Annotated in this window: 60 protein-coding genes (1 of these 60 running past the window's edge); 38 read left to right on the top strand and 22 right to left on the bottom strand. The window is 40.2% G+C overall.

Going from position 1 to position 57,671, the window contains the following annotated elements:
* Positions 1 to 443, bottom strand: partial view of a tryptophan--tRNA ligase gene (gene trpS / locus AC570I_RS17480; RefSeq protein ID WP_047797772.1) — the 5' portion only. Its footprint begins 556 nt before the window's first position; the window shows 443 of its 999 coding nt (coding positions 1-443); it begins with the start codon at positions 441 to 443; its stop codon lies off the left edge, out of view.
* A gap of 182 nt (positions 444 to 625) precedes the next feature.
* Between trpS and AC570I_RS17475 the strand changes: the two genes are divergently transcribed.
* From AC570I_RS17475 to AC570I_RS17450, 6 genes are all read left to right on the top strand, one after another.
* A complete protein-coding gene (locus AC570I_RS17475; RefSeq protein WP_497406493.1) occupies positions 626 to 1,354 on the top strand; it encodes a lysophospholipid acyltransferase family protein in 729 nt (242 codons plus the stop codon).
* The gene (gatC, locus tag AC570I_RS17470) at positions 1,351 to 1,641 is read left to right on the top strand and encodes an Asp-tRNA(Asn)/Glu-tRNA(Gln) amidotransferase subunit GatC (RefSeq protein WP_497406492.1); all 291 of its coding nucleotides are present in this window, start codon (positions 1,351 to 1,353) and stop codon (positions 1,639 to 1,641) included. Before AC570I_RS17475 ends, gatC begins: the two co-directional genes overlap by 4 nt.
* 90 nt (positions 1,642 to 1,731) lie before the next feature.
* Positions 1,732 to 2,490, top strand: coding sequence for an ABC transporter ATP-binding protein (locus AC570I_RS17465; protein WP_497406491.1), 759 nt, complete (start codon positions 1,732 to 1,734; stop codon positions 2,488 to 2,490).
* The gene (locus tag AC570I_RS17460) at positions 2,487 to 3,035 is read left to right on the top strand and encodes a cob(I)yrinic acid a,c-diamide adenosyltransferase (RefSeq protein ID WP_497406490.1); all 549 of its coding nucleotides are present in this window, start codon (positions 2,487 to 2,489) and stop codon (positions 3,033 to 3,035) included. Before AC570I_RS17465 ends, AC570I_RS17460 begins: the two co-directional genes overlap by 4 nt.
* Before the next feature lie 85 nt (positions 3,036 to 3,120).
* On the top strand, positions 3,121 to 3,342 hold the full coding sequence (locus AC570I_RS17455) for a DUF2795 domain-containing protein (RefSeq protein WP_010603503.1): 222 nt from the start codon (positions 3,121 to 3,123) through the stop codon (positions 3,340 to 3,342).
* A gap of 116 nt (positions 3,343 to 3,458) precedes the next feature.
* Complete coding sequence (locus tag AC570I_RS17450) at positions 3,459 to 3,617, top strand: lmo0937 family membrane protein (protein WP_156166633.1); 159 nt, start codon at positions 3,459 to 3,461, stop codon at positions 3,615 to 3,617.
* A 95-nt stretch (positions 3,618 to 3,712) separates the two neighbouring features.
* Here AC570I_RS17450 and AC570I_RS17445 read toward each other — a convergent pair whose 3' ends face one another.
* Both AC570I_RS17445 and queA read right to left on the bottom strand, forming a co-directional pair.
* The gene (locus AC570I_RS17445) at positions 3,713 to 4,381 is read right to left on the bottom strand and encodes a 2-C-methyl-D-erythritol 4-phosphate cytidylyltransferase (RefSeq protein WP_497406489.1); all 669 of its coding nucleotides are present in this window, start codon (positions 4,379 to 4,381) and stop codon (positions 3,713 to 3,715) included.
* An 82-nt stretch (positions 4,382 to 4,463) separates the two neighbouring features.
* Complete coding sequence (gene queA / locus AC570I_RS17440) at positions 4,464 to 5,513, bottom strand: tRNA preQ1(34) S-adenosylmethionine ribosyltransferase-isomerase QueA (RefSeq protein WP_047797769.1); 1,050 nt, start codon at positions 5,511 to 5,513, stop codon at positions 4,464 to 4,466.
* A gap of 198 nt (positions 5,514 to 5,711) precedes the next feature.
* On the opposite strand from queA, the gene AC570I_RS17435 reads away from it, so the two are divergent.
* Positions 5,712 to 6,956: an ABC transporter permease gene (locus tag AC570I_RS17435; protein WP_082120571.1), complete on the top strand. Its 1,245-nt coding sequence runs from the start codon at positions 5,712 to 5,714 to the stop codon at positions 6,954 to 6,956.
* A 113-nt stretch (positions 6,957 to 7,069) separates the two neighbouring features.
* On the opposite strand, the gene AC570I_RS17430 is transcribed toward AC570I_RS17435, so the two are convergent.
* A complete protein-coding gene (locus AC570I_RS17430; protein ID WP_497406488.1) occupies positions 7,070 to 8,266 on the bottom strand; it encodes a pyridoxal phosphate-dependent aminotransferase in 1,197 nt (398 codons plus the stop codon).
* Between the two features lie 112 nt (positions 8,267 to 8,378).
* Here AC570I_RS17430 and AC570I_RS17425 point away from each other — a divergent pair, with 112 nt between their 5' ends.
* Together AC570I_RS17425 and AC570I_RS17420 are read left to right on the top strand one after the other, a co-directional pair.
* A complete protein-coding gene (locus AC570I_RS17425) occupies positions 8,379 to 9,365 on the top strand; it encodes a cation diffusion facilitator family transporter (RefSeq protein WP_497406487.1) in 987 nt (328 codons plus the stop codon).
* On the top strand, positions 9,352 to 9,795 hold the full coding sequence (locus tag AC570I_RS17420) for an NUDIX domain-containing protein (protein ID WP_497406486.1): 444 nt from the start codon (positions 9,352 to 9,354) through the stop codon (positions 9,793 to 9,795). Before AC570I_RS17425 ends, AC570I_RS17420 begins: the two co-directional genes overlap by 14 nt.
* 61 nt (positions 9,796 to 9,856) lie before the next feature.
* Here AC570I_RS17420 and AC570I_RS17415 read toward each other — a convergent pair whose 3' ends face one another.
* The 8 genes from AC570I_RS17415 to AC570I_RS17380 all read right to left on the bottom strand — a co-directional run bounded on the left by AC570I_RS17415 (position 9,857) and on the right by AC570I_RS17380 (position 16,140).
* A complete protein-coding gene (locus tag AC570I_RS17415; protein ID WP_047797766.1) occupies positions 9,857 to 10,273 on the bottom strand; it encodes a VOC family protein in 417 nt (138 codons plus the stop codon).
* Between the two features lie 12 nt (positions 10,274 to 10,285).
* A complete protein-coding gene (locus AC570I_RS17410; RefSeq protein ID WP_497406485.1) occupies positions 10,286 to 10,618 on the bottom strand; it encodes an MmcQ/YjbR family DNA-binding protein in 333 nt (110 codons plus the stop codon).
* Between the two features lie 93 nt (positions 10,619 to 10,711).
* Positions 10,712 to 12,085: an exonuclease domain-containing protein gene (locus AC570I_RS17405; RefSeq protein WP_497406484.1), complete on the bottom strand. Its 1,374-nt coding sequence runs from the start codon at positions 12,083 to 12,085 to the stop codon at positions 10,712 to 10,714.
* Between the two features lie 139 nt (positions 12,086 to 12,224).
* Positions 12,225 to 12,854: an autotransporter outer membrane beta-barrel domain-containing protein gene (locus tag AC570I_RS17400; protein ID WP_156166632.1), complete on the bottom strand. Its 630-nt coding sequence runs from the start codon at positions 12,852 to 12,854 to the stop codon at positions 12,225 to 12,227.
* 6 nt (positions 12,855 to 12,860) lie between these two features.
* On the bottom strand, positions 12,861 to 13,217 hold the full coding sequence (locus AC570I_RS17395; RefSeq protein WP_047797762.1) for a response regulator: 357 nt from the start codon (positions 13,215 to 13,217) through the stop codon (positions 12,861 to 12,863).
* Positions 13,218 to 13,316: 99 nt separating this feature from the next.
* The gene (locus AC570I_RS17390; protein WP_497406483.1) at positions 13,317 to 14,066 is read right to left on the bottom strand and encodes a LytR/AlgR family response regulator transcription factor; all 750 of its coding nucleotides are present in this window, start codon (positions 14,064 to 14,066) and stop codon (positions 13,317 to 13,319) included.
* Positions 14,067 to 14,206: 140 nt separating this feature from the next.
* Positions 14,207 to 15,247 (bottom strand): sensor histidine kinase, encoded by a 1,041-nt coding sequence (locus AC570I_RS17385; protein WP_497406482.1) that lies wholly within the window; start codon positions 15,245 to 15,247, stop codon positions 14,207 to 14,209.
* A gap of 152 nt (positions 15,248 to 15,399) precedes the next feature.
* A complete protein-coding gene (locus tag AC570I_RS17380; protein WP_497406481.1) occupies positions 15,400 to 16,140 on the bottom strand; it encodes a LytR/AlgR family response regulator transcription factor in 741 nt (246 codons plus the stop codon).
* Positions 16,141 to 16,416: 276 nt separating this feature from the next.
* On the opposite strand from AC570I_RS17380, the gene AC570I_RS17375 reads away from it, so the two are divergent.
* From AC570I_RS17375 to AC570I_RS17345, 7 genes are all read left to right on the top strand, one after another.
* Positions 16,417 to 16,695: a hypothetical protein gene (locus tag AC570I_RS17375; protein WP_047797759.1), complete on the top strand. Its 279-nt coding sequence runs from the start codon at positions 16,417 to 16,419 to the stop codon at positions 16,693 to 16,695.
* A 200-nt stretch (positions 16,696 to 16,895) separates the two neighbouring features.
* A complete protein-coding gene (gene idi, locus AC570I_RS17370; RefSeq protein ID WP_497406480.1) occupies positions 16,896 to 17,417 on the top strand; it encodes an isopentenyl-diphosphate Delta-isomerase in 522 nt (173 codons plus the stop codon).
* Positions 17,418 to 17,774: 357 nt separating this feature from the next.
* Positions 17,775 to 17,963 (top strand): hypothetical protein, encoded by a 189-nt coding sequence (locus AC570I_RS17365; RefSeq protein WP_047797757.1) that lies wholly within the window; start codon positions 17,775 to 17,777, stop codon positions 17,961 to 17,963.
* A gap of 112 nt (positions 17,964 to 18,075) precedes the next feature.
* On the top strand, positions 18,076 to 18,867 hold the full coding sequence (locus AC570I_RS17360) for a HipA family kinase (RefSeq protein WP_047797756.1): 792 nt from the start codon (positions 18,076 to 18,078) through the stop codon (positions 18,865 to 18,867).
* Positions 18,845 to 19,228 (top strand): DUF3037 domain-containing protein, encoded by a 384-nt coding sequence (locus tag AC570I_RS17355; RefSeq protein ID WP_047797755.1) that lies wholly within the window; start codon positions 18,845 to 18,847, stop codon positions 19,226 to 19,228. Before AC570I_RS17360 ends, AC570I_RS17355 begins: the two co-directional genes overlap by 23 nt.
* A 49-nt stretch (positions 19,229 to 19,277) precedes the next feature.
* Positions 19,278 to 21,191 (top strand): AAA domain-containing protein, encoded by a 1,914-nt coding sequence (locus AC570I_RS17350; RefSeq protein ID WP_497406479.1) that lies wholly within the window; start codon positions 19,278 to 19,280, stop codon positions 21,189 to 21,191.
* A 144-nt stretch (positions 21,192 to 21,335) separates the two neighbouring features.
* Positions 21,336 to 21,713 carry a response regulator gene (locus AC570I_RS17345; protein WP_047797753.1) on the top strand — a complete coding sequence of 126 codons (378 nt, stop codon included), beginning with the start codon at positions 21,336 to 21,338 and terminating at the stop codon, positions 21,711 to 21,713.
* On the opposite strand, the gene topB is transcribed toward AC570I_RS17345, so the two are convergent.
* On the bottom strand, positions 21,706 to 23,559 hold the full coding sequence (topB, locus tag AC570I_RS17340) for a DNA topoisomerase III (protein ID WP_497406478.1): 1,854 nt from the start codon (positions 23,557 to 23,559) through the stop codon (positions 21,706 to 21,708). The two genes, AC570I_RS17345 and topB, sit on opposite strands and share 8 nt — an antisense overlap.
* 164 nt (positions 23,560 to 23,723) lie before the next feature.
* Here topB and AC570I_RS17335 point away from each other — a divergent pair, with 164 nt between their 5' ends.
* On the top strand, positions 23,724 to 24,167 hold the full coding sequence (locus tag AC570I_RS17335; RefSeq protein WP_497406477.1) for a hypothetical protein: 444 nt from the start codon (positions 23,724 to 23,726) through the stop codon (positions 24,165 to 24,167).
* On the opposite strand, the gene AC570I_RS17330 is transcribed toward AC570I_RS17335, so the two are convergent.
* On the bottom strand, positions 24,164 to 24,949 hold the full coding sequence (locus AC570I_RS17330) for a murein L,D-transpeptidase catalytic domain family protein (protein WP_497406476.1): 786 nt from the start codon (positions 24,947 to 24,949) through the stop codon (positions 24,164 to 24,166). The genes AC570I_RS17335 and AC570I_RS17330 overlap by 4 nt on opposite strands.
* Before the next feature lie 500 nt (positions 24,950 to 25,449).
* On the opposite strand from AC570I_RS17330, the gene AC570I_RS17325 reads away from it, so the two are divergent.
* The gene (locus AC570I_RS17325; RefSeq protein ID WP_255352135.1) at positions 25,450 to 25,572 is read left to right on the top strand and encodes a hypothetical protein; all 123 of its coding nucleotides are present in this window, start codon (positions 25,450 to 25,452) and stop codon (positions 25,570 to 25,572) included.
* Here the strand turns inward: AC570I_RS17325 and AC570I_RS17320 are convergent.
* Together AC570I_RS17320 and AC570I_RS17315 are read right to left on the bottom strand one after the other, a co-directional pair.
* Positions 25,559 to 27,463, bottom strand: coding sequence for a DUF3857 domain-containing transglutaminase family protein (locus AC570I_RS17320; RefSeq protein ID WP_497406475.1), 1,905 nt, complete (start codon positions 27,461 to 27,463; stop codon positions 25,559 to 25,561). The genes AC570I_RS17325 and AC570I_RS17320 overlap by 14 nt on opposite strands.
* Positions 27,460 to 29,436, bottom strand: a complete 1,977-nt coding sequence (locus AC570I_RS17315; RefSeq protein ID WP_497406474.1) for a transglutaminase family protein — start codon at positions 29,434 to 29,436, stop codon at positions 27,460 to 27,462. The genes AC570I_RS17320 and AC570I_RS17315 overlap by 4 nt, the downstream gene beginning before the upstream one ends.
* 185 nt (positions 29,437 to 29,621) lie before the next feature.
* Here AC570I_RS17315 and AC570I_RS17310 point away from each other — a divergent pair, with 185 nt between their 5' ends.
* Positions 29,622 to 30,575: an exonuclease domain-containing protein gene (locus AC570I_RS17310; RefSeq protein ID WP_497406760.1), complete on the top strand. Its 954-nt coding sequence runs from the start codon at positions 29,622 to 29,624 to the stop codon at positions 30,573 to 30,575.
* Between the two features lie 44 nt (positions 30,576 to 30,619).
* A complete protein-coding gene (locus tag AC570I_RS17305) occupies positions 30,620 to 32,479 on the top strand; it encodes a M1 family metallopeptidase (RefSeq protein ID WP_497406473.1) in 1,860 nt (619 codons plus the stop codon).
* Positions 32,480 to 32,554: 75 nt separating this feature from the next.
* On the opposite strand, the gene AC570I_RS17300 is transcribed toward AC570I_RS17305, so the two are convergent.
* Positions 32,555 to 35,782 (bottom strand): amidohydrolase family protein, encoded by a 3,228-nt coding sequence (locus tag AC570I_RS17300; protein WP_497406472.1) that lies wholly within the window; start codon positions 35,780 to 35,782, stop codon positions 32,555 to 32,557.
* A 74-nt stretch (positions 35,783 to 35,856) separates the two neighbouring features.
* Between AC570I_RS17300 and AC570I_RS17295 the strand changes: the two genes are divergently transcribed.
* The 8 genes from AC570I_RS17295 (at position 35,857) to rplT (ending at position 44,194) form a co-directional block, all read left to right on the top strand.
* Positions 35,857 to 37,749, top strand: coding sequence for a RecQ family ATP-dependent DNA helicase (locus tag AC570I_RS17295; protein WP_497406471.1), 1,893 nt, complete (start codon positions 35,857 to 35,859; stop codon positions 37,747 to 37,749).
* 23 nt (positions 37,750 to 37,772) lie between these two features.
* Complete coding sequence (locus AC570I_RS17290; protein WP_497406470.1) at positions 37,773 to 39,080, top strand: MFS transporter; 1,308 nt, start codon at positions 37,773 to 37,775, stop codon at positions 39,078 to 39,080.
* Positions 39,081 to 39,109: 29 nt separating this feature from the next.
* Positions 39,110 to 39,847 carry a (Fe-S)-binding protein gene (locus AC570I_RS17285; protein WP_497406469.1) on the top strand — a complete coding sequence of 246 codons (738 nt, stop codon included), beginning with the start codon at positions 39,110 to 39,112 and terminating at the stop codon, positions 39,845 to 39,847.
* Between the two features lie 86 nt (positions 39,848 to 39,933).
* Positions 39,934 to 40,848 (top strand): hypothetical protein, encoded by a 915-nt coding sequence (locus AC570I_RS17280; RefSeq protein WP_047797743.1) that lies wholly within the window; start codon positions 39,934 to 39,936, stop codon positions 40,846 to 40,848.
* A 186-nt stretch (positions 40,849 to 41,034) separates the two neighbouring features.
* Positions 41,035 to 42,960, top strand: coding sequence for a threonine--tRNA ligase (thrS, locus tag AC570I_RS17275; RefSeq protein ID WP_497406468.1), 1,926 nt, complete (start codon positions 41,035 to 41,037; stop codon positions 42,958 to 42,960).
* Positions 42,961 to 42,977: 17 nt separating this feature from the next.
* Positions 42,978 to 43,547 (top strand): translation initiation factor IF-3, encoded by a 570-nt coding sequence (gene infC, locus AC570I_RS17270; RefSeq protein ID WP_047797741.1) that lies wholly within the window; start codon positions 42,978 to 42,980, stop codon positions 43,545 to 43,547.
* A gap of 29 nt (positions 43,548 to 43,576) precedes the next feature.
* Entirely contained in the window at positions 43,577 to 43,777 is a 201-nt protein-coding gene (gene rpmI / locus AC570I_RS17265) for a 50S ribosomal protein L35 (RefSeq protein WP_010600880.1), read from the top strand.
* A gap of 72 nt (positions 43,778 to 43,849) precedes the next feature.
* Positions 43,850 to 44,194 carry a 50S ribosomal protein L20 gene (gene rplT, locus AC570I_RS17260; protein ID WP_010600881.1) on the top strand — a complete coding sequence of 115 codons (345 nt, stop codon included), beginning with the start codon at positions 43,850 to 43,852 and terminating at the stop codon, positions 44,192 to 44,194.
* Between the two features lie 80 nt (positions 44,195 to 44,274).
* Here the strand turns inward: rplT and AC570I_RS17255 are convergent, their stop codons facing one another.
* Positions 44,275 to 45,393: an alpha/beta hydrolase gene (locus tag AC570I_RS17255; protein WP_497406467.1), complete on the bottom strand. Its 1,119-nt coding sequence runs from the start codon at positions 45,391 to 45,393 to the stop codon at positions 44,275 to 44,277.
* A 165-nt stretch (positions 45,394 to 45,558) separates the two neighbouring features.
* Here AC570I_RS17255 and AC570I_RS17250 point away from each other — a divergent pair, with 165 nt between their 5' ends.
* Complete coding sequence (locus tag AC570I_RS17250) at positions 45,559 to 45,711, top strand: hypothetical protein (protein ID WP_497406466.1); 153 nt, start codon at positions 45,559 to 45,561, stop codon at positions 45,709 to 45,711.
* A gap of 43 nt (positions 45,712 to 45,754) precedes the next feature.
* Here AC570I_RS17250 and AC570I_RS17245 read toward each other — a convergent pair whose 3' ends face one another.
* Positions 45,755 to 46,138, bottom strand: coding sequence for a response regulator transcription factor (locus AC570I_RS17245; RefSeq protein ID WP_047797739.1), 384 nt, complete (start codon positions 46,136 to 46,138; stop codon positions 45,755 to 45,757).
* Between the two features lie 131 nt (positions 46,139 to 46,269).
* On the opposite strand from AC570I_RS17245, the gene AC570I_RS17240 reads away from it, so the two are divergent.
* From AC570I_RS17240 to AC570I_RS17225, 4 genes are all read left to right on the top strand, one after another.
* A complete protein-coding gene (locus AC570I_RS17240) occupies positions 46,270 to 48,477 on the top strand; it encodes an ATP-binding protein (RefSeq protein WP_497406465.1) in 2,208 nt (735 codons plus the stop codon).
* Between the two features lie 5 nt (positions 48,478 to 48,482).
* Positions 48,483 to 48,902 carry a response regulator gene (locus tag AC570I_RS17235; protein ID WP_047797737.1) on the top strand — a complete coding sequence of 140 codons (420 nt, stop codon included), beginning with the start codon at positions 48,483 to 48,485 and terminating at the stop codon, positions 48,900 to 48,902.
* An 85-nt stretch (positions 48,903 to 48,987) separates the two neighbouring features.
* Positions 48,988 to 49,572 carry a biliverdin-producing heme oxygenase gene (locus tag AC570I_RS17230; protein ID WP_047797736.1) on the top strand — a complete coding sequence of 195 codons (585 nt, stop codon included), beginning with the start codon at positions 48,988 to 48,990 and terminating at the stop codon, positions 49,570 to 49,572.
* Positions 49,573 to 49,756: 184 nt separating this feature from the next.
* Complete coding sequence (locus AC570I_RS17225; protein ID WP_010602585.1) at positions 49,757 to 49,936, top strand: BF3379 family histone-like protein; 180 nt, start codon at positions 49,757 to 49,759, stop codon at positions 49,934 to 49,936.
* A gap of 64 nt (positions 49,937 to 50,000) precedes the next feature.
* On the opposite strand, the gene xerD is transcribed toward AC570I_RS17225, so the two are convergent.
* The gene (gene xerD / locus AC570I_RS17220; protein WP_497406464.1) at positions 50,001 to 50,900 is read right to left on the bottom strand and encodes a site-specific tyrosine recombinase XerD; all 900 of its coding nucleotides are present in this window, start codon (positions 50,898 to 50,900) and stop codon (positions 50,001 to 50,003) included.
* A gap of 61 nt (positions 50,901 to 50,961) precedes the next feature.
* Between xerD and aroQ the strand changes: the two genes are divergently transcribed.
* Positions 50,962 to 51,384: a type II 3-dehydroquinate dehydratase gene (gene aroQ / locus AC570I_RS17215; protein WP_497406463.1), complete on the top strand. Its 423-nt coding sequence runs from the start codon at positions 50,962 to 50,964 to the stop codon at positions 51,382 to 51,384.
* A 4-nt stretch (positions 51,385 to 51,388) separates the two neighbouring features.
* Complete coding sequence (locus tag AC570I_RS17210; RefSeq protein WP_497406462.1) at positions 51,389 to 52,108, top strand: TlpA family protein disulfide reductase; 720 nt, start codon at positions 51,389 to 51,391, stop codon at positions 52,106 to 52,108.
* Here the strand turns inward: AC570I_RS17210 and AC570I_RS17205 are convergent.
* On the bottom strand, positions 52,101 to 53,114 hold the full coding sequence (locus AC570I_RS17205; protein WP_497406759.1) for a glycosyltransferase family 2 protein: 1,014 nt from the start codon (positions 53,112 to 53,114) through the stop codon (positions 52,101 to 52,103). The two genes, AC570I_RS17210 and AC570I_RS17205, sit on opposite strands and share 8 nt — an antisense overlap.
* 5 nt (positions 53,115 to 53,119) lie before the next feature.
* Entirely contained in the window at positions 53,120 to 53,992 is an 873-nt protein-coding gene (locus AC570I_RS17200; protein WP_497406461.1) for a lysophospholipid acyltransferase family protein, read from the bottom strand.
* A gap of 38 nt (positions 53,993 to 54,030) precedes the next feature.
* Between AC570I_RS17200 and AC570I_RS17195 the strand changes: the two genes are divergently transcribed.
* From AC570I_RS17195 to mgtE, 3 genes are all read left to right on the top strand, one after another.
* Positions 54,031 to 54,642, top strand: a complete 612-nt coding sequence (locus AC570I_RS17195; protein ID WP_497406460.1) for a WbqC family protein — start codon at positions 54,031 to 54,033, stop codon at positions 54,640 to 54,642.
* 3 nt (positions 54,643 to 54,645) lie between these two features.
* Positions 54,646 to 55,767 carry a magnesium/cobalt transporter CorA gene (corA, locus tag AC570I_RS17190; RefSeq protein WP_047797730.1) on the top strand — a complete coding sequence of 374 codons (1,122 nt, stop codon included), beginning with the start codon at positions 54,646 to 54,648 and terminating at the stop codon, positions 55,765 to 55,767.
* Positions 55,768 to 55,887: 120 nt separating this feature from the next.
* Positions 55,888 to 57,237, top strand: a complete 1,350-nt coding sequence (gene mgtE / locus AC570I_RS17185) for a magnesium transporter (protein WP_047797729.1) — start codon at positions 55,888 to 55,890, stop codon at positions 57,235 to 57,237.
* Positions 57,238 to 57,671 lie beyond the last annotated feature (434 nt).

Below are 57,671 nucleotides of genomic sequence, written 5' to 3'. Positions count from 1 at the left end.
TCTTTTCCGACTGGGACTTTAGTTGCCCGGTGAATCAGTATATCTGCAGCCATGAGTGTTGGGTAGGTTAATAAACCAGCATTAACATTATCGGGGTTCGACCTTATTTTTTCTTTAAACGAGGCACTTCTTTCCAGCTCACCGAGATAAGCATTCATATTAAGATATAGATACAATTCTGAAACTTCCGGCACATCAGATTGAACATAAATGGTTGTTTCCTCCGGATTTATTCCGCATGCTAAATATTCTACCAAAACGTGGCGCACGTAACCGTGCAAATCGCCAGGGGTTGGGTGAGTGGTTAACGAATGAAGATCTGCAATAAAAAAATAGCAGTTATAATCATACTGCATTTTTACAAAGTTGGTTACTGCACCAAAATAATTTCCTAAATGTAGCTTTCCTGTCGGCCTGATGCCACTCACCACTGTTTCTTTCATAATGGCACGAAATTAAAAATAAATTGCATGCAATGCACATTTTGTGCGCAATTTAATATGAATGTGCACCTTAAGCGAAGCAAATCAAAATGTTCATTTTTCTGTCCCGGGAAGCCATGCCCTTAAAAATATACGCCGTTAAAATTGATATTGTCACCCTATTTTATAATTTTGATACATCTATGATTAATTTTTTACGCCAGGCACACAGGGTATGGTTCCTTTTTTGGATTATATTCTTCTTTGCACTGCTTTATCCGCTCTACTATCTTACCTCCCGTAACGAAAAGTACTACAGCGCACTAAATTTTTGCAGAAAATTAAACAGTTTTTTATGCAGCCTCTTCTCGGGAGTAATATTTATCTACACGTTTGAAGAAAGGTTGAACAACAAGCAAACATATATTTATTGCGCCAATCACACTTCCAATCTGGATATCATGGTTTTTTGTATCATGTGCTCAGGAAGATATCATTTTATGGGCAAGGATGAGTTGCTGAAAAATCCGGTATTGAGTATTTTTTTTAAAACCATCGATATATCAGTAAACAGGGAAAGTAAAATCTCAGCATTCAGGGCTTTTAAAAAGGCAGGAGAAAACCTGGAAAAGGGGATGAGCCTGATTATTTTTCCGGAGGGCAAAATTGATGATCAGTATCCTCCCAAACTTGGTGAGTTCAAGAACGGACCTTTCCGGCTCGCAATTGATAAAAATATTCCACTGGTTCCGGTTAGCATTACCAACGTATGGAAAATTAACTGGGACGACGGTTCTAAATATGGAAGTAAGCCCGGAATTTGCGATATTTACATTCACAAACCCATCAACACAGCTGCCCTGGCAATTGATGACGCTGATATATTAAAAGAACAGGTATTCCATTTAATCGAAAGTAAACTGATATTATGAATTTAGACGCAAAAACCATTCACAAAATAGCCGATTTAGCCAGAATTCATGTTGATGATAACCAGGTCGATACGCTCATTCCAGAAATGAATAAAATTTTATCCTTTATGGAAAAGCTAAATGAATTGGATACTGCGAACGTGAAGCCATTGGTTTACATGAATGAGGCAACTAACGTTTGGCGTGAAGACATTGTCAAGCAGGAAATTTCTACGGCAGACGGACTTAAGAATGCTGCGAAACATAGTGATTCATTTTTCATGGTGCCAAAAATTATTGAGAAATAAACCAGTATGCACATTCCAAGCCAGTTTTTGCCTATTTTTTCCCAATACTGTAACATCTCAAACGCAATCCTTGTCTAAAAAAGAAAAAACATGGAGAAACCACTCATCACGATAAAAGAAATTGGTCGTAAATATGTTATTGGATCTGAAATTATCCATGCTTTAAAATCAGTTTCCCTCGACATTAACAAGGGGGAATTCGTTGCCTTAATGGGGCCTTCAGGTTCAGGAAAATCAACCTTAATGAATATACTTGGATGCCTTGATACACCAACAAGCGGATCTTATATCCTCAACGGTACAGATGTTAGTCGCATGAGCGATGATGCTTTAGCAGAAGTAAGAAACAAGGAAATTGGTTTTGTATTCCAAACATTCAATCTATTGCCACGTTCTACATCGCTAGATAATGTAGCACTGCCCTTGATCTATGCTGGTAATAGTAAGAAAGATCGCGAAGCGCGTGCTGCTACCGCATTACAGAATGTTGGACTAGGCAACCGGATGGATCACAAACCCAATGAACTGTCCGGAGGTCAGCGCCAGCGTGTAGCAGTTGCGCGTGCACTAATTAACGATCCATCTATAATTCTTGCCGATGAGCCTACCGGAAATCTTGATACGAAGACTTCAATCGAGATCATGGGCTTACTGGAGGAAATTCACAGCAAGGGAAATACCATTATCCTGGTTACGCATGAGGAGGATATCGCTCAACATGCACATCGGATTGTTCGGATGCGGGATGGCCTGATCGAAAACGACTACATCAATACAGATATTAAAAACGTTTCACCACGATTACAAGCCTTAAAAGAGAGCGGTAGTGATTGGGAAAAGATATCATGAAAATCTATACCAAAACCGGAGACAAAGGTCAAACTTCATTAATCGGTGGCACGCGTGTACCGAAATATCATTTACGCATTGAAACGTATGGCACCGTTGATGAATTAAATTCCTATATAGGGTTAATCATGAGCCAGGAAATTGATTCACACTCCAGACAGCTCCTAAAAGAAATACAAGACCGCTTATTTACAGTAGGTGCATCTTTAGCAGCAGATCCGGAAAAATCAAAAATGAAAATTCCCGATTTACATGATTCGGATGTCGAACTGCTGGAAAAAGAGATGGACGCGATGAATGAAATACTGCCAGTATTGAAACATTTCGTTCTGCCAGGTGGCAATACTGTCGTTTCATATTGTCATATTGCCAGATGTGTCTGCAGGCGGGCAGAAAGACTAACAACTCAACTGGCAGAAAATACCTTTGTAGATGAGCATATAACAGTTTATCTGAATCGCCTGAGCGATTATTTATTTGTTCTGGCACGAAAACTGACAAAGGATTTCAACATGGAAGAAAACATTTGGATTCCCCGTGTTTAATAGTGGAAAAATAATTTTGCTTTGCTCAAATATTTTAATATACTTTGCGCATAGTTAAGAATAAAAATTTAACTGAATTAAAGATATGTATTGGACATTAGAATTAGCATCGCACCTGGAAGACGCACCATGGCCTGCAACTAAAGACGAATTAATTGATTATGGTATCCGTTCTGGTGCACCGGTAGAGGTTATTGAAAACTTACAGGCATTAGAAGATGATGGCGAGCCTTATGAAACTATTGAGGAAATCTGGCCTGATTATCCAACTAAAGAAGATTTCTTTTTTAACGAGGATGAATATTAAAAATCTAAAAAGATAAAAACCGCTCAGCAAACGTTGAGCGGTTTTTTTTTACATTTTTTAAACAAAATACTGCACCATACTGTTACTACTTCAACATTTACTTAAAAATTAACACTATGGGAAATTTATTGTATTTAGTAGCGGTAGTATTGGTAATACTATGGGTTATAGGATTTTTGTTCCACGGATTCGGAGATGTAGGTAACATCATCCACGTGCTATTAGTAATCGCAGTTATAGCTATTTTGCTGAAAGTCATCGGCAGGGCTGCTTAAGATATATTTAAGCAAACATTCATCATTTTCGAAAGCATCGCTTTACAAATGATGAATTAGAAATGGTGTTCTGATGATCAGGACACCTTTTCTTTTTATTTTTTGAGAAGAAGTTCTGCAAGTTCCAGATCAATCGGAAAAGTAATCTTGATGTTGCTCCTCTCGCCTTCAATAATATTAATCTCTTCTCCTATTGCTTCCACAACACTCGCATCGTCAGTAAAATGGCTCGCAAAATCCTGTGTATAGGCGCGCTTTAAAATCTCTGAACTAAAAGTCTGAGGCGTTTGAACCAGATAAATCTCATCACGCTTTAACGATGAAGTTTTTCCATTACGCAACAGCCTGACACTATCACTCGATTGAACTGCGGCAATGACATTACCCTTATGTTCAGCATGCAAAAAACAGCTGTCAATCAGTTCCTTCGACACCAGGGGTCTTACTGCATCGTGAATGGCAACATAGGCATCTTCCGGGATCACCTCAATCGCGTTTTTTACAGAATAGAAACGCTCAGATCCGCCGTCAATTACCTGGTGTGGGATGTGGAAATTAAACTCATCACAAAGCCTCCTCCAGTATCCCTGCTGTTCAGCACTCAGAACCAACAATATCCTGGGTTGTGTATCGCTTTGCGCAAAAGCTCTAATGGTATGCATCAAAACAGGAAGGTTTTTTAGTAAGAGAAATTGTTTTGGGGTTTCGGTTTGCATCCGGTTACCAGAACCGCCGGCCACAATTATAGCGTAGTATTTCATCATCAAAACCATCAAGTATTTAGTATCAAGTAGCAAGTACAAAAACTGATTTTTTGATACCTGATACTCAATACTTGAATCTATTTTAGATAATCAGCATGGCATCGCCATAGCTGTAAAATTTATATTTTTCTTTTACAGCAACTTCATATGCATTCATTACGTTTTCGTAACCACCAAAAGCGCTCACCATCATCAATAGTGTTGATTCAGGGGTATGAAAATTGGTTATCATCGAATTTGCAATACTGAAATCGTAAGGAGGGAAAATGAACTTACTCGTCCAGTCATTTGCAGCCTTCAAAGTTCTGTTAGCAGAAACAGCCGACTCGATTGAACGCATTGATGTAGTACCTACTGCACAAACTCTTCTTTTAGCTTCAAGCGCTTTATTTACAATCGCCGCATCTTTTGGCTCGATAATAAATTGTTCAGAATCCATTTTATGCTTGGTTAAATCCTCAACCTCAACGGTTCTGAAAGTTCCTAAACCTACATGTAAAGTAACCTCAGCAAACTCAACACCTTTAAGTTCCAGGCGTTTCATTAATTCACGGCTAAAGTGCAAACCAGCAGTTGGAGCAGCAACGGCACCCTCATGCTTGGCAAAGATAGTCTGGTAACGCTCTTTATCTTCAGCAGTAGCTTTACGTTTAATATATTTTGGAAGTGGAGTTTCTCCTAAAATCTCAACATTTTTTCTAAACTCTTCATCAGTACCTTCAAATAAGAAACGAATGGTACGACCGCGCGAAGTCGTGTTGTCCACAACCTCAGCAACCAATAAATCATCCTCTCCGAAGTAAAGTTTATTTCCAACACGGATTTTACGCGCCGGATCTACCAAAACATCCCACAAACGTAATTCTTTATTCAACTCACGTAAAAGGAAAACTTCAATAGTAGCACCTGTTTTCTCCTTATTACCATACAAACGGGCAGGAAAAACCTTAGTGTTATTCAATATCATAACATCCTTGTCATCGAAATAACCCAGAACATCTTTAAATATTTTATGCTCAATTTTACCACTGTCTTTGTGCAAAACCATTAAACGTGCTTCATCGCGTTCTTCTGATGGATTATGGGCAACTAACGACTCTGGTAAGTTGAATTTAAATTGTGATAATTTCATTCTTGATGAATTTTTTGAGGTGCAAAAATACGAATTTAATTTTTCTTTTTTGTATTTAAAGAACGCAATTAATGATATTATGTTTTGAATGAGTTTATATGACTTAATTCTGTATGGAACTGCGCATTAAATATAAAATTAATTAGTTTTGATGATATGCTGTAACCTTTTTAACAGTAAAGCATCTAAACACTGATTATGATTATTTTTAGGCTAATAGGCGAAAGTTTCCGTTTTGCGTTTGATGCACTACGTCAGAATAAATTACGTACCATGTTATCGCTTTTGGCCATAACCATCGGGATATTCACCATCATCACGGTATTTTCTGCAGTCGACACCTTTCGGGGTAAACTACAGGCTAGCGTAGATAAACTCGGCTCAAATACCATATTTGTCCAGAAATGGCCCTGGAGCTTTAGCGACAATTACCCATGGTGGAAATACATGAACCGTCCGCAACCCTCATTACGCGATTTCCAGTCACTAAAAGAACGTATGGAAAATGCCAAGGGCATCACTTTCGAAATTTCAACCAGCAACAGAACAATCAAATACAGAAGCAACTCTGTTGAGGGCGTAACCATTTCAGCCGCGTCACAAGACTTTGATAAGACCTGGAATTTCGAACTGCAGGACGGGCGTTACTTTACAGAAACCGAAAGTAATAACGGAGCGCCGGTCCTCATCATGGGGGCAGATATTGCAGAAGGTTTATTTGGATCCGAAGATCCCAAAGGCAAACAGGTACAAATACTGGGACGACGACTAACCGTGATTGGCGTATTTAAAAAGGAAGGTGAGGATATTTTCGGAACGACACTGGACAAAAATGTAAATATACCCGTAAACTTCGCTAAAGGTGTGCTCGATATTCAAAGTGAACGTTACGATCCACAGATAACTGTACGCGGAAATGACAATGTATCACTGGACGAAATTGAAAGTGAACTGCAGGGCCTGATGCGATCGATCCGCAGGATACGCCCCGGTCAGGAAGATGATTTTGCCCTTAATAAAACATCTATTATTTCCAATAAGCTCGACTCTATGTTTACTATGGTAAACTGGGCAGGCTGGATTATTGGTGGTTTCTCGATATTAGTAGGGGGCTTTAGTATCGCTAACATCATGTTCGTATCTGTTAAAGAACGAACAAACATTATCGGAATCCAGAAATCACTCGGAGCAAAAAACTATTTTATTTTGTTACAGTTTATCTTCGAGTCTATATCACTTTGCATACTTGGTGGCTTACTGGGATTGGTTCTTGTTTACCTAATGGCTCTGGCAATAGGCGCAGCAACCGATTTTCATATCATACTGGGCTTAAATAACATTGCACTTGGTATAGGTATTTCAATTATCATAGGTACCATTTCTGGATTCTGGCCCGCATATTCTGCGTCGAAATTAGATCCGGTGGAAGCGATAAGAAGTTAGCGTCTATCCACCATATTCAGATCTCAGCATCACCATATGAATAGCATTCTACAATAAAAAAATCCCCCGTTAGATTTCCTGCTAACGGGGGATTGGTATTTAACTGGCAGCTGTTAGTTCAACTTACCCAATGCTTCTTTAATTCGTTTCAAAGCTTCAACCAAACTTTCATCTGATGCAGCGTATGATAAACGGATGTAATTATTATTCCCGAATGAATCGCCGCCTACGGTAGCCACATGCCCCACGTTCAACAGGTATAAGGCCAGATCAGATGAATCTTTGATCACGTTACCTTCAGCATCTTTTTTACCGAAAAAAGAACTGATTTCAGGGAAGAAATAGAAAGCACCGTCAGGTAAGTTGGTTTTAACACCAGGAATGTCATTCAATAAGTTGTAAACCAGTTCTCTGCGACGCAGGAATGACTCTTTCATTTTCAGGACGCTTTCAAGACCCTGCTCGTAAGCAACAATACCAGCCCTTTGGGCAATTGAACAGGTACCGGAGGTAGTTTGCCCCTGTAACTTATCATTGGCGGCTGCAATCTCTTTATTTGCGGCAATATACCCTAATCTCCAACCAGTCATAGCAAAAGCTTTGGAGAAACCATTTACAATGATTACGCGATCTTTAATGCTTTCAAACTGAGCAATTGATTCGTGTTGATCAACAAAATTAATATGCTCATAAATTTCATCAGACAGGATGTAGATATTCGGATATTTTTCAAAAACTTTAACCAATGCAGCCAGTTCATCCTTGCTATAAACTGAACCTGTTGGGTTACAAGGAGACGAGAACATGAAAAGCTTGGATTTTGGAGTAATAGCCACTTCTAACTGTTCTGGTGTAATTTTGAAATTGCTTTCCAGATCAGTATCGATAAATACCGATTTACCTTCTGCCAGGGTTACCATTTCTGAATAAGAAACCCAGTATGGAGTAGGAATAATTACTTCATCATCCGGATCAATTAATGTTAAAATCACATTCGACAGTGACTGTTTGGCACCGGTTGAAACAACGATCTGAGAAATGTCGTAATCCAGATGGTTCTCAGTTTTTAATTTATTCACGATTGCCTGGCGTAAATCAGGATAACCTGGTACAGGCGAGTAACGGGTGTAATTCTCGTCTAATGCTTTTTTTGCAGCATCTTTAACGTGTTCTGGAGTGTTAAAATCGGGTTCACCAACGCTTAAACTAATAATGTTAATTCCCTTGGAAGCGAGTTCGCGGCCAAGTTTAGTCATTTTAAGGGTTGCAGATTCTGACAGGCTGTTGATTCTTTTAGATAAGGTGCTCATGGTTAATTACTTTGAGCGCAAATATATAAACCAAATATTATTCTGCACTAAAAAAGCCTGAGTTTTTCTCATTTTATTTCTGGCATAAGCGTATTTTTGTAAAAAAAAGTTCGTGACGGTAAAGAAGAAAGCAATTGTAATTTCACTGGCAGTGAGTGTGATATTGATGTTAGCCAAGTTTGTTGCATACTTCATCACAGGTTCCAATGCCATTCTCACTGATGCAGCCGAAAGCATTGTAAATGTAATAGCAGGGAGCTTTGCATTCTACAGTATTTACCTGAGTACGCAACCACGCGATGAAAATCATCCTTATGGACATGGTAAGGTTGAATTCTTTTCAGCTTTTGTAGAAGGAATACTTATACTCATAGCCGGTGTTATTATTATTTTTAAATCTTCATATAACCTCATCTATCCCCATGCCGTAGGGAAGCTTTTGGAAGGAACTTTGATCATTGGCATCACCGGTGTCATCAACTTAATTGTTGGATTATACCTGATCAAAACTGGTGAACGCGAACATTCCATCACACTAAAGGCAGATGGACAACACCTGCTTACTGATACCTATACTAGCATCGCCATTGTTATTGGACTAATACTGATCCAGATTACTGATGTCATCTGGCTGGATAGTCTGCTTTCTGTTCTCGTTGGATTTTATATTGTATATTCTGGTTATAAGCTTACCCGGGGATCAATCGGCGGGTTAATGGATGAAAGCGATTTTCAGTTGGTTGAAGAAGTGGTTGAAGTGCTGCAGAAGAACCGCCACAATCCCTGGATTGATGTCCATAACCTTCGTACCCAACAATACGGACCAGAGTTCCATATTGATTGCCATGTTACTTTACCTTACTATTTCGATTTGAACATGGTTCACAGGGAAATCTCACAAATCGACGAGTTAATTAATAAAAGTGGCGTAAGAAAGGCAGAACTTTTTATTCATGCTGATCCATGCTTACCTGAATGCTGCAATTATTGCCACATGAGTGAATGTCCGGTCAGACAGGAACCATTCAGAAAAGAAATTACCTGGACCCCGGAAATTGTCATCAGAAACAAAAAACATTTCGAAAATGAGCTACTTTAATGTCAGGGTATACGGGCTGTTAATCAACGATCAGCATGAAGTTTTGGTAAGTGATGAAGAAGAACATGGTTTTCGTTTCAGCAAATTCCCGGGTGGCGGACTGGAGTTTGGAGAAGGATTAATCGACGGATTAAAACGAGAGTTTATAGAAGAATGCAATGCAGAAATTGAAGTCTTATCTCATTTCTACACAACAGATTTCTATGAAAAATCTTCTTTTAACGATAGCCAGATCATCAGCATATATTATATGGTAAAAGAGAAAGATCCGCTTAAACTCAATTTCAAAACTAAAATTTATGATTTCGATGGGGAGGGAGACTTACTTCAGGCTTTTCGGTGGGTTCCGATAGTAAATTTAAACATTGACGAAATTACCTTTCGTACTGATAAAACAGTTGCTCAGCTTTTAAAGCAAAACTTGTCTTGATGCAATAGCAAATGCCACTATGGAAATGACATTTGCTGTTAATTTCTATCTTCTGAATGAATTATCCTAAAGGCATTTTGCTCACGTCCATATAAAGAATGCTCCACCGCTGCCCGTCAAGATCAATGAATCCGCACCCATACATCCAGCCATCTCTGTAACCTGGCTCACCATAAATTGTACCCCCGGCTGCAACTATCTTTTCCGCCAGCTCATTTACCTCTTCAGGGCTTTCTGCATCAATAGAAAACAGTACTTCATTCCCTGCTATTGTATCCGAAACCTCAACGCCGGCAAACCCTTCGTAAAGTGACTTTTCAAAAAGCATCAATACGAAACTAGAATCACCAATTAAAAAGCTCGCGGAATCATCTCTAACACCGTACTGCGTATTAAGTGTAAAGCCAATTGCCGTAAAGAATTGCTTTGATGCGCTAACATCTCTCACAGGAAGATTGATCCAGATTGATTTTGTCATAACTTAATATATTTATTTATATTTTGCTGCCAGTTCATCCGGCGCAGCCGAACAGTATGATAATTTCAATACCTCCTCAATTGTTTCAGCCTCGATAAAATTAAGTTCGAAAATAGTCCAGCCTTGCTTACCCCATCCAGCTTGCGCAGGGTAAATTGCAGATGGATCCAAATCAGAAAATTTCTGCTGTTCTTTTGGGGTTAATCTGAAAACTGCTTTCATATTAACATTGTCGATGGTGATGAAAATCTTATCATCTACTTTAAACGAATTTTTATTAGCATTAGGTGTCTCAACAACATTCTCGAATGATAAAGCAAGTTCTCTGAAAGAATCTGGGGTCATATGATTTAATTTTTATAATGATTGTCTGAGAGGCCGCCTATCAGAATTTTGAGGTACAAACTTACATCATTTTTGAATCAGGACCGATATTATTTACAATTTATATAACTTTTGCGGATACTGTTCGGCATGATTTAAAATCAGGTTTATAATGTAACTGTTAGATTGGTAAACCGCCAGGTCGTTTTTAATAGGGGATAAGCCCTCATTTAAAAAATTTTTATCTGTAAAATATCCCATTCCATAGAACTTACCCTGCTCTACCACCAAACAGCTAAATTCATCAGGGTTGCGGCCTTCATCAACCAGGGCAAAGCTGGGCTGCTCACTTTCAATCTCTAAAAGTGCCTTATTTAATCGTTTATTGTACACTGCAACTGTTTCAATGCCGCTGCAAGCACCAAAACATTGTCCATTCTCGTGAGCCAAACATTTGGTAACCGTTTTTTGCAAATAACAAAGTCTGGCGCAAAGCTGATATTTTTCAACAAGACGATTGAGGTAGTTGTAACCTTCCAGCAAATTATTAAAGCTATGCAAAGCTTTGATGTTTTTTTTATGCCTGTCTATTGCTAGCCTCAAATATCCGTTCTGATCCTCAAAAGCATACAAATCATATTTATGTTCGTACCGCTTCATCGCCCTGTTATTTTCAGGCCACAACCTTCTGATTTCATTTGCCTCTAAAATCAAAGCCATTAATTCAGTTCCACAGGTAACATAGTCCACACTGTAAATGGTACGCAAAAAATCCTGACGCTGCCTGTTCGGCTTATTACCCGAAAAGTGACTCAATACACGTTTCCTCAGATCCTTTGCCTTTCCCACATAAACAATCTTTCCCTTATTATCTTTGAAGTAATACACTCCCGGATGATTGGGTAATCTGGTTACCGAAGCCTTGTCCAGGTGTGGCGGCAAAACCTGCTCCTTTGAAGTTTTTTTGAGCATTTCTGAAATGATGCCGTCCTGATCATGATTCAGTAATAGTTTGAACAATATGCTCGTGGCATCCGCATCTCCAGCCGCACGGTGACGGTTCTGAATCGGAATTTGCAACGCCGCACAAAGCTTGCCTAAACTATACGATGGTTGACCAGGGATTAGCTTCCGGCTTAGCCGAACCGTACATAATTTACGGCAATTGAGTTCATATCCTGCGGCCGCTAAATGATGTTTCAAAAATGAATAATCAAAATTGACATTATGAGCAACAAACACTTTGTCCCGAAGCAACTGGTAAATCTGCAGGGCAACATCTTCAAACGAAGGTGCATCGACCAACATCTCATCATCAATACCTGTCAATGCAGTAATGTGCATCGGCACAGGCCGTTTGGGATTAATTAACGTGGTATATGACTCAACAATTTCACTACCATCGTGAATGTTAATGGCAACTTCGGTTATTCCATTTGCCGACGCATGGCCTCCCGTGGTTTCTATATCTACAACTGCGTATAACATGATCTGAGATGAAGCACAAATTTATACTAAAATAATTAGTATATAAAATTTATTATCCGCTAATTTTTAGTTTTCTCAACTCACAAAAAAAGCGACCTACGTAATAACGTGGTCGCTTCCAAAAATGATATAGATTAAATTAACGTTTCCTTAAAAGTTTACTCAAATTTGGTTTAATACCAATAGTAACCGGAACCGTATTGAATGTTCTGTCTTGAATTTTGCTAAATCCGTACATGTAGCTTACTTCAGCAAACAGGTTTGCGCCTCCGATATTGTATTCAATACCTCCGCCACCTTCGGCAATACCCAGGCTGTTTGACTGGTTGCTCATCGTAACCTGCAACGTTGAAGCATTAACAGCGGCCTGAGGAGTAAGAATAAAACCGCCACCGGCCCCGGCAAATCCATAAAATGCCCATTTATCAACAATTTTTCGGTATCCTAGCGCCACATTAAGCAAATAAGTAGTAGCACGGCTATCTTGCAGGGTATAGGTATATCCCGCGTCAGGTTTAATCTGATTGTAGCTAAAAGCATGTAAACTTACTTTAGGATATAAGAACAATCCGCCATCACCCAGGCCAAGATTCACACCTAATGTGGTAGAAAATTTGGGTTTAAAATAGTCTGAGGTTTGACCCATTGGAAAAGCAAAGCCTATTCCGCTCATCGAATACAGTTTGTCGGGCCTGCTACTTTGTCCGAACGTTCGCAGCGAAGCTACCGACAACAGCAGTAGACATGGCAAAAGAATTTTTAGTTTCATATTTTTTTAGGTTAATGTTTTAACTTCCTGAAGTAACCTTGCAACCTCAAACGGCTTTTCTAAATAGGCATCAGGGTGATACTGCTGCGAATGAATGTAAGTTTCATCGTATCGGGCCGAAGCCAGAATAACAGGAATATTTTCTGTATCGGGATTAGACTTTAATTCTTTAAACACAATACGACCATCCATTCCATTTAACATAATGTCAAGAATAATCAAATCAGGTTCAAAATCTTTTATGTTTTTAAAAATATATCTGGGCGAAAGAAGCGGTAAAACTTCGTATCGCTCACTTTCCAACGCCATCTGAAAAACCTCAAGTATATCGGGGTCATCATCCACAACTAAAACTCTTTTCAAAACGAATAATAAACTAGTAAAATTAGACTAAGCTAATACAATACTCAAGCTATAAAGTTTTGTGATATCAAAAAAAGGGCATGTGCCGGAAAAGAAAAGCTATTCTCCGGACTCAGGATTATTGTTTACGTTATTCTTAATAAAATTATTAAACAACAATTCATGGGAAGGTGCAATGGAATAGGAGAGCTCTCCGGCAAGCAAAACGCGGTTGCCCAGCACACTCTTGATATATTGCTTGGAAACAATTACAAATGCATTGATCTGAATGAAAGCAGTATGTTCCTTGAGCATTTTGATGGTTCTGACAAAATTGGATCTGGCACTTGAAAAGCTATCAACAGTGGTTTTAAACCGAACTTCATCACCAAACTCTTCAACAGAAATTAATTCATTTAGATCAATTCTGATTAATTCACCTTCCTTACCCTGTACAGGCAGATAGAAGAAATGATCTTCGAAATCAGAAAACCCGGTATTGTCTTTTTTTCCCGTTGGATACAGATTATTGATGGTTTTGGCGAAATGCATCATCGAATAAGGTTTTAACAGATAAGCATCTGCATCTACCTTAAAAGCATCAATAGCGTATCTTGCATGCGCTGTGGTAAAAATTAAGTGCTTCGTTTTTCTTCTGAGCAAACCGGCAAGCTCAATGCCTGAAAGGGATGGCATCTCCACATCCATAAAAATAATATCTACAGGATTTGCATCAGAAATTTCTGCCAATGCCTCAAGCGGTTCAGTAAAGCTCTGAACCAGTTCAAGATCAGGCAATTTATTCATATATGCCATTAAACTTTCCAGAGAATGCGGATCGTCATCTATAGCAATGCAACTTATTGACATTTTTTAGTTTTAGATAATGCAAATTACAATTCTATGGAATAAAAAAGAAAAAAAACTGCCCTGTACTCCTAATATGTTTAGAATACACTACAAAATACTTAGTTTTCAGTACATTTCAACATACATTATGACAGTTATACCTAATCAATGTTGCCTGGATCGGAAATTGATAACCAGATGCTAAAAGTAGGATCATTTTCGGCGCTGACAATGAAGTTATGCCGGTCTCTATAGGCAAAATTCAACCTTTTTCTGATGTTTTCAAGTCCGGATTTCAATCCTGATTGATTATTTCCGCTCTTTTTTAAATTGACGGTCTCAATGAGCAGTACACCTGCCTGATAAGTGATTCTGATTTGGGCGGGGTTGTCCAATTGGGATAAATCACCATGCTTGAAAATATTTTCAACAAGAGTGATCAAAACAAGTGGAATAATGGATATATCTTCAATTTCATTTTCGTAAAACAGATGAATCTGGAGAAGATGATCCTTACGAAGCTGATGAAGGTTAATCAGATTTTCTACCTGAACAATTTCTGACTTTATAGGAATAAGGTCTTTATCGTGATTGCTGTCCACCGAATACCGCATCATTTCCGAAAGCGATAGAATAGTCTCCGCAGCAACGGGCGAATTTTCCCTCGCACTGTGGTAAATAAAATCTAGCGTATTAAATAGTAAATGTGGCTGAATCTGTGCTTTCAAGAATGCATTCTCAGATCTTGCTATCTGAATTTCATTGTTCAAACGCTGCGATTCCAGGTCGGCAGTTTTTCGCCTTTCACTTAGATAATTCATTAGAAAATAATAACCTGAAGAAAAAATAATAAAATAGATGCACCGGTACAGCGGGCCGATTAAATGATGTACACTCAAAATTTCAAATTTCGGCCCATTGTATCCAACATAGTTAATGATAATGTAATCCAGGCACATGCTGATAAGGAAGTATCCTGTCAGTTCTGACAACAACAAAAGTGGGAGCACCCACAACGTCTTTTTATTTTTCAGGCCAAATGCGAGTACAACGTGCGCATGAAAGTAAAATAGGGAAATGTTAAGCGCGTAATAAAGTATGTAGGTGGGTATTTTAGCAAATCTTCCTGAAATTAATCCCGCAATCACCACTTCATAAAAGATGAAGATGACCCAGACAATAAAATGAAATCTCTTTTTCACTATCCACTTAAGGATAGCATTTTGGGTAGATTGATTTAAATGGTTAGTACTCATCATGTGGCAACGGCTCGTAACGTGGTATCTGCAAAGTATAAAGACAAAGGTAGTTAAACTGCCATATTTTATGTAAATAATGGCACAGCGTTTCCTTTTTAAGTCCTGTTGGTTTTAATCGTTTTTTGTTTAATATACTCCAAAATATCATCTTTATAATGGTTACCAAGGCTAATCGACAAGTCATTGATGAGTTTCAAAGTGTTCCCTTCAACCTTTTCAATAAAGTTCTTTGCAATAATAAAGGAACGGTGAGCCTGAGTAAAGTTTGAATGATCTTCTAAAACAGTCTTTATTTCTGATAACGAAATATAGGAAACGATAACTTCATTCAGCGTGTAAATCCTGACATAATTTTGCAGACTCTCTACAGCAACAATTTCAGCATACCGCACTTTAATCAGATTATTATTGTCATTCTTATTCCGGACAAAAAAGTAATTATCTGTCTGTTCTATTACCGAATATTGCAACTGAGATGTCTGTGGAAAAAGCCTGTTAATAGTTTCAGCAAAACGGGCAAAAGTGTAGGGTTTCAATAAATAGGCATCTGCATTAAGCTCAAAAGCGTCATACGCATATTTCGAATGAGAAGTAGTAAAGATGAGTTTATTTGCTTTGTGCCTGATCATTTTAGAAAGCTCAATTCCAGATATCATCGGCATATCCACATCCATAAATAAAATGTCTGCACCTGATCCGTTGCTGATTTCGTTTAAGGCTAATAGCGGGTCAGAATAGGTTTGGATGAGCAGCAGATTAGACAGCGCCTTAATATATGCGGTTATACCATTTATGGCATAAATGTCATCGTCGATTACGATGCAGCTTAATTTCATAGAGATAGATTAGATGTTGCCAAATTACCTGATCGTTACTGATTAAAAAAATAAATTTCTTAAAAGTGGATTCCGGTGACGAATTGATGATGCTACCTTTTCCATTGTTCCATAACGTGTGAACCTTTTATTAAAAAATGAACAGTATTTAAACGCCTCCTGCCAAATAATGAACAAAACAATCTAAATTAATCCATTGTATTACAATATATTGCAAACAAAATCGTAAGTTAGATATACGCTTTGATATGTATCTTTAACCTAAACCAAGTCCCGATGAAAAACAAAACCAGAACCACAAACAGGCTCAACGTCTCGCTGACCAATCAACTTATTGAACTGCAAGAGCAAGGTTACGACTGCGACTTCCTTTTACTCGCCAACGGAAATCTTCATTGCATGCAAACCAACTACAACTATCCCTTGAATACCGTTTCTATCAAACGGATCGACAATGGATATGATTTTTTCAGCCAATCCTATAAAAATGTTCACACTATTGAAACAGGAAACGGCGAAAGAGGGGTTTTATTATCTGAAACAGCCTTTCTGTAGGCAATCTTCCAGCAACTGATTCCAATAACATCCGGAAACAATCTGGTTACCGGATGTTTAAAAAATTAAAAGAATTTGCATTTCAAAGTCTGATATTTATTTTTAACCAAAATAAACTGAAAAGTTTTGTTGAACCTGTCTGTCACCGGCCTGAGGTTTGACATGATAATCAGATAACAGTTGAAAGCAATCATATAAAAATGGAAGAACAGGTAATACTGGTTGATTTAAATGACTCGCCTACGGGCCAGATGGGGAAACTCGAGGCGCATCTAAAGGGCATACTACACCGGGCATTTTCCATTTTTATTTTCAATTCAAAAAACGAACTTCTTTTACAGCAACGCGCAAAATCCAAATATCACTCTGCGGGGTTGTGGACAAATACCTGCTGTAGCCATCCCCGCCCCGGTGAAGCCAACCTCGAAGCTGCAAACCGCCGCCTGAACGAAGAAATGGGCATGCATTGTAATTTAGAGTATGCCTTCAATTTCACCTACAAGGCTGCTTTTGGAGATGGTTTAACTGAGCATGAACTGGATCATGTATTTATCGGGCAGTCAGATGAACTACCCATTATCAACACCGATGAAGTTGAAAGCTTTCGATATCTAAGCCTGGAGGAATTGAACCTCGACATTAGAAAAAATCCGACCCTGTATACGGAGTGGTTAAAAATATGCCTGGATGAAATGATTGACCATCTGGCACTCCGCAAATAAAAAACGGGCATACAGCCTAAGCCATATACCCGTATCTAAATTAACGCTCTCGGGTACAAATATAGAGCTCCTGTCGGAAATTCAAAATTGTTTAACACTTCTTTTACCATGAGATAACCATTATTGCTTCAATTTGAAGCAAAGTATTAGATAATCGTCTTATAATCAATTAATTGGAATTTATATAGAATTATTCTGAATTGCATTTTTTTCAGACCGCGCACATGGATAGGGGTAAAACTGTCATGAAACAGGGTATCGGGTTATTCGGTTATCGGGCGCAAATATCGAAAACATCCCGGTTAAATAAACATTTTTCAAACCTGCCTGTTACTTGTTTAACCAATAATTCGAAATATGGAAAGATCAGAAATTTTAGATTTACTGGAAGTAATTAACCAGCAGGTCAACTCGCCGATTCTGGGCGGTAGGGAAGATGATTATGAAGAACTGGAAAGCATGGGTCTGGTAAAAATCAACCGTGAATCTGTTCAATGGGCCGCCGTAATGACACCTGCGGGAAATGCATATTTGGGGCACGATTAGCAATTTAGCCTTTTGCCTAAATCTGTAAAAATTTATCGGTATAATCTTTTAAATTTGCAGCAGATCCAGGGTACATCACAATTTTTCTAAGATGTGCTTCTGACCCTTTTTTATGAACGATTTCCAACTTAGAAGCGTAAACGTTACCCGTTACGTTACACCTTTGCGCGAAGGCGGGTCAATGCCGGCCATCGCAGAGGCAGACGACGGTTTCCTTTATGTATTAAAATTCCGTGGTGCCGGTCAGGGGCCCAGAGCGCTTATTGCCGAACTGATAGGAGGAGAGATTGCCAGGTTATTAGGCTTTCGTGTTCCGGAACTTGTTTTCGCAAATCTTGACGAGGCATTCGGCCGTACGGAACCTGATGAAGAAATCCAGGACCTCCTCAAAGCAAGTGTAGGTTTAAATCTTGCCCTACACTATCTTTCCGGAGCAATAACCTTCGATCCGACGGTAACTACTGTTGATGCAAAACTCGCTTCACAAATTGTTTGGCTGGATTGTTTCCTGACCAATATGGATCGTACCTGCCGCAATACCAATATGCTGTTGTGGCATAAAGAGCTATGGTTAATTGATCATGGTGCAGCACTATATTTCCATCATTCATGGCAGAATTGGGAAGAGCAGGCAACAAGGCCATTCTTTTTGGTTAAGGACCATGTACTCTTACCCTGGGCTTCTGAACTGTCTAGCGTAGATGAAGAGTTCCGTGCCATTCTAAACGCCCAAAAAATTCAGCAGATTATTGATCTTATTCCCGACAACTGGCTGGAAGGCGATACCAGTTTCGAAACCAAAGAAGCCCATCGTAATGCTTACACGTATTTTCTAAAAACACGTTTGGCAAATTCTGATATCTTTTTAAAAGAAGCACAGCATGCAAGAGAAATTCTTATTTGAGTATGCCGTAATCCGCGTGATGCCCAGGGTAGAGCGCGAAGAGTTTCTAAATGTCGGAATCATATTGTATTGCGCAAAAAAGAAGTTTCTGCAAAGTGTATTCTCTTTAAATGAAATTAAACTATCCGCCTTTTCCCCCGAAACCGACCTCAGTGAGCTAAATGCCAATCTGATGGCCTTTCAACGAATCAGTTGTGGAACAAAAGGTTCCGGTCCTATTGGCGAATACGATCAACCTTCCAGGTTCAGGTGGCTAACAGCCACAAGAAGCACCGTAGTACAGTGCTCAAAAGTACACCCTGGCTTTTGTATCAACCCTGAAGAAACCTTATTGAGGCTACATCAGGAACTCGTACTATAATTGTCAAATATTCAGCAAAACCATTTTTTGCACAACTAATACATTCCCATTGCCCAAAGAATACTTCAAGAAACTCCAGGATCTTCTGAATACAGAGCGCGAAGAAGATCTGCGATCTTATGCAAAGCTTACCGAAAATACGTCGGCTTCAGACAGGAGAGCATTAGGTTTGTCCTGGTATCCAATCGCCATACGCAATACGGAGATTGGTCGCGGAGACTACCTTACAATTGAATTAGAACGCCCCAGCCATCAGGAGACTTCTCATCAGTTCAGGTTTGGTTCGGCTGTTGTGCTTTTTTCAAACCACAATGCCCGTGAAGATAGGATAGAAGGAACCATCTCAAATCTGGCTGGTAATAAAATGAAGATTAGCCTCCGCATTGATGAGCTGCCAGAATGGACCAGAGATGGTAAACTCGGAGTCGACCTCCTCTTTGACAATAACAGCTACGATGAAATGCAGAATGCACTTAAACAGGCTTTAATCGGTGTTGAAGATGGGAAAAACAGCAAGCTCATAAGAATCCTGACTACAGGCGAAAAGCCGTCGTTTCAGAGTGAAGAAAAATTTATTATCCCCAACAAATTGAATGCATCCCAGCAGCTGGCTGTGAACAAAATTGTTTCAGCAGATCATCTGGCCATTATTCACGGTCCTCCGGGAACCGGAAAAACCACCACTCTCGTGCATGCAATAAAATCGCTGGTTAAACACAGTGATCAGAAAATTCTTGTCGTAGCCCCCAGCAATACCGCTGTGGATTTACTGACAGAAAAATTATCTGCCGAGGGGCTTAACGTAATCCGTGTTGGCAATCCCGCCCGGGTGTCAGAAAGACTCTTAGCGGCAACCTTGGAGCATAAAATGGCCGATCATACCGAAATGAAAGCCATTAAAGCGCTTAAAAAACAAGCCAGCGAATACAAAAACATGGCCCATAAATACAAGCGCAGTTTTGGCAGGGCAGAGCGTGAACAACGTAAAGCACTTTTCGACGAAGCCCATAAGATTGGCCGGGAAATAGAGAAAACGGAACAGTATATCATGGATAGCTTATTCAATAAAGCCCAGATCATCACCGCTACCTTAGTGGGCGCAAATCATTATACGGTACGTAACCTGAAATACAGTACGGTAATCATCGACGAAGCTGGACAGGCCCTGGAGCCCGCATGCTGGATCCCGATATTAAAAGCACACAAAGTAGTGCTGGCTGGCGACCACTTTCAGCTGCCACCTACTATAAAATCAACCGATGCAGGTAAAAACGGATTATACCAAACCCTACTGGAAAAATCAGTTAAACTACATCCCGAATCAGTGGTGTTGCTTAACGAGCAGTACCGTATGCATGAAAACATTATGGGATACTCATCCCAGGTATTTTATGAAAACCAACTCAGGGCACATAGCAGTGTAGCCCGTCATTTGATTTTTGATAGCGATGAGGCACTCACATTTATCGACTCGGCGGGCTGCAGCTTCGATGAACAACTGGATGGAACAAGCACCACAAATCCTGATGAAGCCGCATTCTTAGTAAAGCATTTATCGGCCTTTTTAAACGATTTAGACTTGAATTACGGAGATAGCGGCATCCCTTCCGTCGCCATTGTATCGCCTTACAAACAACAGGTACAGGTTCTAAATTCGCTCGTAAATGACAGCGATATACCAATCACGCATAAAGATAAAATTTCAGTAAATACGATAGATAGCTTTCAGGGACAGGAGAGAGACATCGTTTACATCAGTCTCACCAGGAGCAATAAAGATGGACATATCGGATTCCTTTCAGACACCAGAAGGATGAATGTAGCAATGACGAGGGCCAGAAAGAAGCTGGTTGTAATCGGCGACAGTGCGACTTTATCAACAGCTAAGTTTTATGCCGACTTTATCCGCTACGCAGAGCAGCTGAATGCGTATCACAGCGCCTGGGAGTTTATGGATATTTGACATAACTCTTTTTAAAGTTCATAAAATTGTTAAATTTGAGGAAATCATCCAAATTCTGAATTTTCCGCTTTAAACTATTGGCTTATACCAGTATTTTGCCTTTCGGTCTTCTCAATTTAAATGATTCAAAGCCAGGTCATTTAAATGAACGCACAGGTAAAAGTTTTAATAGCGGATGATAATGAATTGATGCAAACGGTCATGAAAGCCCTTTTCAGCCGGTTGCTCCACAATCCGGAAATTGTTGTTTGTGCAAATCTTAAAGATACTTTTTCCAGATTGCAACAGCAGTCATTTGACTTTCTGCTACTTGACATCAATATGCCAGGGGGCGATAGTGATCCGCAGTCGGTACAGGAAATATTAGCCATCCAGCCTCAGCTAAAGATCTGCATGTTCACAGGAAATGATAAAAACCTCCTTTCCCATTCATATCTGGAAGCAGGGGCGATAGCCTTTATTCAAAAGGATCATAAAATTCCTGCAGCATTAGAAGATGTTTTAAAATCAGCCTTTAAATAACCTTTTCTTCCTTTTTATCTTCAAGCTTACCCGAAATGGTGGCACCGGCAATTAATAATTCATGAGTAATGGTTTTCGTATATTCGGTGATTTCAGATTTAAAGTCTTTCACCGAAGAACCGGAACGAATTTCTTCGAGTCGTTTCTCCCATTGACCGGTGAGTTCGGCCTGTGCAATTTGTTTGTCTTTAACTACCTCGTAAACTGCTAATCCCTTAACAGTGGGCACTAAATTCCGCTTCTCACGGGTGATATATTCACGGGTAATCAAAGTTTCAATTATGGATGCCCGTGTGGCGGGAGTGCCTAAACCACTGTCTTTCATGGCATACCGCAGCTCTTCATCCTCAATTTCTTTACCGCACGTTTCCAGAGCCTTTAACAGCGATGCCTCATTGTACATGGCCTTAGGCTTAGTCTGCTTTTCCAGAAACGATTTCTCAGTGATGGGTAATTGCTCGCCAACCGCCACTTTTGGTAGGGCTGCATTATCCTCATCCTTTTTATCCTCTTCGGTTTCATTAAATACAGATCGCCACCCTGCTGAGCGAATTACTGTTCCATTGGCAATAAATGTAAGTCCCGACTGAACGGTTATCTTGGTGATTTCTTTTAAACATTCCTGATGAAATGCTTCCACCATTCTGCCCACAACCATATCGTAAATGGCTTGCTTATCGCTGCTTAGGCCATATGCTTCTTCCCCCGTAGGCAAAATCGCGTGGTGATCGGTCACTTTTTTTGCATTAACGCTTCTTTTATTCAGCGCTATAGTTTGTAAAAACTGTGCCTGTTTACCAAAGTCAGGGTGACCGGTGAACTTTGAAATCAAATCAGGAATGCCTGCAAAAATATCGTCGCCTATATATCGAGAACCGGTACGGGGATAGGAGACCAGTTTGCTCTCGTATAAATTCTGCAGAAGACCTAAAGTCTGGTCGGCAGTAAAGCCTTTCTTTTTATTTGCCTCTTGCTGCAGGCTACTCAAATCATGTAAAAGTGGTGGTGGTTCTTTCCTCGGCTTGGCTTCAACTGCTGATATATTTCCACCGTTTGGAAAACCCGATGGAACATCCTCCACCAGCGCAAATAATTTCTCAGCCTCTTCCTTGTTTTTGTAATTGGATGTGGAAACTGCTTTAAAAACCTGTTCATCCTTCACCAGCAAAATGCTGATCTGATAGTACATCTGCGGAACGAAATGCTTTATCTCAAGAGAACGGGCACAAATCATCGCAAGGGTAGGCGTTTGAACCCTTCCCAGTGACAGTACTGTTCTGTTGCCGGCAGAGATGCTTAGCGCCTGGGTGGCATTCATACCAACCAGCCAATCGGATTCAGAACGACAATGCGCTGAATTAAAGAGCGTATCGTAATCTGTCCCGGGTTTCAGGTTTCTGAATCCATCCTTTATGGCCTCATCTGTTTGCGATGAAATCCACAAACGCTTAAATGGCTTTTTACATTTCAGGTAATAGTAAATATACCGGAAAATCAATTCACCCTCGCGCCCCGCATCCGTTGCTACAATGATTTCACTGGCTTCATCAAAAAGCTTCTTAATCGTATCCAGCTGTTTCCGCACAGCAGGATCTTCAACAAAGCCATCTTTTGTTTTAATCTTTCGTACAGCGAGTTTGAATTTTGCAGGAAGCATTGGTAAATGCTGTTTGCGCCAACCGATAAAGCCATAATCCTGAGGGGGTGCAAGCTGCAACAAATGCCCAAAAGCCCAGGTAAAGGAATACCCCTTACCTTCAATGTATCCATCTTTTCTGGTGGTCGCACCGAAAACTTTTGCAAGCTCACGTCCAACAGAGGGCTTTTCTGCAATAACAATCTTCATCAAACGGGTTTAATTTTCCAACCTCAAAGATGTAAAAATATTCGTTTTTAAAACCATAATTTTACTCACATCGTAACGCGTTGGATCATAAACATTTCATAAATTCTTTTATTAAACAGCAACATTGAGGTAACAAAAAACAAGACACAGCATCTTAGTATGGAATGGAAAAGGAACTCAGATTGTATGATTGTATTATTAAAATCAAATTTGATGAAGGGATCATCAGGGTTTACAGTAATGCACAACTCTGGCAGTATCTGAATGGAAAAGCGAAAGAACGCCTGACACTGCTGGCTGAAGCAATAAAGAATGAGTATGCCGCCTTGTTCAGTAAGCCACTCCAGATCAGCACAAAATCCTTAATCCTGGAAATTCTCGTACATGTCTATTGTGATTACCTGGGGCTCGCCTTTAACAGATATGTCCGGATCACCGGAATACAAAAACTTGTAAAAAAACTACTGATGCGTGCAGAAGTTGTAGATTGTGGTGAGACAGCGAAAGATGGCAACCGGTGGGTATGGGACTTGCTGACTCCCTTTATCGGAGCATTCTTTGCCATATTACCTCACAACTTAAATGCCACCAACCTAAAAAAGTATTAATCCATTTTTGCCGCCAGTAATTCATCCTGACGCAGGGCTACACTCGCAGCCAGCGTTTCATTTAGAAATGGCGAATGATAGGGCTGGTCAGAATTATTGATGAATAAAACAGTGCGATCAGAAATGGCATTGATCACCTGATTTGCAAGCTTAGTTGCTACTGCCGGGCAACCTTGGCTACGGCCTAATCGCCCGAGCTGATCAATCGTTTCCTGACATACGTAATCAGCACCGTGTACAACGATTGCCCTTTCCCTAGCATTATTATTAAACCCCTGATCCATTCCATCAAGTTTCAGCGAACGGCCATGTTTACCGTAATAAATCTCCCCCGTTAGAAAAAAGCCAATACTGCTTTGATTAGAATTTGGAACATTTGAAAAATAAGAAGGCTTATCTCCACCGCTATTCTGCCCATGGGCAACCCAGGTGTTTAGGATAAGTTTTTTATGATCCAGATCAATAATGTATAATCTTTTTTTACAGCTTTCCTGATCAAAATCGGCAATGGTTAATACTGATTTAGCATGTAACAGGCCTGAATACTTCATGTTGTAAAAGCCGGTGAGGGCTTTCTCGAAAACTTCCTCTTTAAGTCCGGCAGAATCCAGGCGAACGGCATGGTACAAAGTGTCAATGTATCGGCTGTATAGACTATCAGCTGCAATTTTTTTTACGATTTCCTGTTGTGTGTGTGGCCCGTCAACCTTTTTCCAACTTACTCCGACAATGCCTATACTCACTAACAAAAACATAGCAATGCCCAGGGTTTCTCTCTTCATCCAGATTTGTTTGTTTGATACTGAACTAATTATACGAACATTTTTTGCATTTGTTGTGCTTCTCTTTCTGTAGTTCTGGAAATACAATAAGTTTCGCGCAAAAACACCTTGAATTCACCTTGATATAGCTTCTAAGAATGCGATTTTTTAGCACTGCACATCATCCGGGTTGCAAAACCATGCTTTTAATGAGGCCACAAAAATTAATATTTTCGTGAGAACGCCCTAGCTTGACCGTGTAGCTTCGTCACGGCTAATTCGGGGTTTGGTCGGGGATTGGTCGGGCTTGTGACAATTGTACCCGACCAATCCCCGACCAATAAACGAATAAAAGCCGACCTAAGGATTAACTACTCTTATACCATGATTACATTAAATAATCAATTGTCCTTCTCCACCGGGAAAGAAAAGATGGTTTAATAGTGAAATGAAACGATTATTTGGGTTATAAGGCCTCGGGCCATTTGAATTTTACTTATTTTTGTCGAAAAAGAAATCAAATGGCCAATCATAAGCACGAATACTCATTCTGGACCAAATACAAAAGATTTGCCACCACAGAGATTTTGATGTACCTGATTATGATTATCGGAATCGGTTTAGGAATACTTATTTTAAGCTAAGTGCCAGTTTTAAAAAATCTGTGGCATTTACATCACTCATAAACTTAGAGAATTCAGCATACTTTTCAGCCGGGAAGGTGCCGTCGTTAAGTACAATTTTCCTGTAATAGGTAAGTTGATTACCCGCAACACTGGCTTTCGAAATATAGCTCCCAAATACACTACTCAATACCCGCTCATTTGTTGTAATCAGATTTGCGTCTACATTATCGGGAAGCGTGTAAACAATCGTGTCTTCATCGGTATAACCGCGGTTAACATAGACAGGGAGCGTTCTGTTTCTAAGCTCAGGTATCGATCTCATTGTATTGAAAACATTCGGCTGCAGGAACATTTTTTTACCATTTACAGGAACGTAATTAGGAATGCCTATATCAATATTCTCGGTAAATTCAGGCGCTATGTCCTTCTTCTGGGCAAATGAGACCGACTTGATGTCAATATTATCTACATTATAGGATGCCTTTAGCATTTTATGCTGCTCAGATACAGACTTGCCAATCATGGCTTCATGGTTATCATATTGCGCACCCGAAAAAACTGTATTCACACTTCCGGTAACATTACCATCAGCAGAAATGATTAACCTGGCATTTCTGATCTGCCTGTTCTCCTGTGTAGTTAGCTTAGGTGTATGCAACAGTTTACCACCTTCCGCTGTGCATGCCAATACAAGTCTGTCGTCAGTAAAATCACTTAAAAAACCAAAAGGAATTTTCTGACTGGTACATTCCAGCCAGGTAGTATCACATTTTAAAGGCAAACATAAAATGATGTGATTGCCTTGCACCATACTGGCAAACCCGGGGTCTACACTTTTCTTCTCAGTGCCAGCTTCAACAACACAATAGTAAGATTCAATATCTGCAGCTTTCAGTAGGCTCTGCATATAGTTAACCAAAGCTTTACAATCCCCATATCCTAAACGGTCAACTTCGCTTGCCGAAACTGGCTGAAAGCCCCCGATACCTATCTGTACGCTAATGTAACGGGTTCTGTTTTGCAAATACTGGTATATTTTTTTAGCTTTTTCCTTATCCGTTTTTTCATTTTTTACCAGCTCTTTTATTGTCTGTATAGTTGCAGGAGAAAGTGCGGTTCTGTCTTTCAGCAAATCGTCATACACCCATTTACCAAGGTCCTGCCAATTGGTATAACTTCCCATATGGCTATAATATGTAAACTGTTCAGGTGCAATTTTTATACTTGTAAAATAAGTTTCAGGATCAGGGCTATAGGGTTCGGTTTTAACCGCCGGTAAACTGCTCACGTTCCAAACTATTTTCTTTTGTTTATCGTCAACAGTTACCTCAGGAATGCCCGGATAGTTTGAGGTTTTGATCCTAACCTGATCTGAAGGCTTTGAAATGAAAGTATAAATGCTCTTTTCAACCGACACGTCGCTTGCTGGTTTAGGTTGCCAGTCGGGTATAATTAAATTTTGTTTATTTCTGATTTCGTAACTGTACACCACCGTGTAAGGAAATTGGTTTACGCTAGGCAGATAGTGTTTCACCCTGCTATCAACGAATAATGAAAATCCATCTGCAGCACTTACATCCGAAAAATCATTTTGGTTAAATTTGCTTACTGGCATGCCACCGGCATTGTATACTTCCCCCTTAATACCCTTTATCGCCGTATTTTTATCGTAATACAACGCCAATTCCGCTTCCCGCTCCCCATTTTCGTTAAACACGGTAACCGCCTTTTTAACATATAACATCACGTTATCCGGTGAGCGCATATCGATCGTCGTTTCCTCTTTTCTAATACACGAGTTAGCTCTGTTGCGAAGCAGCGACGGAATCAAATCGACATCATAATTATCCTGCCCGAAACAGGTCACAACAAATGAAACTGATAAAACAAGCGTAAATAAGTATTTCATTTTTGAACCTTTTTCAATAAAATTTCTGACTTCTGATTTTGTATAATCTTGCTGTAAAACTCTTTTAAAGCAAAATAATCATCTGGCTGATAGATGGCATTGTTGAACTGTAAAATCTGACTCATTGACAACGTATTTCCATCGAAATCACATTGAACCAGATATTTCCCGCCAGCATTAGGTAAGGCCATGGCCATATTTTTTGGCTTCTCCAGCATCTCATACTGATCAGCAAGAGAAACATTAATAATTACCCTTTCATCTGAAGCAGCGCCCAAATCAACAGGGTAGGTGCGCTCATTTAAATTGAACGGATTTTTGGATATGGAATTAATAAAAAAAGGACTGAAATAAAACTGATCTTTTAGACCATCGTTAATGGTGAATTCTACCTGATAGGTTTCTGTTAATGCATTTTCAACACTGTCCAGTCCGGTTATCTGATGGTCTGATATTCTGATTCTTGTCAACCGGTCATCAAGCTTCTCTACATATTCATCAGGAGAACTGTATTTTAGTATGTCTCTGCGTTTGTTGTACGCAGCATAACCCAGGGAGTGGGTAACCAATGTACCTACAATTTTTCCATCCTGTGTTAATTTACCTGTTAAGATATAGTTGGTAGATGATTTCTGGCTAGCCTTCAAATCTAACCAATAAGATGGCTTCTTAATATTAATCACCCGGCCCTGATCATTTATGCAGCGCAAAGGTAGCAAACCGAAAGGCATCAATGGTTCAGTAGCATCCAGCAGATAACTGGCTTCACCGATGTTCACCTTAGCCACAATATAATTGAAATCTGAAAGTACTGGATAAAGCTTATTTACGGTGCCGTTGTCACGCGTCGACAAAATAACAGCCTCGGCATCCAGGTTCGCTGCCGAAAGTGCAGCGATCAGGCTCAGGTTAACATCAGCAACATTCCCCGATCGGGAATCAAGTGCCTTTTTAATATTATCTTCTGTGTATTTACCGTAGTAATTGTTCCACTTAATCTGCTTTTTGATGTAATTGTAAATGGCTTTGGCTTTCGCCAGATCATCCGAGGCATCTTTAATAATGGCTGGCACAAGATCTTTGAAAACGTCTTTCCGCTTCATCTGGCCTCCCAGGCTTTTATCAGACACCAGTTCGTAGTCAACATCTTTCCAGGTTTTAGTATAATAAGTTTTTCCGCCCGACAAGCTCTGAGCTTCAGCAAGCTCAAAGTAGATGGCAGACTTGAAATTACTGGGGGCAGTCATGTTATCTTCTTCTATAAATGCAGGAATATCTTTCATCACATAGCTGATTTTCGAACAATCAATGGCTACACCTGACAACCTCAAACATTCTTTGTTGAGCTCAACTTTTTGATCGGTTAATTTTTGATAACCCCTTAGCGAAACATTATAGGTATAAATGCCGGGTATGTAAACGAGGTATTCACTGATAACCTTTGGAATATCAGCCTGAAACTGCCAGGTTTTAAAATTAAAAAGGTTTGGAGATCGCAGGCGATAACTGTATTCGATTACTGAACCTTCTTTCAGGTTAGGAAGGGTAAACTTCGTCAACCGCGTGTATTTGGATCTGTTCTCTGTAAACACAGCTTTTTTATCCATTAACGTTTCCACAAATCTGCCGCCATCTAAGTTAAAGGTTGAGGCTTTCAGTTCACTGATCGTTTCTTCCCGGGTATCATCCTTATACATCGGAATGATGATATTTGCTTCTTTAAAGCCTTCCTTATTGTAAATTTTAATTTTAACGTGATGAACGAAAACGAGCTCAAGATGGCCGGTACTTTCATCGAGCTGAATTGATGCGGTTCCGAATTCTTTTAATACAACAGCATTGGCATTGCTATCCAGCATTTTTTTGTCAAACTCATAATCTGCATAGGTGATGGCGCCAAAAGTGAAATCCTGTGCACGTATGGCCATACTAGTTGCGAGCAATACAATCAGGATCAGAAATATTTTATTCATTAGAGCGAAATTAAATTGAGCCAATTTAAGGCTAGTCGGCAACAATCAGAAATAATTTCACAATTAATTTAAATAAATTATTCCTTTCATCTTACAGAACTAATGAAACCTTTTTAGCACTTTTGATAAAAATGAAAACCGGCATTTCTATGCTTGATTATGCCGAAAATAAAGATCTTTACAGAATGAAATTAAATTTAAAACGTCCTCTAGCCTTTTTTGATTTAGAAGCTACGGGTATAAATGTTGGTGCTGATAGAATCGTCGAAATAGCGATCCTGAAAGCGTTGCCAGATGGGTCGGAAGAAGTAAAAACCTGGAGGGTGAACCCTGAAATGCCCATTCCGTTGCAAACTTCACTCATTCATGGCATTTATGATGAGGATATTGCAAATGAGCCTACATTTAAAACGCTGGCTGCAGAAATCGGTGCGTTTATTGGCGAAAGTGATTTGGCAGGTTACAATTCAAATAAATTCGATATTCCGATGCTGTTGGAAGAATTCTTAAGGGCCGATATCGATTTTGATATGAGCGAAAGGAAGTTTGTAGATGTGCAAAATATCTTTCATCAAATGGAACAACGCACATTAAAGGCTGCTTATAAGTTTTATTGCCAGGAAGATCTGGTCAATGCACATGCCGCTGAAGCCGATGTAATTGCAACCTACAAAGTGTTGTTAGGCCAGCTGGAAATGTATAAAGAAAAAGAGTTTGAGAACAAGCAAGGCGAAAAAAGTATTCCCGTAGTAAATGATGTAGATGCGCTCCATGCGTTTACCAATTTGCACCGTCCGGTGGATTTTGCAGGACGTATGGTGTATAACGATAATGGTGAAGTTTGTTTCAACTTCGGTAAGCATAAAGGCAAAACAACCGAACAGGTATTTTCTGTTGAACCGAGCTATTATGCCTGGATGAAACAGGGAGATTTTCCTTTGTATACCAAAAAGAAACTGGATGAAGAATGGGCAAAGTTCAATGCAAAAAAGAACGAAAATAAACCGGCGCGCCCTCAAAATCAAAGTGCCACTCCGAAAGCACCTTATCAGCAAAAACCGAAACCTGTTGCCGAGAAACCTGCGCAGCCAGTTAACAATGATATGCTGGAACAATTGAAAATGAAGTTTGGAAAATAGCAAAACGGTTTAATGCCGCTTACTTCATACCTTATTATCCAAAAATGAAATCGATCAACATCCTTTGTGTTTTAATGCTCTCTGCAGCTTGTGTAAAAGCACAAACTATACTGCCAATAGAACCAGTATTTGAAAAAACCTACCAGGCCGGAACAAGAAGCACCAGCGGCAAGCCAGGCAAAAAGTACTGGCAAAATAAATCCAAATACAATTTAAAAGTAGATTTCAACCCGGTTAGCAGACTGTTGTCTGGTAGAGTTGAAGTAGTTTATACCAACAACAGTCCGGATACACTTAATGAAATCTGGTTTAAACTTTATCCTAACCTTTATAAAAAGGGAACGCCAAGGAAATCTAAAATTTCAGAGTCAGACCAGGGTAATGGGGTAACCATATCCCAGCTGTCGGCCAACGGAAAAAACATTGCTGACTTTAAAGTCGACGGAACAAACATGACTGTTGCCGTTCCGGCAGTTTTACCAGGCAAAACCATTTCATTCTCCATCAGCTATAGCTACACGCTGAATAAAGGTTCACATCTGCGTACAGGCCAGGTAGATGAAGGATCGCATTTCGTGGCTTATTTCTTTCCGCGAATTGCTGTATACGACGATGTTGATGGCTGGAACAAGTTTCCTTATACAGGTGCTGAGGAGTTTTATAATGATTTCGATCAGTTTGATGCTGAGGTTAAAGTTCCCGGTGGTTATGCCGTTTGGGCTACAGGCGACCTGAAAAACATTGCTGAAGTATTTCAAAAGCAAATTGTTGCCCGTATCGCTTCTGCCGAAAAAAATGATCCTGTAGTGGATATTATTACGCCTGATGATTTATTGGCCAAAGGGGTAACCCAGCCAAATACCTTTAATACTTTTAAGTTTGAAGCCAGCAATGTAACCGATTTCGTGTTTGCCGTCAGCGATCATTATTTATGGAAATCGAGCAGCCTAATGGTTGATCCGAAAACCAAAAGAAGGACGCGTGTGGATGCCGTTTTCAACCCTAAACACAAAGACTATTATGAGGTAATTGATTTTGCCCGTAAAACAGTGGATGCCATGAGTTACAAATTTCCAAAGTGGCCTTACCCTTATAATCATGAAACCGTTTTCGATGGTTTGGATCAGATGGAGTATCCAATGATGGTTAACGATAATCCGGTTGACAATAGGGAAGATGCAATTACCCTTACAGACCATGAAATCTTTCATACCATGTTCCCTTTTTACATGGGGATTAACGAAACCAAATACGGATGGATGGATGAAGGGTGGGCAACAATAGGCGAGTGGTTAATTTCTCCAATGATCGATTCTACATTGGTTGATGAATATGGCATCCAACCCACTGCGTCTTCATCCGGAGGTAAAGATGATTCACCAATTATGACTTTAACTCCTGATTTGAAAGGCTCAGGTTCATTTACCAATTCGTACCCGAAGCCAGGGCTGGCCTATTTATACATCAAAGATTACCTGGGCGAAGAATTGTTTACGAAAGCCCTTCATAACTACATCAAGAACTGGAACGGAAAACACCCAATGCCTTACGATTTTTTTTACAGCATGAATGAGGGGAGTGGTAAAAATCTGAACTGGTTCTGGAAACCATGGTTTTTCGACGGTGGAATTTTAGATATGGCTGTAACAGCTGTGGATAAGACAACTGATGGCTACAACATAACCATTGAAAATAAAGGAATGAAAGCGCTACCGGTCGATTTAACTTTAACCTATGCAGATGGAGCTGTAGAAAAGAACCACAACACAATTGGTGTTTGGGAAAAGGGGAATAAGACTACTGTAGTGAAGTTAAAAACCAGCAAAAAACTATCGACGGTGGTAATGGGTGATGTTCATACCCCTGATAAAAACAAAAGCGATAATTCCTTGTCAGTAAACTAGTTTCTTACAAGGAAAAGGCCGGAGCATTACAGGTTAAAAAAATCTGTAACACTCCGGCTTCATCATTTAAGGGTATTAATCGCAGTATGGCACGGTAAACGTCCAGGTTTCTGATTCACCGGTAGGTACGATGTAACCGTTCCCTTTCGCATTTTCAAACCATAACCTGCCACGTAGTTTTTCGCGGGTACCAATTTCATTTAAGGTAGCACTATCGTACAAGCGGCCGTTAATCATCACAGATTTGATTTTCTCTGAGTTGCGGATATCATCTAAAGGATTGGCATCCATAATCACCAGGTCAGCGAGCTTGCCAACTTCTAAAGATCCTATTTCTTTGTCCATACCCAGGTAATGTGCGCCATTTAGTGTGGCATTTCTGATGGCTTGAAGGGGAGAAAATCCGCCCTGCACGAACATCCACAATTCCCAGTGTGCCCCAAGGCCCTGAATCTGACCATGAGCCCCAAGATTGACCTTCGTGCCGCCATCAGCGATTTGTTTCGTTGCCTTGGCAATGTCGATATGATTATAATCACTATATTCTGAAGTCGTTCTCCTTCTTGCCCTCGAATCAATAATCGAACGTGGTGTGAAGGTCATCAGCTTTTCGTTTTCCCATACATTAGTTCTATCATACCAGTAGTTTTCGCCCCATTGACCACCATAAGCCACTATTAAGGTAGGCGTGTAGCCAACAGAAGTGCTGTTCCAGAGGCTGGTTACATCTTTGTAAACCGGTAACACCGGGATGCTGTGCTCGATGCCGGTATGTCCGTCGACAATCATATTCATGTTATGAAAGAACGTTGATCCACCTTCCGGAACCACTTCCATTTTAAGTTGCCTGGCCGCTTCCAGGATTTGCTGGCGCTGTTCCCGCCGTGGTTGATTGTATGATTTCACGGAAAAAGCACCCACAGCCTGCAGGCGCTTAAGGTTGGCCAGTGCATCATCTAAACTGTTAATCACAACCTTGAAATCGCCATCTGCACCATATAAAATTGAACCAGTTGAATATACGCGGGGACCAATCATGCGACCCGCCTTTAACATTTCACTCTGACTAAATACCATCTCCGTATTGCTCGAAGGGTCGTGAGATGTTGTAACACCAAATGCCAGGTTAGCCATGTAACTCCAGTCGCTTTGTGGTGTAATACCATCCGGACTGGTGCGCAGATGCGCATGTACATCTACAATGCCCGGCATGATCGTTTTACCGTTTACATCAATCACTTTTGCATTGGCAGGAATAGTCACAGATTCTGTTTTCCCAATGGCAGTAATTTTGTTTCCATCCGTTAAAATAGTACCGTTTTCAATTACCTCATCGCCTTTCATCGAAATAATCCGGGCACCTTTTAATGCGACAATTCCAGCAGGCACGTCGCTTTTTAAACTGAGGTTAATATCGATAGAACTGGCTGCCGTTTTTGGCGTACTGCCATCGAAATTAAAAGCACTGTTTACATCAATCGTAAAATACTTAGGGCCTAAAGTCCAGTGCAGGTTTTTACTGTCGGCACTCCACTGTATGTAGGTACCACCATTGATAGTCACTTTTGTAACTGGTATTGATTTGTTACTTGCCGAAGCATCCTGCGCTGTACCAATGTTAATCATCGGTGTGATATAAACGTTGAAAAGCTCGTTAAAAGCGAGCCATTTGTTATCTGGACTCACCACAAACTGGTTCGCATACTGAGAAGTGAAATGCGTTCTTTCGTTCGCGCCGTTTAAGTCAATACTTTTCAATGCTTTTTTTCCGTCAGCATAACTCTGAAAGTAAATGCGTGTATCAGTATTATTAAACGAGGGCTTTATTCCGTTATCTGAAACGAGGGTTTTAGCTCCACCATTCGCCGACATGGTAAAAATACCTGTTCCCCGACCATAGTTGTAACCCAGTACATCATTTCCACTGCCTTTTCTAAAAACAATTTTATCTCCTTTTGTAGAATACTGCGGTGAATAATAAAAACCTTTTTCATCACTCAGCGTAATAGTTTTACCTGATTTAATATCCGAACGTTTAATGGCTCCGCGAAGTTCATCACTCCACGTGGTATAAATGATATATTTTCCATCCGGACTAAATGCGGGTTCGAATTCAAAATCATTTCCATTTGTTAACCGTTCTGGCGTTCCATTCGGCAATTCCTGCTTATACAAATAACCCGCTGCATTAAACACAATCACTTTACCATCAGGGGAAGTTGTCAGTTGCCTCAGCATTTTTGAGGTAAAGTCTGCATTAAAAACCTGTTGTTCGAAATGCAAAGCTTGCTGAACAGTTTGAATGGTATTGGCCTGAAAGGGAATGGTAGAATTAATTAGTGTGGAGATTTCTGTTTTTCTGATTTTACCTTTTGCATAAAATACAACACTCTTGCTATCAGGTGTCCATGCAAAATTTGGATACACGCCGAATATCGCCCAGGTTTCCTGCTGATCGTGTGAAAGATCCTCATTTACCGGCCACTCTTCGCCTGTTTTTAAGTTCTGCACATAAAGTGTAGATTTTAAACGGACCCGTTTAACAAAAGCGATCAGGTTACCATCAGGCGAAACCTGCGGACGGCATGCTCCGCCCTGTTCATTAATCAGGGTGGTGAGCTTTCCTGTTGTTAAATCCAGCTGGCGAATTGCATAAATTGTTCCGTTAGGATCCTTGCTATACTCAAAATTCGGACCCGGACTCACATCTTCGCTAAAGTAAACATACTTTCCATCGGGAGACACATTAGGCTCTCCGGCATCCTGCTGATCATTTTTGCGTTTCGTTAACTGAATGCCTTCGCCACCATTAATACTGTACATCCACATTTCACCCGCGCCTAACGAACGGCCTGCTGTAAAATGTTTACGGGCGATAATGTACTCACTATTCGGCATCCATGTTGCATTGTTTAACAACCTGAAGGTTTCTTTGGTAATCTGTTTTTTGTCACCTCCGTCACGGTTCATGATCCAGATATTGTCGCCACCGCTTTTGTCGCTGGTGTAGGAGATATATTTCCCATTCGGGCTAAAACGCGGTTGCACATCCCAGGCTATCCCTCCGCTAATCAAACTGGCAACCCCGCCGGTAACCGGCATTTTATAAATATCGCCCAGCAGATCAAATACAATTTCCTGACCGTCCGGGCTTACATCGAGATTCATCCACGTACCCTCATCAGTGTTTAAGGTGAAGTTTTTGGTTGTTCCCTGGAATTTTTCAACGTCCCATTTTTTTTCCTGTGCGTTTGAGGTAATAAAGAAAAGAGAGAGCGCAGATAGCAGGTAGAGTGATTTCATTTAAAATATGGATTATATAGGAGCGCAATTTAGTAATATCACAAGCTTTTTTATAGTTTTGAATCTTCCGATTTATGACAGCAATAGAGATTTTACAAAAGTATTGGGGACATCAGGCTTTCCGTCCGTTACAGGAAGACATCATCAGCGCTGTGCTGGAAGGAAAAGACAGCCTGGCCCTTTTACCTACAGGTGGGGGAAAATCAATTTGCTTTCAGGTACCTGCTTTACTTAAAGAAGGAATATGTATCGTGGTTTCTCCACTAATCGCGTTGATGAAAGACCAGGTGGAGAACCTTAAATCGAAAGGAATTGAAGCCATTGCGATATACGCTGGTATGGGTAAACGGGAAATCGATATCCTGCTGGATAACTGCATCTACGGAAAAATTAAATTCCTTTACCTTTCGCCCGAGCGGCTACTGTCTGACCTGGTTCGCGTGCGCATTTCCTATATGAATGTAAATTTGATTGCGATAGATGAAGCACATTGTATCTCACAGTGGGGATACGATTTTCGCCCACCATATCTTCAGATTGCAAAACTAAGAGAGATTGTTCCCGATGTTCCTGTACTGGCTCTAACTGCAACTGCAACCGCTGATGTAAGAGCGGACATTGTGGATAAACTTGAAATGAAAGAGCCCCAGGTATTTGTAAAGAGTTTTGCAAGAGACAACCTGAGTTATGTGGTTTTTGATCAGGAAGATAAGTATAAGAAGCTGATCGAGATTTGCAAAAATGTAAAGGGCACAGGACTCGTGTACGTGCGTAACCGGAGGGAAACTGCAGAAGTATCAAATTTCATCAACCGAAACCAGATCAAGGCTGATTTTTATCATGCCGGTTTGGAAAAGAATATTCGCTTTCAGAAACAGGAAGACTGGAAGATGAATAAAATCCGCATCATGGTCGCAACAAATGCTTTCGGTATGGGTATTGATAAGGCCGACGTGCGTTTCGTGGTACACCTCGACCTCCCTGAAAGTCTGGAAGCGTATTATCAGGAAGCTGGAAGGGCAGGACGCGACGAAAAACGAAGTTATGCTGTACTGCTGGCCAATCAAGCGGATGTGCTCAGCCTTGAATCCAGGTATATTAACAGCTTTCCAGCGCCCGATGAAATCAGGAAAACCTATCATTACCTGGGTAATTATTTTCAGTTGGCTTTTGGGGCAGGTGAGGGGCTAACCTTTACCTTCGACATCGCTGACTTTTGCAAAAGATTTAACATCAGCGTTTTAAAAACAATTTCTGCACTGAAATTTCTGGAGCACGATGGTTATGTTACTTTATCCGAAAGTGTCTTTCTGCCATCCAGATTAATGTTTATAGTTGGCCACGAAGATGTATATCGTTTCCAGATAGAAAATAAAGCCTACGACAACCTGATCAAAACCATTCTCCGGTCGTACGGTGGAGCCTTTGATGGATTTGTAAAGATAAACGAAGCTGATCTGGCGAAGCGGATTGGCCTGTCATACAAAGATATTATTGCGGTGCTGAATAAATTACAGGAAATTGAAATGATTACTTACCTCCAGCAATCAGACCAGCCGCAATTGCAATACATCAGGCCGAGGGTAGATATGGATCATTTTGACGTAGATGTAAAATATCTGGAGCTCAGAAAAAAAATCCTGCTCAAACAGATCGATGCCGTTTCCAAATACACGACAACCTACATTTGCAGGAGTGTTCAATTGCTGAGCTATTTCGATGAACCCAGTGCCCCTAAATGCGGTGTTTGCGATGTTTGTCTGGCAGAAAAGCGCTCAGGGCAGCAAATGCAGCTCAATGATGAATTGGAGTTCGAGATCGTATCGCTATTGCAACAACAACCATTGAACCTTGATGACCTGGTCACCAGTATTAAAAACGGCACTGAAAATGACCGCATAGAAGCTATCCGTGAATTATTAGACGCAGGTAAGATCAAAACTGACGGGAAGAAATATTATCTTTAGCCAATAAACTGTTTCAACTCTAGATGATAGAAAAAAACAATAAGAAAACCATCCGATCATGGGCTTTCTTCGACTGGGCCAATTCAGCCTATAATCTGGTCATTACCTCCACTATTTTTCCGGTATACTATGTTGCCATCACCACCACCAAAGCACATGGGGATGAGGTAACTTTTTTTGGGAAAACCTTTATCAATACGGTATTATCTAATTATGCCCTTGCTTTTGCCTACCTGATCATGGTAATTTTGCTTCCAATACTTTCTTCTTATGCCGACGCGAAAGGCAGAAAGAAATTCTTCATGAAGCTTTTCACCTACCTGGGCTCTTTCGCTTGTATGGGCTTGTTTTTCTTTAAACTCGAAACCTTGGAAACAGGAATCATCTGCTTTGTGTTGGCAGCGATGGGCTATGTTGGTGGTGTAATGTTTAATAATGCTTATCTGCCAATCATCGCAACAGCTGAAAATCAGGATAAGGTGAGCGCCCAGGGCTTCTCCTATGGTTATATCGGAAGTGTAATTCTACAACTGATCTGTTTTGTTTTTGTATTGAAACCCGATCTGTTTGGAATAACTGATCCGTCATTGCCGGCTCAGATCTCTTTCCTGCTGGTGGGAATCTGGTGGTTTGTATTTGCCCAGATTCCATTTAAAGCATTACCAAAAGATGTACCTCACACTTCGCATGTAGATCAGGGGATTATCAAAAGCAGTTTTGGTGAATTTGTAAAAGTATGGAATCAGCTGAAACAGATAAAGTTCCTAAAAACCTATCTTTTTGCGTTCTTTTTCTATTCGATGGGCGTACAAACCATTATGCTTGCGGCAGCGGGTTTTGGTGCGAAGGTATTAAAACTGGAATCAGGCAGTTTGATTGCTGTTATCTTAATTATCCAGCTGGTGGCCATTTTAGGTGCCTGGATCATGTCGCTACTGGCAAAAAAAATAGGCAATACAAATGTGTTGATCATCGTTGTACTGGTTTGGATAGCCTGTTGCATTTACGGATATTCCATTGTTAATGAAACTCAATTTTATGCTTTAGCTGCAATAGTTGGTTTAATTATGGGGGGAATACAATCGTTATCGCGTTCTACATATTCGAAACACATCCCTGAACACAGCAACGATACGGCATCATTCTTCAGCTTCTATGATGCCACAGAAAAGCTGGCCATTGTGATCGGATTATTTAGTTTCGCTATGATTGAGGGAATCACACACAACATGCGTCAGTCAATCATCGCATTGGCATCATTTTTTATCGTTGGATTGGTGTTTTTGCTATTCTTGAAAAAAATCGAGGCTAAAGAATCACTAAAATTGTAAGTTTGCAACTCGAATTGTAATTATTATAGATGAAAGTAGAATTGTTTGTTCCCTGTTTTGTAGACCAGTTATATCCCGAAACCGCATTTAATACTATAAGATTATTAGAGAAATCGGGATGTAACGTAGAATACAATTCAAAACAAACCTGCTGTGGACAGCCCGCCTACAACGCTGGTTATTGGGATGAAGCCAAACAGGTAGGAACAAAATTTCTGAACGACTTTTCTGAAAATACTTACGTTGTTGCGCCTTCAGCCTCCTGCGTAGGAATGATTAAGAGCGGATATAATGACCTGTTTACCAATACCATTGTGCATAACAAATGCCGCAGTCTGCAGTCCAATATCTGGGAACTTTCTGATTTCCTGATCAACGTAGCCAAAAAAGATTATTTTGGGGCAGAGCTGGAAGGCAAGGCCGTTTACCACGATTCGTGCAGCGCGCTCCGGGAATGCAAAATCAAAGATGAGCCCCGTCAGCTGTTGTCGAAAGTACATGGACTTGAAATGCTAGAGCTGAAAGACAGTGATATGTGCTGTGGATTTGGAGGTACATTTGCCGTAAAATTCAACGCCATTTCATCAGCAATGGCCGAGCAAAAAGTGAATCACGCACTTGATCAGCAGGCTGATTACATTATTTCTACTGATCTTTCTTGTCTGCTGCACCTGCAGGGCTATATTGATAAAAACAATCTGCCGATAAAGACCATGCACATAGCCGATGTTTTATGTAATGGCTGGTTGGAAAGTACGGAATACTAAGGCTGCATCATCGTTACGGTAAATAATAAATTACAGTTTAAACCTTCATCCGGGTTTTATATCTAACAACAACAAAACATAAAACAATGAAAAAAATATTCATCGCTTTACTGGGCGTTTTATCGATAGCGTCGGTGGCCAACGCTCAAAAGAAAACATCAGGAGCTATACAATTTGAAAACACAATAGATCCGGCAGCAATGGCATCGGCAAGCGGAATGCAGATCCCTGATCAGATGAAAGCCAGAATGCCCTCATCAAGCAAAACAAATTTCGAGTTATTATTTACCGCAACCAACGCAAGCTACATGCCTGTGGAAGAAACGGAAGACAGTAATGGTGGTGGCGGTAACGGAGGTGGAATGGGTCGTATGATGATGCGCTTTGGTGGTGCAGGCGGAAACCGTGAATACTATTATACATTTGCTGATAAAAGCCTGGTTGAAGTTTTCGATCTGAATGATACCACCTATTATATGCCCAACAAGCTAAAACTCTCCCTGGCTAACCCAATGGCAGGAATGAGAATGGGTGGTAACGGAAATCCGAACGACTCAGCAAAAGCGAAACCTGCAGCAGAGCCGACAATTGAAGTAGTCAAAACTGATTCTACGAAACAAATACTTGGTTTTACCTGTCACCAGGCTATCGTTAAATCTACAAGAGCCATTAAAATTCTGGATATGGACAAAAACGTAGTTGAAGAGACTAAGATCTGGTATACTAAAGATTTAGGCTTTGACTTTTCACCAAACCCAAATATCTGGACTGAAGGAGCAGTTTTAGCCATTGAGGCCAGAGGAAACAAATCTGTTGCAACCAGTATTGAGTACCGTAATGTTAGCGGTAAAGATGTAACCGCTCCTAAAAAAGCGAAATTAATTACAGCTGACGAATACAAAATCAAGATGGAAAATATGATGAAACGCTTTAGAAATAACCGTCCTGGTGGTAATTTCGGTGGAGGCAGAGCAGTAGTCATTGGTGGCGGTCCTTTTTAATAATCACAACAAAATAAATATACAGGCCTGTTTGGATAAAACCAGACAGGCTTTTTTGTTTCGTTTCCATTTTATTTCGCTATCTTCGCCTCAATCAGAAATCACCTTGTATGTGATTTAGAATTAACATTATTTTTTAAACCGTTCCGGATTTTAATGAAAACGAGGAACAAATCATAGTTGTAGATGATTAATATTACTTTACCTGACGGCTCGGTTCGTCAGTACGAAAAGGGCACTTCTGCCCATCAAATTGCATTATCCATTTCTGAGGGTTTAGCCCGTAATGTTTTAGCTGCCGAAGTAAACGGAGAGGTATGGGATTCAACACGCCCTATCGAAGCTGATGCTGCTGTAAAACTATTGACATGGAACGATGCCGCAGGAAAATCAACTTTCTGGCATTCGTCGGCCCACATAATGGCTGAGGCTTTGGAAGCACTTTATCCGGGTACAAAATTCGGCATCGGTCCGGCAATTGAAACCGGATTCTACTACGATGTAGATTTTGGGGAAAAGGAATTTTCCTCTGATGATTTCAGAGCCATCGAAACGAAGATGATTGAACTGGCCAAGCAGAAAGAAACATTTACCCGCGAAAGTGTAAGTAAAGCCGATGCGGTTAACTATTTCACTAAAAAAGGTGATGAGTACAAACTGGATCTGATCGATGGTTTGGAAGATGGTAAGATTACTTTCTATACTCAGGGATCGTTCACAGATTTGTGCCGTGGACCACACATTCCAAATACTGGTTTTGTGAAAGCCGTGAAACTGATGAACGTAGCTGGCGCTTACTGGCGTGGTGATGAAACCAAAAAACAGTTAACCCGTATTTATGGTGTAACTTTTCCGAAAGCGAGTGAGCTTACTGAATATCTTGCCATGATTGAGGAAGCCAAGAAGCGTGATCACCGTAAATTGGGAAAAGAGCTTGAATTATTTGCCTTTTCAGAAAAAGTGGGTATGGGCTTGCCATTGTGGCTGCCTAAAGGTACTGCCTTACGTGAGCGTTTGGTTAACTTTTTAACCAGGGCCCAGGCAAAAGCAGGTTATGAGCAAGTAGTAACACCCCATATTGGACATAAAAACCTGTATGTCACTTCCGGTCACTGGGAAAAATATGGCAAGGATTCGTTTCAGCCAATTAAAACACCACAGGAAGGAGAGGAGTTCTTCTTAAAACCGATGAACTGCCCGCATCACTGTGAAATTTATAAAACCAAACCGCGCTCTTATAAAGATTTACCGGTTCGATTTGCTGAATTTGGTACCGTTTACCGTTATGAGCAAAGTGGGGAGTTACATGGCTTAACCCGTGTACGTGGCTTTACCCAGGATGATGCCCACTTATTTTGTATGCCTGAACAAGTAAAGGAAGAATTCAAAAAAGTAATTGATCTTGTATTATATGTATTTAAATCTTTAGGTTTCGATAATTATACAGCACAAGTATCATTGAGAGATCCGGAGAACAAATCGAAATACATCGGTTCTGACGAAAACTGGAGGTTATCAGAAACCGCTATTATTGAGGCTGCTGCTGAAAAGGGCTTAAATACAGTGGTGGAATATGGTGAAGCGGCCTTCTATGGCCCAAAGCTCGATTTTATGGTTAAAGATGCACTGGGTAGAAAATGGCAGCTGGGAACCATTCAGGTAGATTACAATTTACCAGAACGCTTCGAGCTGGAATATACTGGTAGCGATAATCAGAAGCACAGACCGGTAATGATTCACCGTGCACCTTTTGGTTCACTCGAGAGATTTATTGCGGTATTGATTGAGCATTGTGCCGGAAACTTCCCTTTATGGTTAAGCCCTGAGCAATTTATCATCCTTCCTATTTCAGAAAAATATGAAGATTATGCAAAAAAAGTTTTAGATGAACTAAATAATTCCGATATTCGCGGGCTGATTGACTTTAGGGATGAGAAAATCGGACGTAAAATCCGGGATGCCGAAGTTAAAAAGATCCCTTACATGCTCATTATCGGCGATAAGGAGATGGCTGAAGGTAAAGTTTCAGTACGTAAACACGGCGAAGGTGATTTAGGTGAAATGACGTTGGAAGACTTCAACAATTTATTAAGAACAGAAATAACAGTTTAAATTAAAATAATACAAATTTGGCATTAGGAAGACCAGGATTTAACAGGGGACCACGTCCGCCTTTTAAGAAAAAAGAAGCAGAACATAACATTAATCAGTACATTAAATCGCCTGAAGTGCGTTTGGCTGGCGATAATGTTGAACCGGGGATTTATCCTTTGGCAAAAGCTTTGGCACTTGCTGATGAACTGGAACTGGATTTGGTAGAAATTTCTCCAAATGCTGTACCGCCGGTTTGTAGGATTATTGATTACAGTAAGTTTGTTTACGAGCAAAAGAAAAAGCAGAAGGAAATTAAAGCCAATGCAAAGCAAACTGTAATTAAGGAGATTCGTTTCGGTCCCAATACCAACGACCACGATTTCCAGTTTAAACTGAAACATGCCATTAGCTTTTTAGAGAACGGTGAAAAAGTTCGTGCTTATGTGCATTTTAAAGGTAGAGCAATTGTATACAAAGAACAAGGTGAGATTTTATTATTGAAATTTGCCCAGGCTTTGGAAGATGTAGGAAAAGTAGAGTTATTGCCTAAATTAGAAGGTAAACGAATGTTCCTTACAGTTGCACCTAAAGTAGTAAAAAAATAAAAATAGGTTTATAAATTAAAAAACAGGTTATGCCAAAAATGAAAACCAATTCCAGTGCTAAAAAGCGTTTCTCGCTTACTGGAACAGGTAAAATCAAAAGAAACAAAGCATACAAAAGTCACATCTTAACTAAGATGAGTACTAAACGTAAACGTGCTCTTGGAAATGCAGGAATTGTAACAGATGCAGATTCAGGTAACGTTAAACGTATGCTTTGTATCGGAAAGTAATTTATTAATTCACCAGGTATCAGGCATTAAAGATCCTTAAATGGACGCCGCTTACCAAAAAACAACAACAACATGCCACGTTCGGTAAACGCAGTAGCTTCGAGAAGAAGACGGAAAAAAGTCCTTAACCTTGCAAAAGGTTATTGGGGAGCAAGAAGTAAAGTTTTTACAGTTGCTAAAAACACAGTAGAAAAAGGTTTGCAGTATGCATACCGTGACCGTAAAGTTAAGAAAAGAGAATTCCGCGGATTATGGATCCAACGTATTAATGCAGGTGCTCGTCAGCACGGTATTTCTTACTCTCAGTTAATTGGTAAATTAGCTTCTAAAGAAATCGGTTTGAACCGTAAAGTATTAGCTGATTTAGCTATGAATCACCCGGAAGCTTTCAAAGCAGTGATTGATGCGGTAAAATAGAAATTTTCGCCCAGGCGATAATGATATTAAAAAAGGTCCCGGTTTTATACCGGGACCTTTTTTACTTTAAACACTTTCTGTTATTTGAAAGCTTCTTTCAATTGTTCTGCTGCGTAGGCCTGTGCCGCTTTGGCTTCTGGCACCAATAATGCCATTCCAAAAAATTCATGGGTAACACCTTCGTAGTTTCTGCTGTTCACTTTAACACCAGCTGCTGAAAGCTTGTTTCCCAGCATTACACCATCATCATGCAAAGGATCAATCTCAGCCGTAATGATTGTGGTAGGGGGAAGACCTTTAAGGTTTGCATTTACTAAAGACATTCTAGGATCCTGAGCCTCGATCATCGTATTCAGGTACTGTTTAGTGAACCAGCCCATCATTGGTTTATTCAAGGGCTTGGCACTTGCATACATCTTGTACGATTCTGTATTCATATCAGCCTGTGCAATCGGGTAAACCAGTACTTCATGAACCGGAACCATGATTTTCTTATCTCTGGCAGCGATAGATACGTTCGCAGCCAGGTTACCACCAGCACTTTCACCAACTACAGCAATTTTAGCCGGATCACCTTTAATTTCAGAGGCGTGTTTTACCACCCACTCGTAGCTGGCAAAAGCGTCGTTATGAGCTATTGGAAATTTATTTTCAGGAGCCAAACGATAGGCTACTGAAACCACAACTGCATTTACCTGTTCCGCCAGTCCCTGTGCCGAAGCATTATAAACGTCAAGGTTAGCAATTACAAATCCTCCGCCATGGTAATACACAATTACCGGAAACGGCCCGTTGCCTGCTTTTGGCGTATAAATGCGCAGATGAACTTTTGCTCCGCTCACATCAATATCTTTACCCATGGTATCCACTTTTGACTCGGGCATAGTCACGTTATTTTCTTTAGCCAAATCCATTACGGCATCAGTTGGAGTATGATTTTTCCTAGCCTCGGTTGCAGTTAATGTCTCTATTGGCTTATCACCATAACTGGCCAGTTTTTCTATTACAACCTGCATTTCTGGTTTAATGGTTTTACCCCATTCAGGAGCAGGCCCGGCAGGCTTTAAGCCAACTGTTTTTGCTGAATCGGCCATGATAGAATCCGTTTGTTTTGCCGACTTATCGCCGCTTGAGCAAGCGCTCATGGAAATCGCTACGGTACATACGGCCGCAGTGAATTTAAATAAATTGTTTTTCATAGGTATTTTTGTTTCAAAGTATTGGTTTTACAACACCATGAAATCCTTAAGAGTTTTTCAATACCTACAACTTTTCAGAATTTACCGAAACTGCAAACATCTTGAGTATTTACGTTGTTCTATTAATAATTACACCAGTTGAAAACATTGCCAATACACTACCATATGAAAGGTTCAAAAACAGCAGCAGAAAGTAGCAAGGCTACATCAGCAAAAACAGAAAAAGCAAAAGGCGCGGATGAAAAGGTAACATCGGCAAAAGATGCAAAAAAAGTTGACGTAAGAAAAGATGCCCCGCGCAAGCAAACAAAGTCCTGAGCATCTATTTGATTGGCATGAAGACTCTATTAAATAGTAAAACTTACTTCTTAATTAGCGCATAAATCTTGTCCATCAACTCATCTATATTAAAAGGCTTAGCCATAAAGTCATCAGCTAGTATTCCATCTAATGCATAATTAGTTGAATTGTATCGTGCAGATATCATTAATACCGGCACATGTTTGGTGGTGCCGGTTGCCTTGAGTTCCTTCAAAAGCACCCTGCCGTCTATATCTGGAAGCATAATATCCATAATGATTACATCAGGCTTGAATGCGATAACATGATCTATAAAATCTGCACCTTTATTTAAACCGGCTACATTGAAGGCCTCACTTTCCAAAATAAGGGTGATAACGTCTAAAATTGCGTGGTTGTCTTCTACTACGAGTATATTTTTCTTTGCCAAGTGCGATGGGAACATTTAAAAATCCGAACAAAGATAAAATAAAATCAGATCAATAATACTGTATAGAACAAATTAGAGTATCTTAATAAAAGCTTAGCGTTTATAAATTCAAAAAATCTGATACTTTTGCAATACTTAACCCTATTATGAATAATTTCTCCGTTGATTTAACCAACTGCGATAACGAACCAATACACATTCCTGGTAAAGTGCAGTCACATGGTTTTTTGCTTGCAATCGATAAAACCAACTATAGCATAAGTTATGCAAGCGAGAATGCGGAAACCTTTATAGGCACCGCGGTTTCAAATATACTGGATCAGCCTGTAGCATCGCTTACGGGATTTATCAAACAACAGGAGCCAGACTTCAATCTGGAAGATTTGCTTAAGTTGGGCATGATCAGAAAAAGTTTTGACGCGATCAGTCCGCTCCCTGTGGAAGTAAACAACAAGGCATATTACCTGATTATCAATCAATCTGCAACAAACTGGCTTCTTGAATTTGAGCCTCTTACGCTACAGTACGACATTCAAAGCTCCATTGGCCGCTCCGCATCATCAATGCTGCAGGGGAAAAGTGTACCGGCATTACTAAAAGCTGGAGCTGCAGAGGTTAAAAGGCTTATTGAATACGACAGGGTGATGATTTATAAGTTTTTAGAAGATGGTCATGGAGAAGTTGTTGCTGAGGAGAAAGAAAAACATCTTGAGCCATTTTTTGGATTGCACTATCCCGCTTCAGATATCCCTAAACAAGCCAGGGAGCTTTATAAACTGAATTTGACACGATTAATCGCAGATGTAAATACAATTGATGCCCCAATTCTGACCTTTCGCGAAAACACACCTTTAGATTTAACCAACAGTAGCTTACGTGCAGTTTCTCCGATACACATCCAATACCTGAAAAATATGGGAGTGCATTCGAGTTTTAGTATCTCATTAATTTCTAATGGAGAATTATGGGGACTGATTGCCTGTCACAACTATAGTCCAAAGTTTATTGACTATAAAGCCAGGGAAGGCTCTAAACTTATCGGCGAAATTTTATCCTCTGCGCTGGAATTCAGGCAAGAGGAGGAGGATTCAGAAATTGTGGAAGGGTTTAAGGACACAGCTATTGTACTTGCTGAACACCTTTCAAGAGACCAGTATTTAGTGGATGCCCTAACCGGCCATAGTACCACGATCCTGAATGCCACACAAGGCGCAGGGGTAGCCATTATTTTCGAGAATAAACTTAAAACAATTGGAAATACTCCTGAAGACAAAGACATCTGGGAACTGGCCGAATGGCTGAAAACCAATAGCGACGAATCGATCTATTATACGCACCGCCTGTCTGAAATATTTAATCCGGCTAAAATGTACAAACAGGTTGCGTCGGGAATTTTAGTCGGTTCCATCAGCAAAAGCCCCGATGAAATCATAATCTGGTTTAAACCGGAACAAATCAGTAAGGTAAACTGGGCTGGGAATCCCGACAAAGCCGCCGCTCCTTCTGAAGGATTGCTGCAATTATCCCCGCGAAAGTCTTTCGAAATCTGGTCTCAGCAAGTTAACAATACTTCGGAAAAGTGGTTGCCGGAAGAAATTACCTCAGTACTGCGGATACGGGAAATTGTTGTTGCGCATATCAACAAAAAAGCCAATGAAATCAGGTTGCTTAATGAAAAGCTTCAAACTGCTTATGAGGAGCTTGACACCTTCAGCTATACCATTTCGCATGATTTAAGAACGCCACTTACATCGATTAAAACTTATGCAGAGTTAATGCTTAAGAATAAAAGCATAGATGAAAATGGTCAAAAAATGCTGGCCAGGATATTAACAGGGGCAGATAAGATGAACTTCCTGATCAAGGAAATCCTGAACCTGGCAAGGGTAGGCCGCTTGGAGATCAATTTTGAAAGGGTTAATATGACCAGCCTGATCAATGAGGTTACCAGCGAGGTATTGACGGCTTATAAAGCAGACAAGGCCGAACTTATTTTAGGGCAGCTGCCCGACATTAAAGGCGACAAGACTATGCTTGCTCAGGTTTTTACGAATCTGATCAGCAATGCAGTAAAATATTCATCAGCGGCACAAAAACCCAGAATCGAAATTACAGCTACAGAGAATAATTCAGAAATTGTTTATGCTGTTAAAGATAATGGTATAGGAATTGATAACCGTTACTATGACAGGGTCTTTGAACTTTTTAAGCGCATGGACAATGTGAAGGAAATTGAAGGAACCGGTGTAGGGCTGGCTATTGTAAAACGTATTGTTGAACGTCATTCAGGACGGGTGTGGTTTGAAAGCAAACTGAATGGGGGTTCTACTTTTTACGTAGCTTTTAAGAATTAATAAAAATGAAAACGCCAGATATATTTTACGTGGAGGATGATACCGATTACGCATTTTTTATGCAGAGCGCGGTTCAGGAGGTAAAAGATACTTTAAATTTAACCATCGTTGAAGATGGTAAGGAGGCATTGACCAAACTACAGAGCTTTGTAGATAGTAAGGTAAAACCAAAATTGATTTTACTGGATCTGAATTTGCCAGGCTTATCAGGATTGGACCTGCTTAAATTTATAAAAGACATCCCATACCTGAAAAGCATCCCCGTGATATTATTCTCTACATCAGACAATCCGGACGATGTAAAAGCTTCTATTGAGTTCGGCGCCAATGCTTATCTTGCCAAACCTAATGGTTACGAAAATCTGGTGAAATGCCTGCACTCCGTGCACGACTTCTGGTTTAACCAGCATTTACGACTGAATTAACATTACTTACACTGATATTAAGATTCGAATCATTACATTCGAATCTTTTCTTTTTTATAACCTTTAATATCATAAAATTCCGAATATGATTGCCAACTTATTGAGAACCGAAACGGCCGCAAGCCACAAAGAACTTGAATCACTCATGTACGTCAATGAAATTATAAACAATTCATTGAGCGTTGAACAATATAAAAAACTACTAACCATTAATTACATTATTCACCAGAAACTGGAGAACAAACTGGCAAATATGCTTGATGCGGATCTGGCCAGTGAGCTGGATATGAAAAGCAGGTTGAAGCTCTCCGCTTTGGAAAAAGATTTAGCCTACTGGAACATTGATAGCCTTACGCTGCCCGGCCTGAATTTCGATCTGTTTATTCCGGAAAAAAATAACGCTGAAGTACTGGGTGCGTTGTACGTGCTGGAAGGGGCTACACTGGGCGGAAACATGATTAAAAGGCATATTTTAGCAAATCCTAACTTCAAAGACGATGAGGGCGGATTAAATTATTACGGTGTTTATGGCGAGGAGTTAAGTGCAAAATGGAAATCCTTTGTATCCATCCTGAACGAGACGGTTTCAGAAGCCGACTATGAACGCTGTATTGCCAGCGCAAACCATACCTTTAACAACCTGATCAACCTCTCAAAACAACTGAACTAAAAGACAGAAATTTGGCCATAAAATTTAAAAAAATAGTCCTGCTATATTTCCACGGCATTTTTGACTTGTGAAAATGTGCAAAACTTATTTTAAATTAATATTTGCATTCTGTTGTTAATTCGGAGTAAATATGTATAATTGAACAAAAATAAATTTTTTAAACCTTTAAAAACATCAATTAGCGATGGAAAAATTCTCAAAAGTTAAAGCTGCTGTTGCTGCTATCGAAGCAGATGTAGAAAAATTTTATAATGCTGGCAATGCAGCTGCTGGTACTCGTGTGCGTAAAGCAATGCAAGATCTTAAAGTTTTAGCACAAGAAATCCGTGCAGAAGTAACTGACAAGAAAAACTCTGGAAAATAATATTTCGCGAGTATGAAACAAAAAGGGTTCTGGTATGCCAGAGCCCTTTTTGCATTTGTGCCGGCTAGGATCGCGGATGAAACTGTGTCACTATCTCCCGAAGGTAATCCCGGTCCAGATGAGTGTAGATTTCAGTGGTGGTGATGCTGGAATGCCCGAGCATTTCCTGTACTGCCCTTAAATCTGCTCCTCCTTCAATCAGATGCGTTGCAAAGGAATGTCGAAGGGTATGGGGGCTAATGGTTTTTTTAAGCCCTACTGCGCTTGCAAGGCTTTTTATCACAGTAAACACAGTTATTCTGGAAAGCTTGGCACCAAAACGGTTCAAGAATATATAGTCCTCACTTCCTTTTTTTACCTTCATATGGACACGAATCTGATGCAGGTAAATGTCGAGCAGCTTCAGTGCGACACCGCCAATGGGCACCAGGCGTTCCTTGTTTCCTTTTCCTACAATCTTAATAAATTCAATCTGGGGGTAGAGATTTGAAATCCTGAGCTCTGTCAATTCGCTCACACGCAAGCCACAGCCGTACAGTACTTCCAATATTGCTTTATTTCGCATGCCTTCCGGCCTCGAGGCATCTATGGCATCGATCAGTTGATTGATCTCCATCAGGTTCAACGTATCGGGGAGCTTACGGGTAATTTTAGGTGCTTCAATCAAAGCAGTCGGATCAAGCGCTATTTCCTCTTCAATTAATAGATAAGTAAAAAATGCTTTTAACCCCGATATTACCCTTGCTTGTGTACTGGCCAGCATACCAAGCTCATTTAGCCAGGAGATAAAGGACTTAAGGTGAGATGGAGTTATTTCGTTCAAAGCTGGCGATAAACCAACAGACGCAAAATACTGAGTAAGTTTATCCACATCAGTGAGGTAAGCGTGTATTGAATTTTTTGAAAGCGAACGCTCCAACTTCAAATAAGCACTAAATCCCTTAATATATGATTGCCAAAGCATGTTTTTATTTAAGATTTTTTTTATAACATTGCAGCGTTACAATTTTTAGCGTTGCAAATTCATGAAAATACAAATTATAAACGGCCCCAATTTAAATCTGCTAGGCGTTCGTGAACCATCCATTTATGGAAATACAAGTATAGAGGATTATATCGGAGAACTGAAAGCCATTTATACACATGTTGAAATTGAATATTTTCAAAGCAATGTAGAAGGTGAATTAATTAATAAGCTTCACGAAATTGGATTCAGCTATGATGGTATCATACTGAATGCTGGTGGATATACACATACTTCCGTAGCACTTGCCGATGCCATTGCAGCCATCAAAACGCCAGTAGTTGAAGTTCACATCTCTAATATTTATGCTCGCGAAGAGTATCGCCACGTTTCGCTAACAGGCAAAAACTGCCAGGGTGTACTAACCGGCTTTGGTATGAATGGCTATAGGCTGGCACTGGAAAGCTTACTCATTAAAAAATAATATTATGATCAAAAAAACGCTTCTCTTTTTATTATTATCCACACTTTGGGCAAATGTGAATGCCCAAACCAATCCTACAAATAAACTGGATGAACAATCCGTTGTCAGGGCTGAAGATGGCAACGTTTATCCTTATTCCGTGTGGCGAAAGTTGTTATCAACAGGTAAGTATGCGATAAAAAGCCGCCAGACATTTACGGATAGTGGAAAGCCTGAATATTTGCTTTATGAGCTTTCTGAAGCCCAACAACAAGCCTATTTTGCCAGGCGACCGAAACCGAAAGCAAGCGATTGTTTTACAGAAGGGGAGGCGTTTTCAGGATTTAAGGCTTCGGATATCAACGGCAACAAGTTCGACCTCCGCAAAGCAGATGGAAAAGTTGTGGTGCTGAATTTCTGGTTTATCAAATGTCCACCCTGCAAACAGGAGATCCCGCAGTTAAACGAACTCGTCGCAGCATATAAGGGCAATGAAAATGTCGTTTTCCTGGCTGTTGCACTTGATGAAAAGTATGATCTGAAAGAATTCATTAAAACAAATCCATTTAATTATCACATCATCGACAACGGTAGGTCCATCACCACAAAATACAACCTGAAATACTATCCCACTCACGTAATCATCGATGGGACGGGTAAAATTCATTTTTCGGCATCGGGACTTGCCTCAAATACCATGTATTGGCTCAAAAAATCAATAGATGAGACGCTGGCGCTTAAGTAAGCTTCGAAAAATACCTGATCTTTTTGATAAAGAATGACCAAACAATGCTGTGGCCGTAAACACCCGCATGCGACTGATATGGCTTTTGAGAGGATTTACGTTTTCTGTTTGTTTTCGCAATAGACTTTATAAAATGCCAGTGGCCCTTGCTTACAGCGAGGGTAAATTTTGGTTTACCTGACAAAAGAAAGTGCCACCAAGCCACAAAATCAATCCACATACGGATGGTGATTCTAAACACCGCATCGCCTGCAGGCAGGTTTTTCTGCATAATGATGAGACTGTTTCTAAAATTAAGATAGGTTTTGAATGGGTTTTCGGTTTGTAGTGTACCGCCACCCACATGAAAAACTTCAGCATCAGGACAATACACGACCTTATAATCCATATTTTTTAAGCGCCAGCAAAGGTCGATTTCCTCCATATGAGCAAAAAGATCGGCATCCAGGCCATCTGCTTCTTTCCAGCATTTACTCTTGATGAAAAATGCTGCGCCACTTGCCCAGAAAACCTCCGATTGCTGGTTATATTGTCCTTTGTCTTGCTCGTACACATTAAAAAGCCTTCCACGGCAAAAAGGATAAGCATAAATATCCAGATAGCCACCTGCGGCACCAGCATATTCAAAATAATTTTTGCTCAACTGCGACTTTATTTTAGGCTGCGCAGCAGCAATAGCCGGATCATTTTCCATTAGATCAATTACCGGCTTAATCCAGTTTGGCGTTACTTCCACGTCGGAGTTCAGGAGAACGAAATAATCAGCCTCAACCCGTGCTAAAACCTGGTTATATCCGCCGGCAAAACCGTAGTTTGAATCATTTTTAAGCACCTTAACCGCAGGAAAGTTTTGTTCCAGAAAAGCAACAGAATCATCGGTAGATCCGTTATCGCCCACAACAACCTGCAGGTTATCATATTCGCTTAAAAGTATACCTGGTAAAAATTGTTCTAGAAATGCCTTACCGTTCCAGTTTAAAATGACAACAGCTACTGATGGGTTCATGCTCATTATTCGGGTTTAAACTTCCAGCGTTTATGGCTCCAAAGCCAGTATTGCGGATGTTCATTAATTATATTTTCTAAAAATTTAAAGTGCAGGTGGGTAATTTCATATTCATCCATTTCCATTGGATTAAGGCACATGGGTAAAACTTCTACGTGATAATATCCTCGCTTAACTACTGTAACCTTGAAATAATAAATTGGTCGCCCGTTAGATTTTGCAATCTTTTCGACGCCGAGAAGTGCAGCAGTAGGCTGATGAAGAAAATCGACAAAATACTTCGTTTCGTGTTTTACCGGAGCCTGATCACTCGCGAAGCATAACAATGTGGGTTCATTTTTATATGTAGCCATCCCCCTCAATGTTTGTCGCATAGCGATGAATATATTACCATACCTGGTGCGCATCTTATCAAACCAAAGGCCAAATATTTCATTACTCAATGGCTTATAAATCACCAGGGTTTTGGCAGAAATGTTCAGCCCTAATGCAAGTGTGCCAAGCTCCCAATTTCCATAGTGCCCCGTACAAGCCAATACGCTTTTTCCGGCTTTGAAGTGTGCTTCCAAAAGCTCAAGCCCTGTAAACTTTACCCGTTTCAAGGTTTCCTTTTCAGAAATGGTAGACATTTTGATGATTTCGAAAATGAGATCTGCAAGGAATCTGAAGAATTCCTTCTCTATAACAATTATTTCATTCGAAGACTTTTCAGGAAAAGAATTGGTTAAATTCTCCCTGACTACTTTTTTTCTGTACCCAATTATGTAATAAAGCAGATAATATAGTAATCTTGCAAAGAAAAAGAGCATAGGCAATGGCAACAGCGATAGCGTAAATAAAAAAAATACGCCCAGGTGCGCAAATCCTCTTTTAATCATTATTTTTAAACGTTTCAGCTACAAACATAAATTTTCAAATGCACAATACAGCAATACTTCCTTTATTTTATCTTCCTCCAGTGGGTTATTTCAGTTTATTGCAACAGGCCGGGCAGGATTTCCTGATCGAAAAGCATGAACACCTGGTGAAGCAAACTTATAGAAACCGGGCAAGTATATATTCTCCAAATGGAAAGCTGGATTTAACCGTTCCATTGGTAAAAGGAGCCAAAACGCATACGACGATGAAAGACGTGAAGATTAGCTATGATTTCAACTGGCAGCGTCTACATTGGTTAAGTCTGGAAACCTGCTATCGCAGTTCCGCTTATTTTGAATATTATGAGGATGAGCTGTCTGTATTTTATACAAACAAGTTTGAATACCTGTTCGACTACAACATTCAGCTTCTGGAATGGTTGAATAAAAAACTTAAACTGAACATTAGCCTCAATACCACTACATCCTACGAAACTGAAATAGGGGAAAGAATTGATTTCAGAATGGCCATGAATCCTAAAAAAGCGGACGAGCTAACCTGTAACAAACCCTATTATCAGGTTTTTGAAGATAAACATCAGTTTTTACCCAACTTAAGTATCGTAGATTTGTTATTTAATCAGGGCCCGCAAGCCCGGTTATATTTATAAGTTATGGGTAAAAACAAACCACGTAATCGGCACAAACATTATAACGTTCCTGCACCCGGAACCAGTCCGGGGTTATATGCCATTGATGATGATGCGCTTAAACCTAAAATAGTCCTTCATACCTATAGCGACAAAAGCTATAAAAAAGAGGAGTTGCAAAACATCAATAATATAGATAAACTGGTACAGGACAAAAGCTTTTACTATTGGTTTGATATTAAGGGATTGGGTGACGCCAGTATTTTCGAGACACTATATGCCAAACTCGATATCAGCCGGCTGGTTCTGGAAGACATTACAAGTTCTTACCAACGGCCTAAGCTTGATGAATATGATAACGACAAGTACATTTTTGCGGTTAGCCGGCATTTGTATCTGAACAACGAAGATGTTTTAACCAACGATCAGATTTCATTTATTCTCTCAGAACGTACCCTGATCACTTTTCAGGAAACCTATGAAGATTGCTTCGAGCCCGTAAGAAAGCGGCTTGAACTGGGCAAAGGAAATATCCGTATCGGTGGGAGCAGTTATTTAATGTATGCCATTATGGATGTCATTGTGGATAATTATTTCGCGCTTCTCAATTTCTGGGGAGAGGAACTCGACGCCATTGAAGACCGTTTATACGATCACCCGGACAGGCGCATCATGTACGATACCCAGGCGATCAAGCGTTCGCTCATTACAATCAGAAAAGTGGCCTGGCCGGAACGTGATAAGCTCAATGACATCATCAGAACCGATAGCCCATTAATCTCTGATTTGACGAAAACCTATATGAAGGATGCCTACGATCATTGCATCCAGATCATTGATTTTATTGAATCGCTTAAAGAGATTGCCTCTGCGAATATCGACATGAACCTTTCTATTACCAGTAACCGGATGAATGAGATCATGAAGGTACTAACGATCATTTCCTCCATCTTCATCCCCCTGACATTTATTGCTGGTATTTATGGGATGAACTTTAGTCGTGAAGACCCGGCAACCGGTAAAATCATGCCCGATAATATGCCGGAACTCTACAGTCCCCATGGTTATTTCTGGACCTGGGTTGTGATGGGTGTAATCGCAGTTGTGCAGGTAATTTACTTCTGGCGTAAGGGATGGTTTAAATAAATCTTTTTTTCTATTTATTGTGCCTATTTTTAGCTACATTAAAGGTAAATAAGGTAGTTTGCGCTGTGTCATATATACGGTGTAGCATGCACCCCTGGCTAAAATTGGTTATATAAAAAGATGCAATCATTCGAAATAGATAAAAGCGACGTACTTAAAGTTAAAAATGCCATCTTAGCTGGTGATGAGATCTTAAAAGAGGTTTTAGATGAGTATCATGCCTCTGAAATCGCCATTCTCTTCGAGCGTTTAGATAAGTCACAACAACAGCATATAATTAATTTGCTGCCTGCAGAAACTGCCTCAGAGATCATCTCTGAAATGGATGAGGAATCTCACCCTGAAGATTTACTGTTTCAGCTTCATCCCGATAAGCGTACCGAAGTAATCGAAGAACTGGATTATGATGATGCAACCGATATTATTTCCCAGCTCGAAGACCATGAGCAGAATGAAATTTTAGAAGATCTGCAGGATGAACATGCAACAGAAATCAGGAACCTTTTAACCTACGACGAGAAAACCGCAGGTGGTTTGATGAACACCGAGCTCATCTGCGTAAACATCAACCTCACTAAAAAGGATGCGATTGATGAGATTATCCGCCAAAGTGAGGAAATGGAGGAGTTTTACACCATTTATGTTGTTGATGACGCAGAAGTTTTCAAGGGAATAGTTTCGCTTAAGGATATCATTAAGGCAAAACACAATGCCAAAATTACTGAACTGGTTAAAATAGATGCCGTATATGTGCATCCATCTACCGATCAGGAAGAAGTTGCCAATCTGATTTCTCAATATAACCTCACCAGTATTCCGGTAATTGATGATAACCAAAAGCTGCTCGGCAGGGTAACTTTCGATGATGTTATCGACGTAATGGAAGCGGAAAGTACCGAAGATATCCTCAAGATTTCAGGGGTTTCGGAAGATGAAGAACTAAGCGGTAACTGGATTGAAGCGGTGAAATCCCGCTTGCCCTGGTTGATCATTAACCTGGGCACCGCATTTCTGGCCTCATCAGTTGTGCGCTATTTTGACCCTACAATAAAACTGATCCCATCATTAGCGGCTTACATGACCATCATTGCTGGCATGGGCGGCAATGCGGCTACACAAGCCCTGGCAGTAACTGTAAGGCGTATTTCACTATATGATTTAACGGATAAACAAGCTTACCGAACAGTTTTAAAAGAGTTTACAGTAGGTCTGATCAATGGTGCAGCAAATGGCTTAATTGTTTTTGGCTTCGCCTGGTTTTTCGATGGGAACCCACTGCTTGGCTTGGTGATCTTTTTAGCCATGACGGGAAATTTGCTGATTGCAGGTATAACAGGAGCGGGGATCCCGTTGATTTTAAAGCGGGTGGGTATCGATCCGGCTATCGCCTCATCCATCATCATCACTACATTTACCGATGTTTTTGGGTTCTTACTGATATTGGGACTGGCCAGCAGATTACTGCTTTAGTTTTTTACTTTCGTTTTTAGATTGCGCATATAACCTCCCGCTGATCACGCTGATTTCCGCAGATAACCAATTCAAATCTGCATGCATCTCCTTAATCTGGGGGAGAAAATTCTAAAGATATATCATATCGCCTGTTTCCCGCTGATCACGCTGATTTTCGCAGATCAAAAATATAAATCTGCGTGCATCTTCTTAATCTGCGGGAGAAAATTCTAAAGATATATCATATCGGCTGTTCCCGCTGATCACGGCGATCTACGCACATATCAATCATACCTGCCTGGCGGTAAAACAAAATGCCCCGACGAAGCAGAACTTCATCGGGGCACTTATCATTATCGTTTAATTAACGACTAGTATAAAGTAAACTCAACACGACGGTTTTCTTGACGACCAGCTGCAGTTTTGTTAGTTGCAATTGGTTGATCAGGTCC

The organism is Pedobacter sp. A2324, from assembly GCF_059693705.1.
Note: the sequence above shows the minus strand (reverse complement) of the source record. Positions and strands in the feature narration are given on the sequence as shown.

Coding starts and splice junctions, on each gene's coding strand:
- AC570I_RS17475 (WP_497406493.1), top strand. CDS start 626: ATGATTAATTTTTTACGCCAGGCACACAGGGTATGGTTCCTTTTTTGG.
- gatC (WP_497406492.1), top strand. CDS start 1,351: ATGAATTTAGACGCAAAAACCATTCACAAAATAGCCGATTTAGCCAGA.
- AC570I_RS17465 (WP_497406491.1), top strand. CDS start 1,732: ATGGAGAAACCACTCATCACGATAAAAGAAATTGGTCGTAAATATGTT.
- AC570I_RS17460 (WP_497406490.1), top strand. CDS start 2,487: ATGAAAATCTATACCAAAACCGGAGACAAAGGTCAAACTTCATTAATC.
- AC570I_RS17455 (WP_010603503.1), top strand. CDS start 3,121: ATGTATTGGACATTAGAATTAGCATCGCACCTGGAAGACGCACCATGG.
- AC570I_RS17450 (WP_156166633.1), top strand. CDS start 3,459: ATGGGAAATTTATTGTATTTAGTAGCGGTAGTATTGGTAATACTATGG.
- AC570I_RS17445 (WP_497406489.1), bottom strand. CDS start 4,381: ATGATGAAATACTACGCTATAATTGTGGCCGGCGGTTCTGGTAACCGG.
- queA (WP_047797769.1), bottom strand. CDS start 5,513: ATGAAATTATCACAATTTAAATTCAACTTACCAGAGTCGTTAGTTGCC.
- AC570I_RS17435 (WP_082120571.1), top strand. CDS start 5,712: ATGATTATTTTTAGGCTAATAGGCGAAAGTTTCCGTTTTGCGTTTGAT.
- AC570I_RS17430 (WP_497406488.1), bottom strand. CDS start 8,266: ATGAGCACCTTATCTAAAAGAATCAACAGCCTGTCAGAATCTGCAACC.
- AC570I_RS17420 (WP_497406486.1), top strand. CDS start 9,352: ATGAGCTACTTTAATGTCAGGGTATACGGGCTGTTAATCAACGATCAG.
- AC570I_RS17415 (WP_047797766.1), bottom strand. CDS start 10,273: ATGACAAAATCAATCTGGATCAATCTTCCTGTGAGAGATGTTAGCGCA.
- AC570I_RS17410 (WP_497406485.1), bottom strand. CDS start 10,618: ATGACCCCAGATTCTTTCAGAGAACTTGCTTTATCATTCGAGAATGTT.
- AC570I_RS17405 (WP_497406484.1), bottom strand. CDS start 12,085: ATGTTATACGCAGTTGTAGATATAGAAACCACGGGAGGCCATGCGTCG.
- AC570I_RS17400 (WP_156166632.1), bottom strand. CDS start 12,854: ATGAAACTAAAAATTCTTTTGCCATGTCTACTGCTGTTGTCGGTAGCT.
- AC570I_RS17390 (WP_497406483.1), bottom strand. CDS start 14,066: ATGTCAATAAGTTGCATTGCTATAGATGACGATCCGCATTCTCTGGAA.
- AC570I_RS17380 (WP_497406481.1), bottom strand. CDS start 16,140: ATGAAATTAAGCTGCATCGTAATCGACGATGACATTTATGCCATAAAT.
- AC570I_RS17375 (WP_047797759.1), top strand. CDS start 16,417: ATGAAAAACAAAACCAGAACCACAAACAGGCTCAACGTCTCGCTGACC.
- idi (WP_497406480.1), top strand. CDS start 16,896: ATGGAAGAACAGGTAATACTGGTTGATTTAAATGACTCGCCTACGGGC.
- AC570I_RS17365 (WP_047797757.1), top strand. CDS start 17,775: ATGGAAAGATCAGAAATTTTAGATTTACTGGAAGTAATTAACCAGCAG.
- AC570I_RS17360 (WP_047797756.1), top strand. CDS start 18,076: ATGAACGATTTCCAACTTAGAAGCGTAAACGTTACCCGTTACGTTACA.
- AC570I_RS17355 (WP_047797755.1), top strand. CDS start 18,845: ATGCAAGAGAAATTCTTATTTGAGTATGCCGTAATCCGCGTGATGCCC.
- AC570I_RS17345 (WP_047797753.1), top strand. CDS start 21,336: ATGAACGCACAGGTAAAAGTTTTAATAGCGGATGATAATGAATTGATG.
- topB (WP_497406478.1), bottom strand. CDS start 23,559: ATGAAGATTGTTATTGCAGAAAAGCCCTCTGTTGGACGTGAGCTTGCA.
- AC570I_RS17335 (WP_497406477.1), top strand. CDS start 23,724: ATGGAAAAGGAACTCAGATTGTATGATTGTATTATTAAAATCAAATTT.
- AC570I_RS17330 (WP_497406476.1), bottom strand. CDS start 24,949: ATGAAGAGAGAAACCCTGGGCATTGCTATGTTTTTGTTAGTGAGTATA.
- AC570I_RS17325 (WP_255352135.1), top strand. CDS start 25,450: ATGGCCAATCATAAGCACGAATACTCATTCTGGACCAAATACAAAAGA.
- AC570I_RS17320 (WP_497406475.1), bottom strand. CDS start 27,463: ATGAAATACTTATTTACGCTTGTTTTATCAGTTTCATTTGTTGTGACC.
- AC570I_RS17315 (WP_497406474.1), bottom strand. CDS start 29,436: ATGAATAAAATATTTCTGATCCTGATTGTATTGCTCGCAACTAGTATG.
- AC570I_RS17310 (WP_497406760.1), top strand. CDS start 29,622: ATGAAATTAAATTTAAAACGTCCTCTAGCCTTTTTTGATTTAGAAGCT.
- AC570I_RS17305 (WP_497406473.1), top strand. CDS start 30,620: ATGAAATCGATCAACATCCTTTGTGTTTTAATGCTCTCTGCAGCTTGT.
- AC570I_RS17300 (WP_497406472.1), bottom strand. CDS start 35,782: ATGAAATCACTCTACCTGCTATCTGCGCTCTCTCTTTTCTTTATTACC.
- AC570I_RS17295 (WP_497406471.1), top strand. CDS start 35,857: ATGACAGCAATAGAGATTTTACAAAAGTATTGGGGACATCAGGCTTTC.
- AC570I_RS17290 (WP_497406470.1), top strand. CDS start 37,773: ATGATAGAAAAAAACAATAAGAAAACCATCCGATCATGGGCTTTCTTC.
- AC570I_RS17285 (WP_497406469.1), top strand. CDS start 39,110: ATGAAAGTAGAATTGTTTGTTCCCTGTTTTGTAGACCAGTTATATCCC.
- AC570I_RS17280 (WP_047797743.1), top strand. CDS start 39,934: ATGAAAAAAATATTCATCGCTTTACTGGGCGTTTTATCGATAGCGTCG.
- thrS (WP_497406468.1), top strand. CDS start 41,035: ATGATTAATATTACTTTACCTGACGGCTCGGTTCGTCAGTACGAAAAG.
- rpmI (WP_010600880.1), top strand. CDS start 43,577: ATGCCAAAAATGAAAACCAATTCCAGTGCTAAAAAGCGTTTCTCGCTT.
- rplT (WP_010600881.1), top strand. CDS start 43,850: ATGCCACGTTCGGTAAACGCAGTAGCTTCGAGAAGAAGACGGAAAAAA.
- AC570I_RS17255 (WP_497406467.1), bottom strand. CDS start 45,393: ATGAAAAACAATTTATTTAAATTCACTGCGGCCGTATGTACCGTAGCG.
- AC570I_RS17250 (WP_497406466.1), top strand. CDS start 45,559: ATGAAAGGTTCAAAAACAGCAGCAGAAAGTAGCAAGGCTACATCAGCA.
- AC570I_RS17245 (WP_047797739.1), bottom strand. CDS start 46,138: ATGTTCCCATCGCACTTGGCAAAGAAAAATATACTCGTAGTAGAAGAC.
- AC570I_RS17240 (WP_497406465.1), top strand. CDS start 46,270: ATGAATAATTTCTCCGTTGATTTAACCAACTGCGATAACGAACCAATA.
- AC570I_RS17235 (WP_047797737.1), top strand. CDS start 48,483: ATGAAAACGCCAGATATATTTTACGTGGAGGATGATACCGATTACGCA.
- AC570I_RS17230 (WP_047797736.1), top strand. CDS start 48,988: ATGATTGCCAACTTATTGAGAACCGAAACGGCCGCAAGCCACAAAGAA.
- AC570I_RS17225 (WP_010602585.1), top strand. CDS start 49,757: ATGGAAAAATTCTCAAAAGTTAAAGCTGCTGTTGCTGCTATCGAAGCA.
- xerD (WP_497406464.1), bottom strand. CDS start 50,900: ATGCTTTGGCAATCATATATTAAGGGATTTAGTGCTTATTTGAAGTTG.
- aroQ (WP_497406463.1), top strand. CDS start 50,962: ATGAAAATACAAATTATAAACGGCCCCAATTTAAATCTGCTAGGCGTT.
- AC570I_RS17210 (WP_497406462.1), top strand. CDS start 51,389: ATGATCAAAAAAACGCTTCTCTTTTTATTATTATCCACACTTTGGGCA.
- AC570I_RS17205 (WP_497406759.1), bottom strand. CDS start 53,114: ATGAACCCATCAGTAGCTGTTGTCATTTTAAACTGGAACGGTAAGGCA.
- AC570I_RS17200 (WP_497406461.1), bottom strand. CDS start 53,992: ATGATTAAAAGAGGATTTGCGCACCTGGGCGTATTTTTTTTATTTACG.
- AC570I_RS17195 (WP_497406460.1), top strand. CDS start 54,031: ATGCACAATACAGCAATACTTCCTTTATTTTATCTTCCTCCAGTGGGT.
- corA (WP_047797730.1), top strand. CDS start 54,646: ATGGGTAAAAACAAACCACGTAATCGGCACAAACATTATAACGTTCCT.
- mgtE (WP_047797729.1), top strand. CDS start 55,888: ATGCAATCATTCGAAATAGATAAAAGCGACGTACTTAAAGTTAAAAAT.